The 57,671-nt window shown below is 45.4% G+C and carries 46 protein-coding genes (2 of these 46 cut by a window edge); 17 read left to right on the top strand and 29 right to left on the bottom strand.

Features of this window, described 5'->3' with window-relative positions; genetic code table 11:
- On the bottom strand, nucleotides 1-597 hold the 5' portion of the coding sequence (locus AC58QC_RS24900) for a class I SAM-dependent methyltransferase (RefSeq protein ID WP_497417735.1). Its footprint begins 105 nt before the window's first position; 597 of the gene's 702 nt are visible here — the first part of the coding sequence; its start codon is at nucleotides 595-597; the stop codon falls past the left edge of the window.
- 182 nt (nucleotides 598-779) lie between these two features.
- Here AC58QC_RS24900 and AC58QC_RS24895 point away from each other — a divergent pair, with 182 nt between their 5' ends.
- Complete coding sequence (locus AC58QC_RS24895) at nucleotides 780-1,886, top strand: tetratricopeptide repeat-containing glycosyltransferase family 2 protein (protein ID WP_497417734.1); 1,107 nt, start codon at nucleotides 780-782, stop codon at nucleotides 1,884-1,886.
- A 55-nt stretch (nucleotides 1,887-1,941) separates the two neighbouring features.
- On the opposite strand, the gene AC58QC_RS24890 is transcribed toward AC58QC_RS24895, so the two are convergent.
- From AC58QC_RS24890 to AC58QC_RS24875, 4 genes are all read right to left on the bottom strand, one after another.
- Nucleotides 1,942-2,901, bottom strand: coding sequence for a glycosyltransferase family 4 protein (locus AC58QC_RS24890; RefSeq protein ID WP_497417733.1), 960 nt, complete (start codon nucleotides 2,899-2,901; stop codon nucleotides 1,942-1,944).
- A 37-nt stretch (nucleotides 2,902-2,938) separates the two neighbouring features.
- Nucleotides 2,939-3,775 carry a glycosyltransferase family 2 protein gene (locus AC58QC_RS24885; protein WP_497417732.1) on the bottom strand — a complete coding sequence of 279 codons (837 nt, stop codon included), beginning with the start codon at nucleotides 3,773-3,775 and terminating at the stop codon, nucleotides 2,939-2,941.
- Nucleotides 3,776-3,990: 215 nt separating this feature from the next.
- A complete protein-coding gene (locus tag AC58QC_RS24880) occupies nucleotides 3,991-5,571 on the bottom strand; it encodes a collagen-like triple helix repeat-containing protein (RefSeq protein ID WP_497417731.1) in 1,581 nt (526 codons plus the stop codon).
- Between the two features lie 457 nt (nucleotides 5,572-6,028).
- Entirely contained in the window at nucleotides 6,029-6,868 is an 840-nt protein-coding gene (locus tag AC58QC_RS24875; protein ID WP_497417730.1) for a phytanoyl-CoA dioxygenase family protein, read from the bottom strand.
- Nucleotides 6,869-6,996: 128 nt separating this feature from the next.
- Between AC58QC_RS24875 and AC58QC_RS24870 the strand changes: the two genes are divergently transcribed.
- From AC58QC_RS24870 to AC58QC_RS24860, 3 genes are all read left to right on the top strand, one after another.
- Nucleotides 6,997-7,791, top strand: coding sequence for an AraC family transcriptional regulator (locus AC58QC_RS24870; RefSeq protein WP_497417729.1), 795 nt, complete (start codon nucleotides 6,997-6,999; stop codon nucleotides 7,789-7,791).
- A gap of 88 nt (nucleotides 7,792-7,879) precedes the next feature.
- On the top strand, nucleotides 7,880-9,031 hold the full coding sequence (locus AC58QC_RS24865; RefSeq protein WP_497417728.1) for an MFS transporter: 1,152 nt from the start codon (nucleotides 7,880-7,882) through the stop codon (nucleotides 9,029-9,031).
- A 49-nt stretch (nucleotides 9,032-9,080) separates the two neighbouring features.
- Nucleotides 9,081-9,872 (top strand): 3'-5' exonuclease, encoded by a 792-nt coding sequence (locus AC58QC_RS24860; RefSeq protein WP_497417727.1) that lies wholly within the window; start codon nucleotides 9,081-9,083, stop codon nucleotides 9,870-9,872.
- A gap of 98 nt (nucleotides 9,873-9,970) precedes the next feature.
- Here AC58QC_RS24860 and AC58QC_RS24855 read toward each other — a convergent pair whose 3' ends face one another.
- Complete coding sequence (locus AC58QC_RS24855) at nucleotides 9,971-10,345, bottom strand: IDEAL domain-containing protein (RefSeq protein ID WP_497417726.1); 375 nt, start codon at nucleotides 10,343-10,345, stop codon at nucleotides 9,971-9,973.
- 221 nt (nucleotides 10,346-10,566) lie between these two features.
- Here AC58QC_RS24855 and AC58QC_RS24850 point away from each other — a divergent pair, with 221 nt between their 5' ends.
- The 3 genes from AC58QC_RS24850 to AC58QC_RS24840 all read left to right on the top strand — a co-directional run bounded on the left by AC58QC_RS24850 (nucleotide 10,567) and on the right by AC58QC_RS24840 (nucleotide 17,199).
- Complete coding sequence (locus AC58QC_RS24850) at nucleotides 10,567-12,123, top strand: SWIM zinc finger family protein (protein WP_497417725.1); 1,557 nt, start codon at nucleotides 10,567-10,569, stop codon at nucleotides 12,121-12,123.
- Nucleotides 12,120-15,086, top strand: a complete 2,967-nt coding sequence (locus AC58QC_RS24845; protein WP_497417724.1) for a DEAD/DEAH box helicase — start codon at nucleotides 12,120-12,122, stop codon at nucleotides 15,084-15,086. Before AC58QC_RS24850 ends, AC58QC_RS24845 begins: the two co-directional genes overlap by 4 nt.
- 658 nt (nucleotides 15,087-15,744) lie before the next feature.
- Entirely contained in the window at nucleotides 15,745-17,199 is a 1,455-nt protein-coding gene (locus AC58QC_RS24840; protein WP_497417723.1) for a stalk domain-containing protein, read from the top strand.
- Nucleotides 17,200-17,411: 212 nt separating this feature from the next.
- Here the strand turns inward: AC58QC_RS24840 and AC58QC_RS24835 are convergent, their stop codons facing one another.
- The 5 genes from AC58QC_RS24835 to AC58QC_RS24815 form a co-directional block, all read right to left on the bottom strand.
- Nucleotides 17,412-18,326, bottom strand: coding sequence for a glycosyltransferase family 2 protein (locus tag AC58QC_RS24835; RefSeq protein ID WP_497417722.1), 915 nt, complete (start codon nucleotides 18,324-18,326; stop codon nucleotides 17,412-17,414).
- Nucleotides 18,327-18,338: 12 nt separating this feature from the next.
- Nucleotides 18,339-19,103, bottom strand: a complete 765-nt coding sequence (locus AC58QC_RS24830; RefSeq protein WP_497417721.1) for a hypothetical protein — start codon at nucleotides 19,101-19,103, stop codon at nucleotides 18,339-18,341.
- A 54-nt stretch (nucleotides 19,104-19,157) separates the two neighbouring features.
- Nucleotides 19,158-19,733 carry a glycosyltransferase gene (locus AC58QC_RS24825; protein WP_497417720.1) on the bottom strand — a complete coding sequence of 192 codons (576 nt, stop codon included), beginning with the start codon at nucleotides 19,731-19,733 and terminating at the stop codon, nucleotides 19,158-19,160.
- A 52-nt stretch (nucleotides 19,734-19,785) separates the two neighbouring features.
- Nucleotides 19,786-20,496: a hypothetical protein gene (locus tag AC58QC_RS24820; protein ID WP_497417719.1), complete on the bottom strand. Its 711-nt coding sequence runs from the start codon at nucleotides 20,494-20,496 to the stop codon at nucleotides 19,786-19,788.
- Between the two features lie 258 nt (nucleotides 20,497-20,754).
- Nucleotides 20,755-22,254, bottom strand: a complete 1,500-nt coding sequence (locus tag AC58QC_RS24815; RefSeq protein WP_497417718.1) for an MDR family MFS transporter — start codon at nucleotides 22,252-22,254, stop codon at nucleotides 20,755-20,757.
- A 145-nt stretch (nucleotides 22,255-22,399) separates the two neighbouring features.
- On the opposite strand from AC58QC_RS24815, the gene AC58QC_RS24810 reads away from it, so the two are divergent.
- Nucleotides 22,400-23,053 carry a TetR/AcrR family transcriptional regulator gene (locus tag AC58QC_RS24810; protein ID WP_497417717.1) on the top strand — a complete coding sequence of 218 codons (654 nt, stop codon included), beginning with the start codon at nucleotides 22,400-22,402 and terminating at the stop codon, nucleotides 23,051-23,053.
- A gap of 4 nt (nucleotides 23,054-23,057) precedes the next feature.
- A complete protein-coding gene (locus tag AC58QC_RS24805; protein WP_497417716.1) occupies nucleotides 23,058-23,897 on the top strand; it encodes an AraC family transcriptional regulator in 840 nt (279 codons plus the stop codon).
- 498 nt (nucleotides 23,898-24,395) lie between these two features.
- Here the strand turns inward: AC58QC_RS24805 and AC58QC_RS24800 are convergent, their stop codons facing one another.
- Nucleotides 24,396-25,826, bottom strand: a complete 1,431-nt coding sequence (locus tag AC58QC_RS24800; protein ID WP_497417715.1) for a HEAT repeat domain-containing protein — start codon at nucleotides 25,824-25,826, stop codon at nucleotides 24,396-24,398.
- Between the two features lie 81 nt (nucleotides 25,827-25,907).
- Here AC58QC_RS24800 and AC58QC_RS24795 point away from each other — a divergent pair, with 81 nt between their 5' ends.
- The gene (locus AC58QC_RS24795; RefSeq protein ID WP_497417750.1) at nucleotides 25,908-26,258 is read left to right on the top strand and encodes a hypothetical protein; all 351 of its coding nucleotides are present in this window, start codon (nucleotides 25,908-25,910) and stop codon (nucleotides 26,256-26,258) included.
- Here the strand turns inward: AC58QC_RS24795 and trhA are convergent.
- The 3 genes from trhA to AC58QC_RS24780 form a co-directional block, all read right to left on the bottom strand.
- Nucleotides 26,234-26,878: a PAQR family membrane homeostasis protein TrhA gene (gene trhA, locus AC58QC_RS24790; protein WP_497417714.1), complete on the bottom strand. Its 645-nt coding sequence runs from the start codon at nucleotides 26,876-26,878 to the stop codon at nucleotides 26,234-26,236. The two genes, AC58QC_RS24795 and trhA, sit on opposite strands and share 25 nt — an antisense overlap.
- Before the next feature lie 504 nt (nucleotides 26,879-27,382).
- Complete coding sequence (locus AC58QC_RS24785) at nucleotides 27,383-28,015, bottom strand: glycerol-3-phosphate acyltransferase (RefSeq protein WP_497417713.1); 633 nt, start codon at nucleotides 28,013-28,015, stop codon at nucleotides 27,383-27,385.
- Nucleotides 28,012-29,106 (bottom strand): glycosyltransferase, encoded by a 1,095-nt coding sequence (locus AC58QC_RS24780; RefSeq protein WP_497417712.1) that lies wholly within the window; start codon nucleotides 29,104-29,106, stop codon nucleotides 28,012-28,014. Before AC58QC_RS24780 ends, AC58QC_RS24785 begins: the two co-directional genes overlap by 4 nt.
- Before the next feature lie 168 nt (nucleotides 29,107-29,274).
- Here AC58QC_RS24780 and AC58QC_RS24775 point away from each other — a divergent pair, with 168 nt between their 5' ends.
- The 3 genes from AC58QC_RS24775 (at nucleotide 29,275) to AC58QC_RS24765 (ending at nucleotide 31,592) form a co-directional block, all read left to right on the top strand.
- Nucleotides 29,275-29,529 carry a hypothetical protein gene (locus AC58QC_RS24775; protein ID WP_497417711.1) on the top strand — a complete coding sequence of 85 codons (255 nt, stop codon included), beginning with the start codon at nucleotides 29,275-29,277 and terminating at the stop codon, nucleotides 29,527-29,529.
- A 53-nt stretch (nucleotides 29,530-29,582) separates the two neighbouring features.
- Nucleotides 29,583-30,335, top strand: coding sequence for a hypothetical protein (locus AC58QC_RS24770; protein ID WP_497417710.1), 753 nt, complete (start codon nucleotides 29,583-29,585; stop codon nucleotides 30,333-30,335).
- A 402-nt stretch (nucleotides 30,336-30,737) separates the two neighbouring features.
- Entirely contained in the window at nucleotides 30,738-31,592 is an 855-nt protein-coding gene (locus AC58QC_RS24765; RefSeq protein ID WP_497417709.1) for a helix-turn-helix transcriptional regulator, read from the top strand.
- On the opposite strand, the gene AC58QC_RS24760 is transcribed toward AC58QC_RS24765, so the two are convergent.
- The 13 genes from AC58QC_RS24760 to AC58QC_RS24700 all read right to left on the bottom strand — a co-directional run bounded on the left by AC58QC_RS24760 (nucleotide 31,589) and on the right by AC58QC_RS24700 (nucleotide 52,073).
- Nucleotides 31,589-32,497 (bottom strand): phytanoyl-CoA dioxygenase family protein, encoded by a 909-nt coding sequence (locus tag AC58QC_RS24760; RefSeq protein WP_497417708.1) that lies wholly within the window; start codon nucleotides 32,495-32,497, stop codon nucleotides 31,589-31,591. The two genes, AC58QC_RS24765 and AC58QC_RS24760, sit on opposite strands and share 4 nt — an antisense overlap.
- Before the next feature lie 62 nt (nucleotides 32,498-32,559).
- On the bottom strand, nucleotides 32,560-33,351 hold the full coding sequence (locus AC58QC_RS24755; protein ID WP_497417749.1) for a response regulator transcription factor: 792 nt from the start codon (nucleotides 33,349-33,351) through the stop codon (nucleotides 32,560-32,562).
- A gap of 7 nt (nucleotides 33,352-33,358) precedes the next feature.
- Complete coding sequence (locus AC58QC_RS24750) at nucleotides 33,359-35,140, bottom strand: sensor histidine kinase (protein ID WP_497417707.1); 1,782 nt, start codon at nucleotides 35,138-35,140, stop codon at nucleotides 33,359-33,361.
- Between the two features lie 132 nt (nucleotides 35,141-35,272).
- Entirely contained in the window at nucleotides 35,273-36,100 is an 828-nt protein-coding gene (locus tag AC58QC_RS24745; protein WP_497417706.1) for a carbohydrate ABC transporter permease, read from the bottom strand.
- A 4-nt stretch (nucleotides 36,101-36,104) separates the two neighbouring features.
- A complete protein-coding gene (locus AC58QC_RS24740) occupies nucleotides 36,105-36,974 on the bottom strand; it encodes a carbohydrate ABC transporter permease (protein WP_497417705.1) in 870 nt (289 codons plus the stop codon).
- 80 nt (nucleotides 36,975-37,054) lie between these two features.
- Nucleotides 37,055-38,380 (bottom strand): ABC transporter substrate-binding protein, encoded by a 1,326-nt coding sequence (locus tag AC58QC_RS24735; protein ID WP_497417704.1) that lies wholly within the window; start codon nucleotides 38,378-38,380, stop codon nucleotides 37,055-37,057.
- A gap of 374 nt (nucleotides 38,381-38,754) precedes the next feature.
- On the bottom strand, nucleotides 38,755-44,718 hold the full coding sequence (locus AC58QC_RS24730; RefSeq protein WP_497417703.1) for an S-layer homology domain-containing protein: 5,964 nt from the start codon (nucleotides 44,716-44,718) through the stop codon (nucleotides 38,755-38,757).
- Nucleotides 44,719-44,838: 120 nt separating this feature from the next.
- Nucleotides 44,839-46,350: a response regulator gene (locus AC58QC_RS24725; RefSeq protein WP_497417702.1), complete on the bottom strand. Its 1,512-nt coding sequence runs from the start codon at nucleotides 46,348-46,350 to the stop codon at nucleotides 44,839-44,841.
- A 128-nt stretch (nucleotides 46,351-46,478) separates the two neighbouring features.
- Nucleotides 46,479-49,226: a carbohydrate binding domain-containing protein gene (locus AC58QC_RS24720; RefSeq protein WP_497417701.1), complete on the bottom strand. Its 2,748-nt coding sequence runs from the start codon at nucleotides 49,224-49,226 to the stop codon at nucleotides 46,479-46,481.
- Nucleotides 49,227-49,642: 416 nt separating this feature from the next.
- Nucleotides 49,643-49,813 (bottom strand): hypothetical protein, encoded by a 171-nt coding sequence (locus tag AC58QC_RS24715; protein ID WP_497243885.1) that lies wholly within the window; start codon nucleotides 49,811-49,813, stop codon nucleotides 49,643-49,645.
- A 71-nt stretch (nucleotides 49,814-49,884) separates the two neighbouring features.
- Entirely contained in the window at nucleotides 49,885-50,718 is an 834-nt protein-coding gene (locus tag AC58QC_RS24710; protein WP_497417700.1) for an AraC family transcriptional regulator, read from the bottom strand.
- Nucleotides 50,719-50,783: 65 nt separating this feature from the next.
- Nucleotides 50,784-51,518 carry a phytanoyl-CoA dioxygenase family protein gene (locus AC58QC_RS24705; protein WP_497417699.1) on the bottom strand — a complete coding sequence of 245 codons (735 nt, stop codon included), beginning with the start codon at nucleotides 51,516-51,518 and terminating at the stop codon, nucleotides 50,784-50,786.
- 108 nt (nucleotides 51,519-51,626) lie between these two features.
- Nucleotides 51,627-52,073 carry a DUF1761 domain-containing protein gene (locus AC58QC_RS24700; RefSeq protein WP_497417698.1) on the bottom strand — a complete coding sequence of 149 codons (447 nt, stop codon included), beginning with the start codon at nucleotides 52,071-52,073 and terminating at the stop codon, nucleotides 51,627-51,629.
- 256 nt (nucleotides 52,074-52,329) lie between these two features.
- Here AC58QC_RS24700 and AC58QC_RS24695 point away from each other — a divergent pair, with 256 nt between their 5' ends.
- Nucleotides 52,330-54,411 (top strand): CotS family spore coat protein, encoded by a 2,082-nt coding sequence (locus AC58QC_RS24695; RefSeq protein ID WP_497417697.1) that lies wholly within the window; start codon nucleotides 52,330-52,332, stop codon nucleotides 54,409-54,411.
- A 19-nt stretch (nucleotides 54,412-54,430) separates the two neighbouring features.
- Nucleotides 54,431-55,573 (top strand): glycosyltransferase family 4 protein, encoded by a 1,143-nt coding sequence (locus tag AC58QC_RS24690; RefSeq protein ID WP_497417696.1) that lies wholly within the window; start codon nucleotides 54,431-54,433, stop codon nucleotides 55,571-55,573.
- A gap of 283 nt (nucleotides 55,574-55,856) precedes the next feature.
- Here the strand turns inward: AC58QC_RS24690 and AC58QC_RS24685 are convergent, their stop codons facing one another.
- Nucleotides 55,857-56,369, bottom strand: a complete 513-nt coding sequence (locus AC58QC_RS24685; RefSeq protein ID WP_497417695.1) for a hypothetical protein — start codon at nucleotides 56,367-56,369, stop codon at nucleotides 55,857-55,859.
- Between the two features lie 239 nt (nucleotides 56,370-56,608).
- On the opposite strand from AC58QC_RS24685, the gene AC58QC_RS24680 reads away from it, so the two are divergent.
- Both AC58QC_RS24680 and AC58QC_RS24675 read left to right on the top strand, forming a co-directional pair.
- The gene (locus tag AC58QC_RS24680) at nucleotides 56,609-57,592 is read left to right on the top strand and encodes a sugar phosphate nucleotidyltransferase (RefSeq protein ID WP_497417694.1); all 984 of its coding nucleotides are present in this window, start codon (nucleotides 56,609-56,611) and stop codon (nucleotides 57,590-57,592) included.
- Nucleotides 57,589-57,671: the beginning of a UDP-glucose dehydrogenase family protein gene (locus AC58QC_RS24675; RefSeq protein WP_497417693.1), read on the top strand. It continues 1,210 nt past the right edge of the window; 83 of the gene's 1,293 nt are visible here — the first part of the coding sequence; the start codon lies at nucleotides 57,589-57,591; its stop codon lies beyond the right edge, outside the window. Before AC58QC_RS24680 ends, AC58QC_RS24675 begins: the two co-directional genes overlap by 4 nt.

The following is a 57,671-nucleotide window of genomic DNA, read 5'->3' as shown; positions in this document are numbered from 1 at the left end:
AAGAGAAAAAGCCGTAACCTTTAGGAAATCTTCAATTGCCGTCAATACACCATTCTCTTCCCCATATTCTTTCATAGCATTGTATTGATCTTCATTAATACCTCCCGTTTCTACAAGCTCGCTGGAGCCAGCTAACATCCCTTTTTGCGCATTTGGTTTAAGGTATTGGCTTGGAATGTTTTCCGGAAAGTAGTAGGAATCACGTCTACCGTATGGCCATTCTGTGTCATGTAGAATAACGATCGGAAATTTACCAGTTTTAGACGCTATTTGCTCAATCGCCATTAGTTCATGATAAACGGTGTACCAGTTATGGTCTCCGTCGATGAGAAACACATCAGCAGCTTGGATCTCTGATAATACCTCCAGACTGTGCTTTTTATGAATGACTAATTCCTCTGAAAAAACAGCTTCATACGCATAAGTATTAAATCCCGGTGCAGGATCAATCACTGTTAGTTTACCATTCATCATTTTACAGAACTCAAGCAACTTTATGGTGGTACGCCCTGCTAGGAAGACTCCAATTTCTACAATGTGAGAAGCCTCGTATTTGATTAGAATGGGTTTAATTATTTTTTCAAAAAAGCGATTCATATCCCACCTCCTCTTTGATCACAATATTCCGTCATAGGAATTTTGGTTCGATATAACCATCCAGTTATTCTTAAGATTCGCATGGTAAGGAGCATACCATTGATCACATGCCGTGCCCTCATATTGAAACTATGAATAGATTAGAATGACCGCGTTGAATTTTAACCTTATAAAGAAAGTGAGTGAACACTTTGATCACCATAAGTCTTTGCATTATCGTTAAAAATGAGGAGAATACGATCCGCCCTTGCCTATCCTCCGTTGCAAAAGCAGTTGACGAGATCATAATTGTAGATACCGGATCTACCGACCAAACGAAATCGATTGTTAGCTCCTTTACGGATAAAATTTACGATTTTAAATGGATAGATGATTTCTCTGCAGCGCGTAATTTCGCTTTTCGCCAAGCCACGAAGGACTACATTCTTTGGCTGGATGCAGATGACATTTTGAAAGAAGAAGATTGCAACAAACTCATATCGTTAAAAGCAGATCTGGCTCCTTCGGTTGATTCGGTAACGATGTTTTATAATTACGCATTTGATGAGTTTGGCAACCCGATTTCCAGGTTTAAACGAAACCGTTTGGTGAAAAGGGAGAACCAGTTCAAATGGATTGGCGCGATCCACGAATATTTGGAAGTAAGCGGGCATATTTGGGACTCTGACATTACCGTTACACATTGCAGAATCCACAATAAGAGCGACAGGAATCTTAAAATATTCCAGAACAGGCTGCAGCGCGGAGAGCCATTCTCGCCTAGGGATTTATTCTACTACGCGAATGAATTAAAAGATCATAACAAGTTCTCCAAAGCAATTATTTATTATAATAAATTTCTGGCAACCGGAAAATGCTGGGTGGAGGATGAAATTTCATCCTGCAGCAAGCTAGCGGATTGTTACCAGCAGCTAGGCAACAGTGAAATGGAATTACAGTCCGTATTCCGATCATTTCAATATGATAGTCCGCGTGCTGAGTTCTGCTGTCGTCTTGGCTATTATTTCCTAACTCGTAAGCAATACGAACCAGCCGTCTTTTGGTACAAATTAGCAACAGAATTACAGGTTCCTGCACACAATTGGGGATTTTCGAATCCTAAATTTTCAACATGGCTGCCACATCTACAGCTCTGTGTTTGTTATGATCATCTTGGAGAACATGAAACTGCTAATAAGCATAATGAAATTGCCCGCAGCTACAGACCCAAAGACTCGAATATATTGCATAATAAAAAGTACCTAGCGTCTGTTCTTCATCTATCGGAAAGCTCCGAATCAGCAGAATGAGCAAACAGCGGCTGCGCCTTATGATACGAGGCGCAGCCGCTGCTTTTCGTTTGTATCAACTTTCTTCCTCAATGATTGTTCGATAAATTTCAAGATATTTGTCTGTCATCCCGCTTGTCGTAAAATGCTCCAGCACATATTCGCGGAGCTCATAAGGATCAGGCAGTGTCTCATGGATCAATTTATCAGCCATCTCCTGGACAGTGCGGCATATCAATTGAGGAAAACCGCTCATCACCTCAGGAACAGAGCCATTTGGCAATGCCAACACAGGTGTTCCGCATGCGAGAGCTTCAATCATGACTAGACCGAACGGCTCCTCAACCAACGTTGGGAACAACATACATCTTGCATGCTTCAATAAATCCTGACGAGCTTGCCCCCCTACTTCACCTACATATTGAATAGATGGATTCGATATAGTCTTGGAAAGAATATCCTTATGGAAATAATCATGATCATATACGGGTCCTGCAATAATTAATTTCTGATTGGCTCGCTCCGCCGCTTCTATCGCATGATGAACGCCTTTGTAAGGAATAATCGCTCCAATGTAAAGTAGATAGTCACCCTTTTGATCAGAGAATTGAAATTCATCTGGGTTTAATCCGTTATATACAACGTTATCTTGAGGGCTGCCGAACAAGTCCCTATGTCTTTTACTCAAATATACGGCATGTTTAACCGGATTGGTTAAAGGATTGTGGATCGTACAGACCGTTGGTACCGCGAGTTTCTTTTGGCCGACAACGGAAAGCTGAGTATGGTCATGAATGATATCAACGCCTGGAGGTAATGTAAGCTTTACAAAACCAGGAATTTTCCACATGTCATGCCCCTCGTGTAAATAAGGCATCAGTTTGCCTCGTATTTGGCTTCCAAACGGAGCATATAGAATGACTTCATGCCCTCGATCTACAAGCTCCTCTGCCAATGTATACACAACTCGCTCTATACCGCCGTATTTTACGGGTGGAACGGGAAGATAATCCGGACTTATCAGCGCAATCTTCATTCCATTTCCCTCCTACTAGTTTCTCTGTAAGAAACTACTACTTAATAATTGGAATATAATGCCGCTCTAACCGGAAAGGCTTTTCTCGTTCCACAAGCTCTGAGGGATTGTATCCAAAATGATCCAGCTCCAAACCGGACATGCCCAACGACCACTTTTTGGAAAACCTTTCTGCATTGCTATAGGCGCTGGCTGAATAATTGGTTTTATTCGCTTGGAATGTACTTCCACCATAATGATGAACATAGACATCATTAGCTACCCACAGAATTTGACCGCTGATACGGGCTCGCAAACAGAAATCATCATCTTCATAATTCCCTGGAAAAAACCTTTCGTCTAGCCCACCTATTTTGGTAATAAGATCTTTATGAAAAAGCATACAGTGCCCAATTAATTTATGCGGGAAGAAGCCTTTATCTTTATGCTCAAGTGACCAATGAAAGGCGAAAACCTCCATCTCTGGCGTGGTCTTATAAGGGACATTATAGACGAGCTGCGACCATGCGACATTATTGGAACGGGGCCCTACTATGGCGATGGTGGGGTCCTTCTGTAGACATCCTAGTAAACGCGTCAACCAACCGTGTGTAACAACCGTATCGTTGTTAAGCAAGCAAATATATTCACCGTCTGAGGCCAAGATCCCTTGGTTGTTTCCAGCCGCAAATCCCTTATTTTCTTGATTGCATATGAGCTTTGAAGAAGGGATTGTCTGTAAATACTCCACAGTACCATCCGACGAGCCATTGTCTACAAACACAAACTGAATCTTAATGTTATCATCTACATGACGTAAAATACTTTCTACGCATTCTTTCGTAAATTTCAATCCATTCCATGTAAGCATGACTATTGAAATAAGCGAAGACATCCTATTTCCCCCTTTCAACTCGCCCCTTTTATCATCTAAAATGACCATATTATTAGTATTCATTTGATTTTCATATGGTGTAGGCTCATTAGAACTTCTATTGGTGAGAAACCTCTATCGAGGCCATTCAAAGGTGAAGATTATGTTTCCCCCTCCAGCAGGCATCGCTCAGGACGTAAAAAAGGCATCCGCTAACAACGGATACCCTGCTCAATCTACCTTTGATCACTAATTGAAGCATTGCTATTATTGGAAGATAACACAGCCAAAGGATCATAAGGTGAACCAGCTATTGTACCAAATAACAATGCAATATCAACTGCATTTACTGGAATACCCCATGAGTTACCTGAAAAGACAAAGATCGCCTGATCAACAACAAATCCGCGCGTATTATAAACTACATTATTAATGATATGACCAGTTGAATTTGGATTTAAATAAGCTGGTTGCCTGAGTGAATAAAAAATATTATCTTGAACGATTAGATTCGTTACATTTGATTGCGTTACAAATCCACGATTTACTACCCAACCTGTTGATGGTCCTGCTTGAGGCGGTCCATAAATAGTATTATTAATAAGCATATGATTTGTTCCAGCTAGTTGAATAAACTCAGTCGCATATGCAAGATCACTGGTAATTGTCAATCCATCTATTGTTACACCATCTCCAGTAACAAGAAATGGAATTACAGCTGCTTGTAACGATATTACTGTATTAGGATATCCTCTTAATGTTACCCCTGCTTTATTAATTACTATTTGCGAAATAAGAGGATAAGTTCCACCTAAAATATGAACTATTCCTGTTGGGAATACAGCCGCCACACCTTGTTGTATTGTTCCAAATGGACTAGCCTGTGTACCATCTCCTCCGACTGCTCCTGCTAGAACATATACGTCAAATGGGTTGGGTTGAATCGAACCCATTGGTCCCGTTGCACCTGTTGCTCCTGTCGCACCTGTTGCCCCTGTTGCTCCTGTAGCTCCGGTCGTTCCTGTTGCACCCCCAGGTGGACCTGTTTCACCTATTGGCCCTGTTGCTCCTGTTGCACCAGTCGTACCTGCAGCACCTGTTTCACCCGTTGCTCCTGTTGCTCCGGTTGCTCCTGTTACTCCTGTTGCACCCCCAGCTGGACCTGGTTCACCAGCTGGCCCTGTTGCACCTGTAGCTCCCGTTGCACCTGTAGTTCCTGTAACACCTACAGCTCCTGTCGCACCTGTTGCACCCGTAGCTCCTGTAGCACCTGTAGCACCTACAGCTCCTGTCGCACCCGTTACTCCTGTTGCTCCTGTTTCACCTGTAGCACCTGTCGCACCTGTTGCTCCTGTCGCACCTGTCGCACCCGTAGCTCCTGCAGCACCCGTTGCTCCTGTAGCACCTGTTGCACCCGTAGCTCCTGTAGCTCCTGTTGCTCCTGTTGCTCCTGTTTCACCTGTCGCTCCTGTTGCACCCGTAGCTCCTGCAGCTCCTGTCGCACCTGTCGCACCTATTGCACCTGTTGCACCTGTTGCTCCTGTCGCGCCCGTAGCACCTGTCGGACCTACATCACCATCAGGAAATTCGATTTCTATTTCTTCTCCATTGTATAGCTCAATTTCAATTTCCTCGACCTGAATCCATACAATGTCTTCTAAAAAATCCTCAAGTTCGGATACTCTTTGAGTTGTGTCATCGCCTATATGGAATTTTAATTTGTATTCGATACCATTATAATACTCAATTTCAATTTTTTTGATATTAGTAATACCCACATTTGCAATTACATCCATTAACTGAGAAAGTTTACTCAAAGTCCTTTTACCTCCTTATGATTTTCATCCTACTTACTTACAATAACTCCAACCTATTTACATAAATTTGAAACTATTCTAGTTTCATCCTATATTATATGATTACAACATTTCAGTGCATGGACGAATGATAGAGGACAAAAGACGAAAAAACATTATTTGTAAATTTATGATTTATTTAGGTGAGAGAGTTCCAGAGAGAATCCTAGGCAAGAACAAAATTTTCTGGAGCCAATTCTGAAATTGAATAAAAAAGCAGCGGCTGCGTCTCAATTAATTACGGAGAGCTGCCGCTGCTTTTTTATTCCGCTAGGAATGTCTGGTAAGTTTAAAGATATCTATCAATCATCCTGCTTAACGTATATTAATTCCTATGTGGAAAAAAGTCCCCTTCCAACCATCGGAAAGAGGACTCTATTGATATTTTATGAATGAGACTTCTTCAAACGTCTTCTGGCTAGCACTCCGCCCCGCTCATTTCATTTGTAAAAAATCGTTTATACTCTTTCGGTGTTAGTTTAGTAGCAGATTCACCTACATAATGAAACTGCAAGGCGCGACGTTTCTTCGTTGAGAGATTATAAGGTGTCCCATGCTTAAGTAACCCATGGAAAAAAAGTACCCCTCCTGGCAGTAATGGCACTGCAACATCCTTATCCACTTGTACATGGGAATCACACAGCTGCCAATCACGTATCGCGTAATGAGGCGTTGCCCCATCCGCTTGAGAACCAGGGATAACATGCATACAACCATTATCCAGCGCAGCTTCATCTAATGCAATCCATACACCTACAACCGCTTTCTCATAAGCCAAATTACCATACGCCATATCTTGATGCCAAGGCTTCTCACCTCCACCATGAGGAGGTTTGAGCAACGCCATATTCTGAACAAGCCGCGGAGTCTCACCTAGAATATCTTGGACCATGGCGAGAATGGAAGGATGCTCCGAAATTCCTCTCAACCGATCGTCGACTTGAACGAAATCGTTGAGCTTACGGATCGCCATCTCAAGCTCTTCATCAGTTTTCAACTCACTCCTCGGTTTCGTGAACTGAATTTGTGCACCCTTATCATCAATAAAAATAAGATCATACAGGGCCTCTTTCGAGAGCTCAATTTCTTCTTCATTTAATATATGCTCGACCGCGATGAAGCCATCTCTTCGATAACTGGCAAGGTGATCTTCATTCCAATTCGCAAAGCCATCAATTTTGTCCGCAATACGCTCGTAGCGATAAAGCTTTGCTGAAATTTCTTCGGGCGTTTGAAATGTTGGTTCTGTTTTAGCCATAACGATAACCCCTCCGTTTAAATTATTCGACTATTAATATCTTTATTATAGAAACGGAAGGTAGTAAAATAAATACATTAAAGCTCATGATAATTTGCACTATTTGACATAAGGAGCTGTTAAATTTCATGTCATCATTCTCAACTCATGAGCTGCAGCTCAACCCCTACTTCGGTAAGGTACATTGTGAAGTGAATTGGAAATGGAACCGCGAAAACGAGCCCTTCCAAGACTATGATCTCTGGTATGTATGGGATGGCGAAGGTGAGGTCACCTTAAATAGTAAGATTTACCCTGTTCGATCCGGAGATTGTTTCCTTTTCAAACCTGGGGACCTATCCAGTGCTAAGCATAATCCAGATCGCCCGCTCACGGTTACTTTCATTCATTTCTTAGCCGTTGGGGATCCAACACACCCCCTGTTATTGCCGTCCTTCGTTCACTTCGATCCCGCAGAGTTCCATGAAAGCTACCTAGATCGTTTCGTACACGTGCGTCTGACGGAAGCTTTTGGACATGAAGAAGAAGCGAAGGCGCTGCTTAGGCTGATTCTCTTGCTTTTTGAACGTCAAGCACCTGCCCATCAATCTCTAAGTGACCATGCAAGACGCTCGATGAACCGAGTGATGATGGATATCGCGGCGCACATTCGGCAGGATCCAGGACGTCAACATCGTATTCAAGATTTAGCCAAGGAAGCCCATCTCTCACCACGCTATTTCTCCCTAAAATTCAAAGAAATTATGGGCCAAACAATTGAATCGTATCTCATTCAAAAAAGAATTGAGCGCGCTACCTATTTGTTAAAACTAGGGATGAATGTAAGTGAAGTCGCTGAAGCGCTAGGCTATCGTAGTATTTATTTTTTTAGCCGCCAATTCAAAAAAGTGACAGGTACGAATCCTTCTGAGATCCGATCGTGATAAATTATTTTTGCATCTTCCACACATCGTGATAAAATGTACCTTTACGACAGCATCGCGCTAGTTCATCAAGGAAGGTTAGGTCATCATGAATTCATCCAACTTATTACGATCATTTAACTTTATGTATTTTGCTTTACTTGCCCTATTCGTTTCATTTCTCCCCGTCTATCTAGACGCACAGGGACTATCCACTTCGCGAATTGGTCTCATCATCGGGACCGGAGGCTTTATCGCTATCTTTTCACAGCCATTATGGGGGATGATTAGCGATCGGACGAAAACCATCAAAAAAGTCATGCTACTTCTTCTGTTCTGTTCGACGATCGTCGGATTTTTGCTATATGACTCCAAAAGCTTTATAGTCCTTCTCCTATTCACCATGTTGCTCTACTTTTTCTTAATGCCGCTAGATCCATTAACCGAAAGTCTCAATTTCCAGACAGCGGAAGCTGTGGGTACTAGTTACGGATCTATCCGTACTTTCGGTGCAGTTGGGTATGCCGTGATGTCCTTGATCGTTGGCTATTCAGCGCAATACTTTGGCATTCATAGCTTAGCGTACCTTTTCGGGGGATTCGGCATTATCAGTTTGATTATTTGTCTCGCGTTACCTGATGCGCCAGTGACTGGGAAGCCTATCTCGCTTCGAAGTCTACGAAAATTCCTAGGTAATCGCGAGACGATTTGGTTTATGGTGCTTATCTTCATTTGCGCGGTTCCGCAACGGATCAACGACACATTTCTGGGTGTTTATATCCGTGAATTGGGCGGAAGCAATCATTTAGTTGGAATTGCCTGGTTTTTGGCTGCGGGGAGTGAGATTCTGGTCTTTGCACTCAGCTTCTGGTGGCTTCGCAAAGGGAAGGAATTAGCGCTTATTTCGTTAGCTGCATTGTTTTATTTCTTACGTTTCCTTATTAGCGCTTGGGTGACTGACCCTCATGTTCTCGTCGCGCTCCAGCTCCTTCAAACCTTTACATTCCCGATCTTCTACTCAGCTGCTATTCAGTATTTATATCAAATTGTCCCTGAAGAATGGCGCGCGACGGGACAAACCGTCCTTGCTATCATCTTCTTCGGTATCTCAGGAATTGTCGCTTCTTATCTGGGAGGATGGTTCTACCAGGCATTTGGCGGACAGCAGCTATATATGTGGATATCGGTGATGTCGCTCTCTGGATTTATATTTAGCCTAGTGCTGCGTGCCGGTTATCGGAAACAGAAGCTGGCAACCTAAGCATTTTCTGCTAAAATGATAGGATAGAGATGAAACGGGGGCCCACAACATGGATTACATTATATTAGACATCGAATTTAACGGCCGAAAGTTTGCCAGTGATTTACCGATGGAAGTTATCGAGATTGGCGCTGTTCGTTTAGACGCATCTCTTGGGCAAATAGATGAATTTTCTGCTTTGATTAAGCCGGTCTATTTTTCCAAACTGAATGCTTTTATTAAGAAAAAAACAGGAATTCCCCAGGAAGATATCGATGAAGCCGCGGGATTCCGCAAGGTGATTGCTGATTTCTTGACATGGCTAAGTGCAAGTGAGGAACTCCTGCTGGTCACATGGGGCGGCGAAGATTTGAAGCGTATCGTGTTTGATACACGCATGCACAAGCTAGATGATGCTTATTGGATGGCAGCCAACTATTTCGACTTACTGAAGGGGTTCACTCGCTTCAAAAAAGTTACGAACGACGTCAGCGTGGAAGCCGCGCTTGTAGATCTCAATATCGTGGCTGAGGGCTCTGCACATAGAGCCTTGGATGATGCTCGAATGACTGCAGAGGTATTCCGTGCGATCTTTAACGATTTAGATTTTGATCGCAAGCAGCAATACGTGGATATGTACACGAATGCCAAAGAGCGCAGATTGATCAAAACGGCCGTGAAAACCATTACGACGCAAAAGGTTGTTCCAACCTGGGAGTTGTTTGTGGAAAAGTACTTCGCTGATAAGATAGAGACAGCTGACGCCAAAAAGATCGCCGAAATGCAAACCCTATTCGCCGCGGAAGTAGCTAAGGGTGTGCCTTCGCCAAAACCCAAAGGGAATACTGCCGCTTCGCAGTAGGTGCTAATTTCCAACTCAATAAAACACAAATAAGCCAATCTACCGACTACGCTCGCTGAGCAAGGTAACGTGTACATTGGCTTCTTTTATTTCAACCATTACAATTGATCCACGCCTAGACGGTTTTGATAGTAACCAGGGATCACTTTGTCTTTGGTAGTCTTGGATTCGTTTGACTGCAAAGCGAGTAAAGTCGTCGAAAGCTCCAAGAACCACTGTTCGTCTCTGACCGATAATGCGAGATCGATCAAGCTGCGAACACCAGCTTCTGTATCCAGTCCGCTGATTGGTAATGGTTTCACCGTGGAGAGTTTCACTTCGATTTGATGTCCAATGATTTCATCTTGATCAGAAGCGATGACATGTACGAAGGCGATACCATGCTGCCAAGCGATCGCTTCCACATACCCATGAACCAATTCATCTTCACTTGTTGTTGCGACAACCCAATCACTAATTGCAACGTTCAACATACGCCTCGCCACCTTCACTAGAAATGTTTTTCATACTGTAATTATAATTATTACAGTATAAATTGTCAAGTGACGTTAATAAAGCGTTCCAAGTACATAGTGAGCTGGTCGGCATTTTGATCGGCAACGTAAAAATTGTCCCTATAAAATTTACAAGTTGATCTCGACATTTTATAATAGAGACATATGTTCCTATCGTAAGTATCCAAAGGAGTTTACTCATGTCTTCTACACCCGTTCTGAATGATGACCAATGGTCGAAATTACTCGAATATGTGGCTGAAACGTATAACGAAGTTACGCTAAGTCGAGGCTTTCATTTCTATAAACAGCAGATGGTAACGTCTCTAATTATTGCTTCTGAGATTAAGAAGGTTAACGCCGTTGTGGAAGAGTTTGGCGAGAAGTGTATGGTAGGGATTGACCTTAATCAGTTGAAAGCAAGTTCCTGCAGTTGCCCTGTTAAGACTGCCTGCAAACATGTGGCTGCAGCCTTGATGGAGCTTGCAGATCGACAAGGCTATCCAGCTTCCCAAATCATGAATGCCAAAATGGCGTTGAAACGGGTAGCTGCTCAAGCCTCTTCTGTGTCATCCTTGGAGCAATTGCCAGGGATGACCGTAGATGGCTGGCACAAATTTATGGAGCATTACACCTTTCACCTCAAACCTTCTTACGATCAATGGAACTATGTTGAGTTGCTGCGAGGGCAATTGGCCAATCTCAAGCGAACAGCAATTCCGTTTTCCGAGAAGGATCAGTTTTATTTCGATTTTCATCAGAGGCTGTTCATCCTACGTAAAATTGTAGAGCAGAACGCACAAGCGGGTGTTACGTTCTATACAGCCGCAACCGTTTATCATCTGAGTGATGAGCTGGATGATTGGCTGAAGGAATCAGTGGGGGCATTGGATGGCACGCGGATTGGAGAAAGATTAACGCAGACATTCGCTTATCTTCGAGCACAAATGGCCATCGAGTCGCCGAAGAAACTTCACCACTTTCGGGTGTTTTCGACGTTCTGGGCTTTCGGAGTGGCGAGAGATGAAAGCCTGACGGCTTCTGAGTTAGCTGCTTTCGAAGCGATGGATGCCGCGGAACTCTCTCTTTCACTGTGCGCAGGACGAGCCTTCCTGTATCTTCACCAATCGAAGTCTGATGAGGCCTGGGATGTCATTGCGTCACACGCTTCCTACAAGGATGCGCCATCTATTCTGATCATCCCCTTCCTTGCCTATCTGGAACATGTTCAGAAATGGCATGAGATTGTGCATTGGCTGCGTAGATTAAGTTCGTTCTATAGTGGTAAAAGACATCACGACATCGAATCCTACGCCGCATATTGGAAAGTCGCGGTTGCTCACGTTCCTGATGCGAATGACCTGATGTGGGCATCGTTAGTGGAACTACTCCCTGCCTCCTATCGCATTATCGAGGCGTTCTATTATGAACAACGTAAATGGAAGTCATGGATCGAAATGCAAATCGCGCAGGGCTACGACCCGTTCACACATCGAGTGAATGTACTTCAGCCTATTGAGAAGGAGTCACCTGAACTACTCCTCCCCTATTATCACCAAGCTATAGAGCACTATATTCGGCTCAAAAACCGTCATGATTATAAATCAGCCGTACGGCTCTTGAAACGGTTAGAGAAAGTATATAAAAAAATGAAGCAACCCGAACGATGGGAAGCATTCTTCACCCAATTCGTCAGTCGGTTTAGCAGGCTGCGCGCCTTGCAGGAAGAATTGAAGAAAGGGAAGCTGCTGGAATGACCACCAAATTGCATGAAATGTCATTATGTATGTCCCTAACGGAAAGCGGAGATGCCTTGTTATGGGGCTTCAAGGATGGCAGAGAAGTCTCAGGCGACCACTTCCGTAAGCTATTATTCACCTGGCATGCCCCATCCCTCTATGGTACATTGCTGGAGACACAACAAGCTGGTGATCTGGCAGTAACCATTCTACCTGTAGAGCAGGTACTCCCTTTCTTTGCAGATCCGAACTTCATGGACATAGTGAGCTGGGAGATGGGAACCGAATCCGCGCAACAAATGCTGCGTGTTGCCCCGCTTCTCAATGAAGCTGCTCAGAGAGGACTGTATATACCGAGCTATGAGGATTTCCGCAATGGTCAGTTAATTTGGACGTGGGATCGCAGCTCAGAAGAACTCGCCGAAGTAGATTGGTCCATGTTGGAGAGCATGGATGACCTTAGCGAGGGTTTGAAGGGATTGCGCGCTGCCTTCTCAGCTGCGGTCGTAGAAGCTCATTATGCGGATGATGCCGCATTGGCAGATTTGCGCCGGGATTATCCGGCTTTATTTACGGCTAGCAGGAAGTCGAACACGGCTGACGATTCTCCTGCAGCTTTTACAGAAAATGAATGGCTATCCGCCATGGGATGGCGTCCGGACTTAGCGCCCTTCCGCCCAGCGTTGCAGCTGCTTGAGCCGGATGAACTCGAAGACGAGTGGCGACTTCGACTCGTCCTGCAGGATAAACAAGATAGCACCCTGCTCACCCCGATTCGCTTGCATGTGGATGGAACGGCTTCAGGCGCTTGGGCATCTGAATGGACTCCATTTGTCGTTGAGCGTGCCCCTGGTTGGGTAACACGCTTACTAGAAGCCCTGCCTCGTATGGCGGATGACGGTGAACTGCTCGCTCATCCAATGAGCGATGATTCGGCTTGGACGTTCCTGACCAAGGATAGTCGCATCTTGCTGGAGGATGGCTGGAACGTCATGCTGCCAGCATGGTGGGAAGCGGCAGCCAAACGAAAGCCTCGACTGAGCGCTAAGGTCGCTGCGGAAGCTGGCGGAGGAGCTGGTGGCGGCGGTAAGAGCGAGTCCTTGTTCGGTATGAACTCACTCGTCAACTTCGATTGGCGGATTGCCATCGGTGATTCTGAATTAAGCGAAGCGGAGTTCAACAGTCTGCTTAGCCGCAATGAACGACTTATTCGTTTCCGTGGGCAATGGATCTATTTGGATCCCGCCTTCTTAGATCAAATCCGAAAATTGATGGATAGCATCGATCCGGCTGAGGGCTTGTCTCTGCAAGATATTTTCCAGCTTCATTTATTGAGTGAGTTGGAAAGGGATAAGGTAAAGTCTTCATGGGATGGCGAATCTCCCGAGGAGTTGGATTATGAAGAGGAGGCTCGCTTGCAGCTAGAGGTTGAGCTGAACGGGCATCTGATGGCTTTGGTACGCCAGCTTGGGCAGCCTTCCGAGTTAGAGCTCATTCCCGTGCCGCAAGGGTTGCGCGCCGAGCTTCGTGGCTACCAACATCAAGGGTTTACTTGGCTGAGTTACCTGCGTAAGTTCGGACTTGGCGCATGCTTAGCCGATGATATGGGACTCGGCAAAACCGTCCAATTCATTACCTATTTACTGCATCACAAACCGGTTTCTGAACAGCCTGCTCTATTGATTTGCCCAACTTCCGTGCTTGGCAACTGGCAGAAGGAGCTTGCTCGCTTCGCTCCCGATCTTAACGTCATGCTGCACTACGGGAAAGGTCGATTGAATGGTGCTGCGTTGGATGATGCTTTGCAGGGCGTAGATATTGTCCTTACTTCCTACACGACAGCACTCATGGATCAAGAAACACTTCAGCCTTACACATGGAGCTCCCTCTGTTTGGACGAGGCGCAGAATATCAAAAATGCCCAAAATAAACAATCCGCCGCAATTCGCTCGCTGAACGCTGTTCATCGAATAGCCCTTACGGGTACGCCGATTGAGAATCGATTATCAGAGCTGTGGTCGATCTATGACTTCCTGAATCCGGGTTACCTCGGGAACCAGCGCGGCTTCCAAATTCGCTTCGCGAATCCAATTGAGAAGCATCAGGATGCGGAACGGACCGCGCAGCTTCAGCAGTTGGTTAAACCTTTCATGCTGCGCCGCAAAAAGAAAGATCCCGCCATCCAGCTCGATTTGCCGGACAAGCTGGAAATGAAGGTCTACATCAACTTGACGGCTGAGCAAGGCGCGATGTACGAGCAGACCGTCAAGGATCTGATGGAGCGGATGCAAAAGCTCGAGGGCATGGAGCGCAAAGGCGCGATCCTTGGCGCTTTGACACAGCTGAAGCAGCTGTGTGATCATCCGATGCTGCTCACGAAGGAAGCGGAGCTGGCTGAGGAGATGATGCAAAGCGAGGATGGGCGCGAAGCGCTCGTTCAACGCTCCGCGAAGCTGGAGCGGCTTGTTGCGATGGTCGATGAGCTCCGCGATGAGGGCGATTCGTGTTTGATCTTCACGCAGTATGTGGGCATGGGCCGCATGCTGGCGGATGTGCTCTCGAAGCAGCGCGGAGAGCCAGTGTTCTACCTCAACGGGAGCACGCCGAAGCAGGAGCGCGACCGCATGATTGAACGGTTCCAAGCCGCCGATGGCGATGGACCGAATATTTTTGTGCTGTCGCTGAAAGCCGGCGGCGTCGGGTTGAACTTGACCGCGGCGAACCACGTGTTCCACTTCGACCGCTGGTGGAACCCGGCGGTCGAGAACCAGGCGACCGACCGCGCCTATCGGATGGGCCAAACGCGGAATGTGCAGGTCCATAAGTTCATCTCGCTCGGCACATTGGAAGAGCGGATTGACGAGATGCTCGAAAGCAAAATGAGCCTCAGCGACAACGTCATCTCCTCCTCCGAAGGCTGGATTACGGAGCTTTCGAATGATGAGCTGCAGGATTTGTTTACACTGCGGAAGTCTTGGTAGTTTGGCTTGACCTGTGTAACCATAGGGGCTGTCTCCGCGTAGATTCTTCTACGCGGAGACAGCCCCTTTATGTATTGTAGGGGCAAGACCAAACTCAGGTGGGGAGCCTCGGGCGCTTTAAGCTCCAAAAAGGGCATTACAGCCTTGGGTTCGTGGCCTTTCGGGGACTTTGGGCGCTTTAGGACCCAAAAAGGGCCTTAAAGCTCACGCTTCGGCCAGCGAACTGACTTTAACACCCGAAAAGGGCCTTACAGCCTTGGGTCCGTGGCCTTTCGGGGACTTCGGGCGCTTTAAGGCCCGAAAAGGGCCTTAAAGTCTCACTCTTCGGCCAGCAAACTGACTTTAACGCCCGAAAAGGGCATTAAAGTCTTGGGTTCGCTGGCCTTTCGGGAGCCCGCGGGCGCTGTAAGACCCGAAAAGGGCCTTACAGCTCTCGCTTCGGCCAGCGAACGGACTTTAACGCCCAAAAAAGGCGTTAAAGCCTAGGACTCTCTGGACTTTCGAGAACTTCAGGCGCCTCTATCGCATTCTCACGATACTGGTAGCCATGCATTTCCGAAGACATGCGTCTTAAACACCTTTCTTTCTCCGAATGTTATATTTGACGTATAAATTTCATCAATTTTCGACATTTAACTCACCAAAGGAGACCCTACTTATGTTTCATAGAAAACTATTAATTCCAGCTACTTCCCTTCTGCTTAGCGCAGCTCTTTTCGCAGGTAGTGCACCAGCATCTGCCGCGTACTCCCCATCCGTGAACGCGTCTTCTAAACTCGTTTACGCTTCAGGTAAAAACTTCACAGTTAACGTTGTTACGGTAGATCTCACCGACCCAACGCTGGAGCTCGTTCCTGCCTTAGCTGATGGCGGGATCGGACATGATGATGCCATGCAATCGATCATCGAGCGAGAGAATGGTGTCGCTGCGATTAACGGAACTTTCTTCAATGCTTACGAGTCTGATCCGTATATTCGCTACCCTAACGGGACGCTGCTGAAATCTGGCGAGCCCATGCATTCTGGGGAAAATCAGACGCTATTCCTGAACAAAGATAAGGTACCAGACATTCAATTCGTCAATCTCGACATTGCTATTCGCACCAGCGAAGGCGGCGGCACTTATACCATCAATCCTTGGGGTATTAACAAATATTACGGAGCCACGAGCACCGACCAGATTGTTTGGTATACGCCGGATTTTGGCCGCTGGATCGGCTTTCCTAATGGCACCAAAGTGGTGATCAGCGATGGGCTTGTCACTCGCATTACGCAAGATTCCGTATCAGTCCCGGCAGGCGGTTATGTACTATTTGTCGGCAATAGTGCCAACAACAAGCAGAACGTGTTAACCAAACTAGATGTAGGTGACAGAATTACGAAGGATATTATTGCGAAGGGTGAAGGCGGAAGCAATTTGGATGCCAAAACCTGGCTGTCTGCAATCGGCGTAGGACCGAAGCTAGTTACGAACGGCTCCTCGGATATCAATGTGAAACGAGATGGCTTCACCGACCCTAAAGTTACGTCTTCTTCCGCCGCTAGAAGCTTCGTTGGGATCGACGGATCTAACCGTCTCGTGATGGGCACCGTTCCAAGCGCAACTTTGTCAGAGCTTGCTGCGATTTCGATCGCGCTAGGGTTGAAAGAAGCGATGAATATGGATGGCGGCTCTAGCTCAGGCCTTTATGCGAATGGCACTATGATGACCTACCCGGGTAGGAAGCTCAGCAATGCGCTCGTCGTTCGCAAGCTGGACAAGCCTAAAGTTCAAATTGATATTAACGGTCAATACATTTCGGATTTTACCGGTTTCATTGATAAAGAAACAACGGTCGTGCCGATTCGTCCATTTATTACCGCGATGAACGCCAATTTTGCGTGGGATGCTGCAACTAGAACTGCTACCATTACTAATGCTGGCGTTACCTTGAAGCTGAAGGATGGCAGCTCGGTCGCTACGGTGAACGGAAAGTCCGTTTCTGTGCCTGTCCCCTTGCAAATCATGGGCGACAGCCGTATGTATGTCCCGCTTCGCCTAGTTGCTGAATCGCTCAAAAGCACCGTAGAATGGAACAGCAAGCTCTACCGCGCATCGGTGCGTTTGCCTTAATTGCATGATATGATTGACCCCAAAGGTTATAAAATAACCACATGAAGTTAAAAAGCTGGTAGGAAACAAACATGAGAAAATGTTCGAACTACCAGCTTTATTTTTAAGTTCTATATTTCATTTTTATAATCAATTCCATTTTGCAAGATTTTCTTTTGTTCATCAGTTCTTCTTAAATATGTGACATGATCTGGCTCGTCTTGTACACTTCCTTAATCGGCATTAGAACTTCCTCTTAGATAGGAAATGATGGCTTCGATTTTTTTCTGCTGTTCGTTAATTTTCGGAACATATTCCGAAAAAGAAGGTGACGATATCATTTCAGCTAGCCTATTCACTTGTAATGTAAGCGCAGTCTTGTACGTGCCTGAGTCCTGTAAAAAGCCTGCCATTCTTGCATTTAGCGTCAATTCGCTCCAATCTGCAAATGAAGATATACCCACTGAGTTTTGAAGTTGTCCGAAATGTATACGGAAATAACTGAGGGTCTCAGGTAAATAAACGGCATTGCCCTGAGCAAGAAGCGAGAGCCATGCCGCCACATCATTGATGCTCGTAAAGTGTCTGCCGCAAAGAATGCCGAATGGTTCTTTTAAATCCTTTTTTCGAAAAAGTACGGTAGTCGGTTCTCCGATCACATTATATCCGTGACACAATATGTCATTGCCAAAATCAATTCCGTTCAACACTTTCGTTTCATTGAACAATCTTCGTGTTGCATATACAGATGGTCTTTCGTTCCCGGATACGTCGATACATTGGCGGTAAGAAGTAACTAGCGTGACATCCGGCATCTCCAGGTAGCAAGCCATCATTCGTTCAATTTTCTCGGGGTGAAACAAATCATCATCCATTAAATAGTTCACATATTCGCCGGATGATAATTCAAAACACTTATTATAATTTTTCGCAAATAACACGGTGTCGTTTTTGAAATACTTGATATACGGGTATCGTACCAGATAGGGCTGCAACATAACACATACATCCATGTTCGGGCTATCATCACAAATGATGATTTCAATATTCGGATAGGTTTGATTAATGGCGCTTTCTAGAGCTAACCTCAAATAATGAGGCCTGTTATAAGCAGGAATCAGAATACTGACAAGCGGTTTGCTATCCATGTAATTCCTCCATCACTGATTTGAGTTATTTTTATGATCCATTTGTTTCGAAAACATGCTCATAAATGTAAACGTTTCTCCCTTAACCGGATGAATCCAATAATAATGAGGCTCTAATTTTGCCGCCTTCATTTCATCGAAAGAAATAGGTTTTACAGTACGCACGTATTGAAGGCTTTCATCATAATCCCAAGGATACTCCCGGCACTTTCCTCCATATTTCATAGCGAGTGTTGCATAGAGCATTTCTTCCATTGCAAAGGTATCCGTTGCCGCCAACAATTGCTCGAGCTGATTAGAATCGGTTTCATCCAATATTTTCCTAACTATGGAACGGCGATAAACTTGTGCGGGATTAAAATAGCGGACAAAGTAATTTGTCTGGAAGAATGGTTGCCAGCGATGCCATTCGTTCCACAGCGTAACTCCCGGATAAAATTGCGGATTATCGTGCGCTGAACGTTGTATTTGCATATGCGCTCCCATGCAATCATAGCCTTCCATTACCTCTTCGATGTACGACTCAAAACCATACTTAATAAAAAGTACGTCAGAATCCAGGTTAATAAGGTAATCGTAATTAATGTTAGTTTCTTCCAGCCAATTCATAACATCATATAGAAATCTGCCTAATTTCCCGTATTGTAAGGGCCTGCTATACGGACAAATGGGAATGCCCTGGCTTCTGCCGAAGTCCTTATTTGTTCCTCCGTTGTATAAAACAATCCTGGAGTTAGGGATGTAGTGTCGAATGTTTTTTATTTGCTCTGTTAGCACGCTTTCGTCCTCATGAGCCAATATCGTAAAGCAGATCAAATAAGATCACCTCTTTCAACTTAGAGAGAACCAGCTTGATGGTTTGGTAAGATCACAATCGTAATGATATAAAACAGTGGGAATTCGTATTTGATTCGTTATATCCTCAGCGACTCTCCCTGCCCATTCATCATCTTCACCACCGCTAATGTCCATAAATTTATGCTTAGATGCAATCCTTTTGGCATAGCACATTCGGGGATTAGGTTTTCTATAGTAGAACGAGTGATCTTCACTATAGGAGTACTCTTTTCCATATTTGCAAATTTTATAGAAATTCCCATTTAAATACACAGCTACATCATAAACAATACAATCAGCGTCAGGCGTTGCTTCGATCTGTGAACACAAAGTACTCACGTAATGGGGTTCTATTCGATCATCATCATCGACATAAACGATGTAATCACCTTTTGCTTGTTCAAGCAGTACACTCCGTTTAGCGCCTATGGTGCTTTTTTTATTATCCAGCAATACGAGAATTTCTACAGGCATACCTTGAGTTTGTTGGGATAAGTCTTTAATCATTCGGGACAAAAAATCCATACGTTCAGGTACGGAGGGTATAAGAATGGATAAGGAAATATTCATGCTTTCACACACCTTTTTTCAGACTTTTAGGATAGCCCTCAATTTATAGGAATCAAGTAAAATTGCGATGAATGTAGCTGCCATGTTTATAGGTTATTCGCAAATATTGATGGTTCCGCATCCAGGAATCCACCCGTTTCTCGAACAATTCCCCTCCGTATGCCGGGTACCTTAGAGATGCCGGATGTTTCTCATTATAGATGCGCGCTCTGAAGTCCTCGGTTCGAATTAGATAGCATTGATCCGAGAATCCATACCCCACATAAAACCGCTCATCCTCCTCTATAGATTCCTGCTTCGCATATTCGTAGCTAAAATTCCAGGTCGGATTTGCAACCTTGATCCTGGGGTCATCATCCATATTCTCAAGCGCTTGCTCCACCCATTCGAGCGGCCCCGCCAGGATCGAGTCACTGGAGAAATGGAGCAAATAATCCGTTGTACACAAGTAAATAGCAACGAGCTCGGAAATGGAATAATAATATCCTCCGTTAAAACTGTCTTTATCGATTCCAAAGAAGTCCAGCGCCTCTTGTGCATACCGATCAACGACTTTATAGGAAGTGAGAACGCCACTCTGAACCAACTTGTCGGCATAAAAGCTAACCTCTTCCGGATCGTTGACGTTATTGATGTATAAAACTGCTTCCTTGAACGGAAACCGATTGTTGCGAAGACTAGCTTCCAGTCTCGGTGTTTGAAGAAGGTAACGCCAATCCTTTTCATAGCACTTCGTCTCAAAGGTCACGTTCCACCGGTTCATATAACACCTCCCTTCTCAGACACTCCTTCTCTTTGAAGGACTTCACGTTCTCGGAGCCTGGATCGTAACGAAAACCTTGCTCATAAGATATGCCCCGGCAGGACCGCCTGCAACGGCTAGAACCATAGTTCATCCATTAATTCCCAAGAAGGGGCTTGCCTGTAATTACCGTATTGAAAAAAGGCAGCTTGTAAGTAGAAGATCTACTTAGAAGCTGCCTTTTTATCTTACATACATTACCTATCTCATCAATCTAGCTTAGTGTAATCCTTCCAACGCTACGTCTGCGCGCGTTTCTTGATGTGCTTCCGTCTTGCCGCGGCGCAGGAAGAGACCGAGGACAATTCCGCACATAGCGATAATCATCATACATGTAAAGGTATACCCGAATGCATCAGGAGCTACGGATAGCATCGACTTTTGCATGTCTGCTGGGGATCCAACTGGAAGCTTCTGCTCCGTAATCAACGTTGTCACACGCGAAGTCAGAATCGTCACCACGATCGCAACACCGAACGAACTAATAACTTGCTGCATGGCACTTGTCAAAGAAGTTACCCGACTGACAAGGTCCTGCGGTGCTTTTTGGATCAAATGGGAGTTAATTGGCATCATCATGAGGCCCATACCCGCACCTGCCATCGCAAGCGGCAAAATGAGATCCGTTCTTTGTGTAGTCAAATCCATGTGGGAATATTGGAAAATGGCACCTGACACCAGCGAAAGTCCGATGACAACGAGCCAACGCACGCCGATTTTATCAAATAAATAACCACCGATCGGCATCATAAGTCCGGAAGCAATGGCTTGCGGGAATGTGGTTAACCCTGATTCGAAAGCGCCAAAACCACGCGCCTGCTGCAAGAACTGTGGAAGCAGGAAGATCGCGCTGAACATACAGAATTGGATCACCCATTGAATGAATATACTAAAAGAAAAATCGAATGATTTGAATACGCGAAGCTCCAGCAATGGAATTTTCGCTTTAAGCTCCACGATGATAAATGCAATAAGTGCAACAGCACCGATGATCATTCCACCAAGAGCTTTATCGGAAGTCCATCCAGAAGCACCTTGCGAGATGCCGTAGGATAACGATGCGAAAGCAATCGGTCCAAGGATCATACCTGGCAGGTCAAAGCCAGCAACTTTTTTACGTGCAACAACAGGTAATTTCCATAAGCCGAAAATAAAGCTGAAAATGCCGACAGGCAGATTAATGAGGAAAATCCAGTGCCAAGAATGGTATTCAACTAACCAGCCTGATAAGATCGGTCCAATAGCTGGAGCTAATAAAATAGGTACGCCTAGCATTCCCATAACTTGCCCGATTTTGCTAGGGGGACTCAGTCTGTATACATAAGCCATCGCGACAGGCATTACAAAACCTCCGCCTAAACCTTGCAGAATGCGGAAAAATATCAACATTTCAGCGGTATTTGGCGTTGCGCATAGCAGTGAAGCAATTGTAAATAGGAGTACTGATGTCAAAAAGACATTCTTCGCTCCAAATCGGTCAGATAACCAACCCGCTAACGGAATTACCGCAGCGGATGCCAGCATATAGCCCGTTACCGCCCATTGGATCGTAGGTAAATCTGTTTTGAAATCAACCACCAACTTTGATAACGCAACATTCATTGCTGTCGTGTCGAGGATAACCATGAATATGCCCGTAATAATGGCGATTAGCGGCACAAGGATGCTCGTAAACTTAAACTCTGGCTCCGCTCCACCGGATACAGCTGTTTGACTCATTGCAAACTCCTCCTTAGACAATCTCTCTCTCATCGTGTTACAATAGTTACAGGACAATTGTCCGCTACCCCCATGTTACGGACAATTGTCCGCAAAGTCAAATGATTTTTTCATGAACGATCTCTCTACCAGGAGGAACGAATAAATGAACAACCCAGATGATCATAACCACGTATTTTGTGTACCCGATAAAGAGGCTATTCCCCCAAGCAGTCGCCGTGGAGAACGTGATACGGAATATCGCCGTCGCATCCTTTCTGCTGCTCGTACTCTATTGGAAACGAATGAAATAGAATCCGTCACCATGCATCAAATTGCGAAGGAATCTGGTGTGGGCCAAGGAACCTTGTATCGTCGCTATACACATATCGGAGATGTGTGCAGCGATTTGATCAAGTCCACAACCACTCGCTTTATTGAGACGCTAGAGGATAAATACGCTATAAATACACCCCTCGGAACAGGGCTGGAACAGCTTTCAGCCTGCATCCATGATATCATCGATTTCGTCGATGAGAATGTCGCACTCTTGTCCGTCATTTCTTCCATGCATGCGGACAAACGCAGCGTCAGTATTCACAAAAAGCCTTTCTTTATCAGGCTTCACAATATTCTGGCTCCACTGATTCAAAAGTCCATTCAGAATGGCGAGATCGCTGAAATTGATGTCACTTTAACGGTCAATACGATTCTCATTTCACTTTTTCCAGAGCAGTATTTGTACCATAAAGAAGTACTTGGCTACACGAAGCAGCAATTTACAGAAGGCATTTGTCGACTATTTGTAAAGGGAATATAACACAATGAAATCAGATATGAATGCGAGCCAGCGTACCTTTTGGAAGAAATATATTGCTAGAGCGAGAATTGATGTCGATTATGCGGCTTACACGAAAGTAACGAGAACTTGGAATGATGAGAACCCCGCATGTCCTGTAAATCGGCTGTATTTTATCATGGAAGGCGAAGGTTTTGTAAAAATAGGTGATCAAACCTACTATCCACAGCCTGGCGAGCTATACCTGCTTCCTGCTGGCAGCGACCAAGCCTATGGGACGATCAGTGATCATACCTTTGGTAAGTATTGGTCCCATTTCACAGCGAAAATCGGGGATTTGGATCTCTTTCAGATTTTGCACACCTCCCCTTCGATTGTCGTCAAGGATCCGGCAGCGCTTCAACAAACGTTTGAAAAGTTGATCGCTTATCGCAGAAGTGATGCTTTATCGGCCGAATTCCGAGTCACTGGCCTCCTCCATGAGCTTATCGCGGAATTTATTGATGGCAACGCATCCGTGAAGCTGAATCTAGCAACGACGCCGACCCACGAGAAAATGAATAGTGTTCTGCGTTACATGGAGCAGCATATGGCGGATCAGGTTTCAATCGAAACGTTGGCCCAGCTCGCTCATTATCATCCGAACTATTTCATCAACGCGTTCAAACAGTTTACGGGGTACTCCCCGATTCAATATATGAACCATCTGCGCTCGGAAAAAGCCAAAGATCTGCTCCTGACCACGGAGCTGAATGTCTCCCAAATTGCCGATTCGTTCGGCATGGAATTGTCCTACTTCTCCCGTATGTTCAAAGAACAAACGGGGTTCAAGCCGACGGCGTTCCGCGATTTACGGCCGCGGTGAGTTTTGGATGCGGTTGAAGGCGATGCGGGGAGGCCGCTTCAGGTGAATAAACTCGGGCACCTTGGGAGCTGCGCAAATTTAAATGTAAAATATGTAGCTAATTTCTTATAAAACTAGCTGAAAATCAATATAGATGGATAACCTCCATCTATTTTTATGGGATTTGCTTCATTCGCAGGAATATGCCGAAATTAGCTGTATGTTTTCCATTTATTTCAATTTATTTAGAAATTTCAAGTGAAAAAGCTGTACATTTTCCATCTATTGTTGTGCGAGTGCAGATTAGTGGCGGTTGAGGTACTGATGTGCGTTGATTAGATAGCGAGGAGATCGGCAAAGGATTGAGGTGAGTACTACGAACAGTGGGCTGGCGAAAGCCTAGTAGTTCGCCGGCAGCAGAAGCCTGTTAGCTGCTAAAGCCTTAAACAAACAACCCCCATCGAAGCCATAAGTAGCTTCGATGGGGGTTGTTTGTACTGCCTAGTAAAAACTAGACGCTTACGGATAAAACGCATTCTTCGCAGTCGTCGTAGGACACCAACGCGAGTTAAGGAGGAACTTGATGAGGGTATCCTTCGCACGCTCCGTTCCGATGTAGTGCAGGGATTCCGCCGCATGCGCACGAACATAGCGGTTCTCATCATCCAAGGCGCTTTCCAATTGGGGAATCGCTGCCTCGGCACTTGCCCCTAATCGGGACAAGGATAGGCTTGACATAAACCGGACCTGTGCACTCTCATCCTGCAGCGCCCCGGCTAAGCAGGCGACCACTTGGTCGTGCCCAGCTTCCATAAGACCAAGGGCATCAACAACAGCACAGCGAATCGTCTCCGACGGATGCTTCATCAAGCCCACTAGTTCAGGTAATGCCTCGCTTGCAAGCCCTCTTAGCTCACCTAGTGCGAACACTGCGTGTGCAATGACCTCCTCGGAATTCACTTCCGTTCCTTCAGCCGCACCCGCCACCGCTGCAACCAATCCCTTAACAGCATCACTTCCCGCTACTGATAAGCCATATGCAGCAATCCTTGACACATTTTTATCATCACTGTGAAGCGCGTGAAGCAATGTATCTACGCCACTCTGACCGCTTGCCGCAAGCTCATAAGCCGCATTTATTGCATCCGGCTCAAAGCTGCTCAACCCCGTTGCCAATTCCTTGATCCGATCCGGATCTGAAGCAACGGTATTGGCGATGCTGCCAACTTGTCCAGACAGCCAATTCCACGTCTCTTCCCACATCAAATCATGCTCCGCGATCGGCACATGCAACTCCTCAGGCCTCCGCCATCCGCGTTCTTGATTGTTCCAGCTTGGCGATTGCGGCAACTCGGTGCGCATGAATTCGAATTTCAACATATAACGAGGCTGTCCCAGTACATTCGGAGTGGAACGGTGCCAAATATCATAATGAATCAGCGCAAAAGTACCCGCTTCTCCACTCGCTAGAACCTCACCCTCTTGCTCATTTCCTTCAAAGGTACGAGATTCATAGTTTTGCGTTCCTGGCAGGACGCCAGTAGGTCCTAATTCCACAGGAGTATCCTGCGGGAAATACATGATCATTGCCCACTGCGGGTGATGATTGCGCATCCTTTTATATCCCCAATAGCTATCTTTATGCCACCCACCGGCAATGCTAGAGGCATTGAAATGCCCATGACGATGCGCATGCATCATATAATTAGGTCCCAGAACACTCGTCAATGCCCCCGTCACAACAGGATGATCGAAAACTTTACGCAGCTCGCGAATTCGAGGCAAAAGATTATTACCCGGGTTACCCTCTTCGGTATACACCGTGTTCAACTGTTCTACTATACTTTCGTGGAATTCACGTGGAAAATCTGTTTTGAGAATCAGACAGCCATTCGTAATAAACGTTCTCATTTGCTCATCGGTCAATAATAAAGGTGACTTGCTTTGCATTGTCTCTGCCTCCTTGGCATGTTAGGAATGAGTGAGCCATGACTTTATTATATGAACGATGCTTTGGACATTAAATAAACAATCTTAATCCGTACTAGCACAAAATTAAGGTATTATTATCCACCTGGATTTATTGAAGTTCACTCCTATTTTGATATAAAGTCGAAAATATACTACTATTATTGCTCACCAACAGGCGCGGCTGTGGTTCCCGTTATCAGAATAACGGCGAACAAGCATGCAGCTTCCCATATGTCCGATAACATGGATGTGGATGTGAGCTCGATGCTGGATGGGATACTTCTTTTGGATCAAGCAGGCGAGCTCATTTGGCAGGAAATATGTGAAGTGGCCGAAAGCAAGCTGACAAAGGCTGAAATACTTGGACATCAAGAATCGGGCCTAGCTTATAAAAGCGCGGGCATCACGTAGCTATACACAGCGATAAAGTGGCAGGCACTCCCAGCCAGAACAAACAGATGCCAGATGGTATGATGGTAGCGTAATTTTCGCCAGAGGAAAAAAGGGACCCCCACTAGATAGCTCATTAGCCCGAGCCCGAGCCAAGCAAACGCCATGTGGGGAAGTCGCACATATAAGGGAACGATGAAGAGCGTCATGAAGGCGCCCATACCCAAATAAAACAGCAGCCCCCATGGCATAAATCGCTGAATGATGAGATGCACATATCGCACACCGCCGAAGGCTAGCGCCCAGATAACGATAAGAAGCTCAATAGCTAATCGACTTTGAATGGTTATGAGCAGGAACGGCGTGTAAGAACCTGCCATAGCGATGAATATCGCTGAATGATCCAACCGTTCGAACCGTCTCCCCCATTTGGGTGAGCGTACACCATGCAGGAGCGTTGAGGACACATAAACTAAGCAAAGCGAAGCGCCGAAAACAACATTGCTCGCCGTGTATAACCAATCTTCAAAAATCGCAGATCGCTGCAAAAGCAGAATGAGCCCATAAACGCTTAAACACACGCCTATCCCATGGCTCACTGTGTTTAAGCGTTCTTCTTTTCGTGTAAGATGATCCTCCATGAGCCAAGGCACTCCTTTCGCTATATGCCCTAGTTTTTCCCAAGGAGAGGTCACGTATGTATAAGCGGATTGTCATTGGCTTGATTGAGTAACTCGATTTTTTCGACTTACACTACTCCTTTTGCCATGGTTGCCACGTGTAACTCGATTTTTTCGACTTACACTTCTCCTATTGCCATGATTGCCACGTGTAACTCGATTTTTTCGACATACGCTACTCCTATTGCCATTCTCGACACGCGTAACTCGATTTTTTCGACTTACACTACTCCTATTGCCATGGTTGCCACGTGTAACTCGATTTTTTCGACTTACACTACTCCTTTTGCCATGATCGCCAAGCGTAAACCGCCTCCTAAAAAATAAAAAGCCGCCAACTCCAACATTAAGGAGCCAGCGGCGCGTGCTTCACGCTTTAAATCATGTATATATTCACAGTACCAAACGCCTTGATACTTGGCAAAATAAACTTACTTCTCCATCTATTAATGAAACGTCTAAGCATCATGAGTGCTGGGATTCTTCTTTTTGCTTATTCTTTTTATGCAGGAAGGCAGACAACTCTTTGCGATGCTTCAGCATGATCAGAAGCGTGTTCCCCAACCACACCCAGAGCAGCACGGCGGCCGCATCCCTCACATATAGATAAACGCCCAAAAGCAGCATGCCGATCACGACCTGCTGACCATCCGCCTCCGACGATATCGGCTTCCATTTGTTTATAACCTTCATCGAGATTAGCATAATGGCCAAAATGACGGCTAACGCAAGAGACACCTCAAACTGTGTCAATCCGCTCCAGACGCCGAAGGTGACGGCGATGGCTTTGCCCCCTTTTCCACGCAAGAATGGGGAGAACGCATGCCCGAAGATCGGTGCCAACGCAATAGGAATCAGCGCATAGCCTGACATCCCACCTGCTTCAACTGCCAATCGAATGATGAGATACCCTTTGATAAAATCGAGCAACACCCCGACAATCCCAAGCCGATAACCCGCCGCTTTCCATAAATTGAGGGCACCTGGATTGCCGTCTCCGACTGTTTTCAGGTTTTTCCGAGCCAACCGACCTAGCCAATAGCTAAACATGAGCGCACCCGATACAAAAGCACAAATCGTCCATCCGATGATGATCATTGCTCTCGCCTGCTTCCTACTTTAACTTGCCGCCCTTTCCAGGCTACATGCCCTAGAAATACGACCTGATACATCGAGTACAGCATCACCAGGATGAAAAATAACGTTGACACCATGTGCAATACAGGCGTGACAATGCCAAAAATACCAACGTATTTCACAAAATAAAAAAGCTGTGCCGTGTAAATGAGATAGCCGATGAGTAGAGGAACGCCCCACGTGGTATCTAGGAAAAATGGGAAAGCTGCTGAGAGGATCAGCCCAATGGCCCAAATCGCTGTAAGCGTAAGTGTACCTGCTTTGAGCTTAGACGTACCTATGACTGCGCCTTTGCCGAAGCCTTGGATCTGGCTTTTGAGCCCCTGAGGATACATCCGAAAAGAGACCAGCCCATAGCCGATAAAGTTGTTCACTGGGATGCCTGCCCTTGCATAAGTAGCACCGAGATTCAGGTCGTCCATCATTTCAGATTTGATGCCTTCGTGGCCTTTGATCGATTCGTAATCTGCTCTAGTCGTTAAAATACAGGACCCATAAAGGCCCTTCTGTGCATTATTTTTTTCAAAAGGAGAAGTAAACGCGAATACACCGAGCACGTTGAAGATTAGCGCCAATCTCTCTCTCAAATTCTCCGTGTAATGGTAGGGTACAATGGATAGCACCCCTCCTAATTTATTCCGCACCTTCACTAAACATTCTAATGCCCGAGGTGCAAATCGAATATCCGCATCCAAGAAAGCAATGAGGTTCCCAGTCGCATGGGAATAGCCATTCCATACCGCCCAGTTTTTGCCCGTCCATCCGTCAGGCAGCTTGGGATTCGAGATCACCTTAACCCCGAAGCTTTCAGCGATTTCCCTTGTATGGTCGTCCGAAAAATCATCAATGACAATAATTTCGTAAGGCTCCAAGGTTTGGATTTTAAGCGTATGCAGCAGGTTGGGGAGATTGTCCGCTTCGTTCCTAGCCGGAATAATAATAGACAGCTTAACATCATTCAGAGCTTGATCTGTGCTGCGTGGTATTTCATGTCTCCTAAAAATCATGAAACCAGACAGACACCCGAGTACACATATGACTAGCAACGCCATCCTTAGAACTCCTCCTTCACTTCCCGCTGTCAACGGATCCTGAACGAGCCCTTTTTTCGATCCGGTAATACAGGCTATATAGATGTATATGAAAGTTCAATCGCTCTTCATGCGAACAATTCACTCGGTATGTTATAATAATGCTTATCACTTACTAGGAGGCATACCATGCCTATGAAAATTTACGTCATCCTCTCGTTTGATGGGGAAACTCTAGAAAATGTTTATGTTGGTCCGGACGAGGAAAAAGCGCTTGCGTTCAAGCCGGCTGATTTTGAAAATTGCGATGCGCTCTTCGTGGAAATTTGGGAAGACGGGGAAAAGACCGACGATTTCCGCTTAGAGGAGAAGGACGATTGTGAAGAAGATGAGGATCAAGATGAAGATCTTGATGCGGACGAGGATGAAAATAAGGATAAATGAGGAAGAAGTGAAATAAACCTTCCCACTACATAGAATAGAAAGGTTGATCACATATGGACTACGCGTTCGCCATTCAACCAGCTGCGTTTACTCGTTTTGATGAAGAGTTCGAGCTGATCGAGCAATGTAAAGAATGGGGTTTAGTATCTGAAAAAGCGGTAAAAGCGAAAGCCTTTTTCTATAAAGGTAATAGCCTTAATGTTGCTTGCAATATTGTTGGCCTAGTGGATCCCATGACCGCTGTCATTGAACTGGATACGAAGCAGCTGCACTGCATTCATCCCTCCTATTTAAAGGAAATGCAAGCGGCTAACTATAGCCAGCGTGGATCTGCATTAGCTGAAGATGCTGCATTAGTGGACGAGCTTGAGACTGCCGAGCCGGAAGAGAAGCCTGCTAAAGCACCAAAAGCCGCTAAAGCTGAAGTTATTTCTGAAGATGGACAGGCTGCTCCTGCTGAGAAAGCGCCCGCTAAGGAAAAAATAAAAAAAGAAAAAGCCCCTAAACTGGAGCTTCCTGAAGAGAAAGTAAAAATGAAGGCGACGGTTACCGAGTTTACGACCGTGCCGAACAACTTCTCAGACACGGATGATGAAGTCATCATCTATGAAGCCGTTTCGATTCTGGAGCCAGCCATCGAAGTCGGCACCGCGTGGTCGAGCCACAGCGCAACGCTCAAAAAACTTGATCTCGCGATCGGCGACACCGTCACGTTCGAGTGCAAAATCGTAGCCAAGAAGCTAAGCAAGCATCCGGTGCCTTATAAGATCAACAATCCGGGTAAGATGCAGAAGGTAACGGAATAAGGAATTAATGAGCTTCAGCCCTAATTGGGGGCTGAAGCTTTTTAGTTGCGCTGGCGGTGATTGGGCCTCTTAGAGGCATCTACTAGCCGCGACGCTCCCTCTATGTTGTACAAAGTACAACATGTGTAAACGAAATCAGCTGATGTATGAGCCTATGTTGTACAACGTACAACATTATTGGCCAAATTCGGCTGATTTGGCTCTATTTGAGCAATAATGTTGCACAAAGTGCAACATTGTGTGCGAAAAGCCTGCAAAGCAGGCTTTATGTTGTACGAAATACAACATAGGGGTATGTATGAAATAAAACTATCCGATTGTAAACACTATCTGTTGCCAAACGCACTCTGCAAAATCGCCTACTCATGCTACAATGAAGCATATAGAAAGGTGCTGATCATTATGGCTTCCAACCTCAGTACGCTGCAGCCTGTAGAAACGATTGGAATGCTTCAGGATTATCATTTCCCTCCCTATATTACGTTAGCCCATATGTTTCACGCTCCACAGGGCTGGGCGATCCGCAATCGAGAAATGACGCAGTTTATCCTGCAGTATGTGGTGGATGGCTTTGCTCACTACCCGGTTGGCGATCATCCCTACGAAACGCACCGCGGCGATCTCTTATTTCATCGTCCCAATGAGCGTCACTCCATTATTAAGGCGGACCACAGTCCTTATGTGTGTATTTCACTGGTGTTCCACTTTGGCACATCAGCGTTTCCGTATGAGGAACTATTTAAACATAAGCATATCCTTGGCAATTTCGCGGATCACCCTGTTGAAACGATGCTTTCGCAGCTTGTTTCGCATTACCGCCAGCCCGGTCTTGTGCATCAGATGCATTGCCAGAGCTTGCTCATGCGCATTCTTGCTGAAGCCGCACAAGCCATCGAATCCGGTGCAGCCCGCACCAAAACAGACGCGCTCACCATGCCGAAGCTCGTCCTCATTAAAAACTATCTCACCGAGCACTACAGTCGGGAGATTCAAATCAAAGAGCTGGAGGACGTATCCGGCCTCAGCAAAAACTACATTTTGACCCTATTCCGCCAGCACGTCGGGATGTCGCCTATGCAGTATTTGACTTGGATCCGCATCAATAAAGCGAAAGAGTTGGCCATTCACAGCAGCCTCTCTTTCAGTGAAATTGCGGATCGCGTTGGCTACTCCGATGTCCATACATTCGGTCGAATGTTCAAGAAAAAAACTGGGCAAAGCTTAACCCAGTTTTGTGCGAATTTGATCTATTCCTAACCGCGCCAATAATCAGAATGCGCATACCGATACGTCTTCGGCGTCATCTTCGCGCCTATCGCGAAAGCCCCATTCGGCTGATACACATACGGCGATTCACCCGACGTATAAGCAGCTTCCCTGCGCTTTTCGATACAATCCACAAGCATATGCTGCTTCAATGCAAGATACTCCAGCGTATGCGGTCCAAATTCCGCTTCAATCTCACCTGGACGGAACTCATAATACACGGTACGGCGAAGCGCATTGCCATCTCCTTCAGGAGAGCCGTGCAGCAGCTGAATGTTGTGGAAAATCACATCGCCGGGATTCATCGGCACAGGTACAGCATCGCTGACTTCAAAGTCTGGACGAGCGCAGCGCTCCTCGGCATCCTCCGACGCCCAATGGTTACTTCCTGGAATAACCCACAAGCATGACTTCAGATCCGCCTCATCCAAATAAAAATCAACATTGAAGATCGGCCGCGGATCTGTACAGCCCTCAGGCACTAACGCATCGCGATGCCAAGGCACGCTGGCCGCCTGATTAGGAATTTTCACAACTAAGGAATCCCAGGTAGGTATGAAGTTAACCCCTTGAATCTTCGCTACAGAACGTAAGATAAACGGATGAGCAAGCAGTGCTTTATTCGCCTCTTGCTTATCAATGATGTACTCCGTACGCCAATATTTACGCTCGCCATTTTTCCTCACACGATACTTATAATCCTCATCCTCGCTTCCAGCCATCCCGATTTCTACAGCTTTCATCGTCTGCTCCTGCAGGAGCCGCAACTCCTCCCCGACCACCACATTGCGTATGACGAGAAAACCATTATCCAAGAAAAATTGCGCTTGCTCATTCGTAATCTCATCTTGCAGTAAAGCATCGGCTTCAGGTATATGCAGCTCTTGTTGGCTCATAAGAATAACCCCCTCAGATATCTTTCATACCCTTACTGTACTGCAACAAATAGAGAAAATCTTTAGTCTAAACAGGCATTTTGGTTGCCAAAAGCACCTAGTCCGCTTTGATATTCCTTCGGCGTCATGCCGACTGATTTTTTGAATAGCTTCGTAAAGTACACGGGGTCCGTATAGCCTACTAAAGAACCTACCTCATACATTTTCACATCTGGATAATCCTCCAAGATATGCTTCGCTTTCACAATACGCAGATCCGTGACATAGTCCGTGATCGTCTTATTCGTTTCCTTTTTAAACAATTTGCATAAATAACTTGGGTTCAATCCCACTTTAGCAGAGAGCTCATTCAGATCGAACGGCTGGTTTAGATCCGATTCCAGCATGCGAATGACATCGGCAATGATTTGCTTCTTATGCACCTTAGGCTCAGCAGGCAAGCGATCAGCGGCTTCCTTTTCAGATGCATGGAACACCGTCAAGCGTTCCCCCACACGCTTCAATACTTGAAACAACTCCTTCTTATTCACTGGCTTGGACAAATACTCTTCCACACCGAAACGTATCGCTTGACGGGCATACTCGAATTCGTTAAATCCACTTAATAGAATGATATGAGCATCTGGATACTCCGCTCTTGTTCGCTCAATTAGCTTTATCCCGTCCATCATGGGCATTTTGATATCCGTGAGGAGAACCTTGCAATCCTCAGCTTCCCAGCTGCTCATCTTATCCAACGCTTGGATCCCATTCGCGCACAAGCCCATAATCTCCATAGGTAAATCCATGGCTTCAACCATGGCCTGAAGACCCAGCCTTATTCGCTGCTCATCATCGACTATCACCATTTTCATCGTCAACTTAGGCACTCTCCTTCCATGCTTCCAGTACGGGTAGAACAATCGTCACGGTTGTGCCGACATCGACTTCACTGCTGACTTGTAACCCAAATGGGGCACCGTATTGCAAAATAATGCGCTCATTCACATTGACAATACCGATGTTGGATCGATTCTCTTGCTGCACACCGAGCATCGCATTCCGTATAATTCTCAGCTGCGCTTCTTCCATTCCGCAACCATTATCCCTGACGGTGAAATAGATCGCCTGCTTATCCTCATAAGAACTGATGATGATCCTGCAATTTTCTTCCTTCATCTCAAAGCCATGCAAAATCGCATTTTCCACAATGGGTTGGAACAATAGCTTGATGACGGGATAGGTCAAATGGACCTCACTGATGTTTAACTCAAGCTGAATATCTTTGGAGAATCGAAAGTTTTGCAGCGCCACATATTTCTCCAAATGATCCAACTCCTTGTGGATGGTCACCTGATCCGTCCCGCGTAGAATGCCATACCGCAGCAGCTCGCCTAGATTATAGGTCATTTCCGAGATCTCATAATCTCGCTTTACTTCAGCCGTCATGCGAATGACTTCCAGCGTGTTATAAATAAAATGGGGGTTAATTTGATGCTGCAGCGACCTCAGTTCGGCCTCCCGTTTGCGATTTTGCGTCTGATAGACTTCTTCCACCAGCTCATTGATTCTTCTAATCATATTATTAAAATGCTTCGCTAGTATGCCAAACTCGTCTGAGTACTTCACCGGAATTTGGACGTCTAAGTTCTCCTTATTAACTTGCTTCATCGTCCTCATCAGTGTCCTAAGCGGCCGTGTCAACGCAATCGCAATAATGGCGGATGTGACTAAAGCAACCGTAATAGAAAGCAGTACAAGAATCATAGTGAAATCCCGCGTTACCCTTGTTTCCTCCGTTAAATGATCCACGGGGATCAGCACGATCTGCTTCCAGCCTGTCACTTCCGAGGTCGTATATGAGGTTAAATACGTCTTTCCTTCCATCGTTAACTTAAAACTTCCCTGTTTCCCGACGGTTTTCTGAACCAGTTCATTACTCGCGACATTCGTTGAAATCCACTTTTGCTCGCTATCATAAATGACCGTATTCTGATCGTCGATGACCATCGTTCGGCCTTTGGTTACCCCATCAAGCTCTTTTACGGCATCAGCGATGACCTGAATGCGGGAATCGAAAATAATCATGCCGATCCCTTCCAGAGAGTTCGTATTCTTCAACTCTCGGGCGATAGAGAAGTAATATTTGTCTGTTTGACCAACCCTTATTTTCTGCGTGGAGATCACGATGGATGAGCCCTGCGCATTACGCACTTGTTGGCGCAATTCCACGGCCTGCTGCCGGATGTTCGCCCGGATCGTATCATTTTTCGTGCTGTCGTACATATTGCCATAGTTATCGAAAATATACACAGACTCCGTATCATTCTTCAGGCTGTTCAGACCCTTCACGAAGTTCTGTAGACGGTTCGTTTCTTCCAACGTTTTCGTCGGATTGGCCAGGGATTCCTGAATATCCTGCATATAAATTTGACTGCCGGTCACTCGCTTAATATCGGATACGTACTGGTCCACTCGCTCCAGAATTTTCCGAGAAATCTGATTCACGTAGAGAGCTGTGTTCTTCTCTATGGATTTGGAATAACTCGAATAGGAGATCATCGAAATTGTAACAATGGGTACCGTGATTAAAATAACAAAAACCGTAATCAACTTTTGCGTCAGTGATAACCTCACAATCCAATGCCATATCTCGCTTAGCACAAGAAGTTCCCCCCAGCTCTTTCACACAAATGTAAGCCCTTTCTTTTCAAAAAATCAAGAAAACCCATGGCTCCTTGTAATGGGCCTTGGGTTACTATTTCGACTCGCGAACGGTGGTGTCCTGCTACCTAACTATTTCACAGAACCATTCGTAATTCCGGAGAAAATGTACCGTTGCAGGAACAAATACAGGACGACCGTCGGAAGCAGAATGATAAGAATTGCCGCACATATCAATTGCCACTCGGCACTATTCGTGCCTGTGAATTTCATTAAGGTGGTCGAAACAACACCAAGCTTCTGCGAAGGCATATACAAATATGGCGTGTACATATCGTTATAAATCGAAATCGTTTTAAGAATAATAACCGTCGAGATGGCTGGTGTAAGCAGCGGTATGATGATGCGATAGAAGATGCCAAATAAAGATAAGCCCTCGATCATGGCGTTCTCATCAAGTTCATAAGGAATGTTCCGAATAAACTGAAGCAAAATGTAGATTTGGACCACATCCGCACCGATGTATAAGAGTACTGGTGCGAAATGCGTGTTGAATAATCCCAACCATTTGATAATGGAGAATATCGCCACCTGCGTCGTGATCGCTGGAATAATCGCTGCCCCGGTGTATAGACCAAGAATGAGGAAGCTGCCTGGAAATTTGAAACGTCCAAGCACATAGGCAACCATCGTCCCCATGACGATATTGCCAATCAAGGATAAGCCAATTACAATCGTCGTGTTCAGGAAGGCCTGCCCGAGATTCCCGCGTTCAAATACAATCAGGAAATTATCAAAATTAAGAAAGGAGTTCGGCAGTGAAAAGACGCTGGACATGCCATATTCCTTACTTCCCTTAAATGCATTTATACACAAGATATATAAAGGGAAAAAGATAATTAGGCTTGCGATGGACAAAAGCGCATATTTCACTGTCGATGTGATCGGTCTTGGTTTCATGGGGTCACTCCTCCTTTCCTCCAACAATTCTACGTTGTGCGGATACTACGACAATGACGACAATCATCAATAGCACACTCATTGCCGAAGCGAGTCCAAAGTTATTATATTGAAACGCGGTCTCCACTGTTTGCTGAACATACGTTTTACTTGCAGCCAAAGGGCCGCCTTTGGTAAGGACGAAGGGGAGGTCAAACACTTCCAGGGCCCCAATCACAGTCAGAAACAGATTAAGCTCGATAATTTTCCTCATACCAGGTAATGTGATGTAGCGAAGCACTTGGAATCTTCGTGCACCGTCTATTTTGGCTGCTTCATAGAGATCTTCCGGCAGCGATTGTAGGGCCCCTAAGTACACAACCATATTGAATCCCATAAACTTCCATGCGCTGATTGAAGCAAGTGATATGTTGACGAGACCAGGCTTACCTAACCAAGAAATAGGATCGAAGCCAAGTAGACTTAGAAAATAGTTTAATGAGCCAGTGTTGGTATCAAATACATAACCGAACATGAACGCTACGGCGACGCCATTCATAATGTAGGGCAAGAATAGCACGGTACGAAACACATTACGACCTTTAAGCTTACTGTTCAAAAGAACCGCGAAGAAAAAGGCTACAACATTTTGCAGAATGCCGCCTACGAAATAAGCAACATTATGGAGGAAGACATAGAAAACCTCTAGATTGCCCATGATTTCTTCATAATTTCGAAACCCAACCCATGTTTTGACCGGTGTCAGACCATCCCATGACGTAAAGCTTAAATAAATGAGCCTCATGGCCGGATAGTAGGTAAATGTCAGCAGCAGCACGAGTGGTACGAGTAGGAAGGATACGATCAATGTGATTTTTTGTTGTTGGTAGCTCATCTCCATACCTCATTGCTCTTTAATTTGAAAAGAGAGGCCGAATGCTTCCCAAGTCTCATTCAGCCCTCTTACGTCTTGTATTATTTGCCGAGCGCTTTCTTCGCTTCCACCCATTTCTTGTTGTATTTATCAAATACCTTGGCGACATCCGTTACCGCAACCTCTTGCGCGATATCGTTGAGATCGATTTGAGCCTTGTTCTGGATCGCCATAGCGTCACTGTTATCTGCAGCGATTTCAACGAAGTTCAGATCTTTCGTAGCTAGGAAGTCAGACAGTTGCATAACTGAGGACTTCTTATCTTTCAATGACGGAATGAAGCCAGCGAAATCATCATAACCGGAATCCTCGATTAACCATTTCACGAACGTTTTTGCTGTTTTGAGGTTTTTGCTGTTTTTGCTGACTGCATAGAAATAATCAGGTGTCATTAGCGTAGTCAGCTTCCCTGAGTTATCGAAAGGCATTGGGAAGAAACCAACGTTCGCGCTTTCTGTGCCATTTTCAATGACTTGTGGGATGACCCAGTTTGGCAATAGATACATCGCCATCTTCCCGGATGCTACATCTTTCTTCGACTGTTCCCAGTTAGAGGAGTTGATATCTTTCTCCACGTAGCCCTTGCTGATCATCGTTTTGAGAATGCCTAAGGACTTAGCGAAAGCCCCATTCGGATCAAAAGCGTTCTCTTGCTTGATGCGATCATTCCAGAAGTTCGGATTGCCGGACATCGCTACTGCAATGTGTTGCCACGTGTAAAGAGGCCATTTATCCTTGTAGTTGGTCGCAAGAGGAACAATTCCCTTCGCTTTCAGCTTCTCGGATGCGGCATAGAATTCATCCAATGTCTTCGGAAGTGCTGTAATACCTGCATCTGCGAAGGCTTTCTTGTTATATACGATCCCTGTTGTGGAACCGCCTGTTACGAGTCCATACGTACCGCCGTTCGCTGTTTTGTAGTCCTTGAAGCGGATCTTATCATTCAGACCGAGATCGTCCAGTGGGGCAAAATAATCAGGAAGCTGTGTATTCGGAATGTTCGGAATCAAAACAACGTCCGGCACTTCCGCCGTTGCCAAGCGTAATTTGATAGCGGCTTCATAATCTTTCAGCGCTTCGAATTCTACGTCCGCATTCGGGAATTTTTTCTTGAACGCTTCACGATATTCTTTCAGCTTCGTATCAATTAAGTCCGTACGGTTCGTTGCGAACACGATTTTACCTTTAATCTCATCATTCGGATTCGCTGCTTTTGGAGCTTCCGTCGCTGCCGCAGCAGTAGCCGCTGCTGTTGCCTTGGCTTCTGGTGTCGGGCTAGCTGTCGTTGTCGTTGCATCCGATCCGCACGCTGCGAGTAAGGTTGCTAATAAACAAATTGATGTCGAGGCTACTAATGTCTTCTTCATCCTATTTCCCCCAATGAACTAGTTTGTGTAGCGCTTACATTTTTATTATAAGTCGCTCATGCCCCGAGTAAAATGGCACGCATTTGTTTTTCCTTGTACTGTATTTCCACTTTTCGGTGGAATTTGGTGAGAATAACCTCAAAATCCAGCATGGAAAAGAGTTGTAATCAGATACGGAACGTCAGGACGTTATTTCTGCCTAAACAGCGATTTTTCAAAAGATGCGGAACGTGAATGCACTATTTGATTCATTTGCATGTAATTTCGCTGAATTTTGGTGAAATAGCGTATCTACGTTCCGTTTCCAGGTTGGAGTCGGACATGCAGCCGACAAATTAGGTAAAATCTAGGGGGGCCGAGGCCCCCCCAGTCACCTACTTTACAATGCCAAGCTTATGCAGCAGGTTATAGAAGACGACAGCTGCTTCAGCGCGTGTTGCAACAGCTTGCGGTCGATAGGATCCGTCAGGATTGCCGCTTAACAAACCTGCGGCTGTTGCTAGACGAATCGATGCCTCTGCCCAGGAAGATATACTAGCAGCGTCTGTGAACGTGAGTGAAGCTGCTGGCTTCACGGTTTGAGATAATTTCGTTAACCCCAGAGCTCTACTGAGCATTACGGCCATTTGCTCTCGTGTGATGGTCGCATTCGGTTGGAAGCTGCGGTCTTCGAAGCCATCTACCAAGCCCAGCTCGCTCGCAGCATAAATCACAGATGCATACCAATCTTGTGCGCCTACATCGGAGAATTTGGCTTGAGAACCTTTCGACGGTAAGATCCCCATCGCTTTCACCAGCATATTGGTAAACTCTGCTCGTGTGACCGCACGATCCGGTGCGAACGTGGTGTCCGTCATGCCATTCAGCAGCAGCTTGGAAGCTAAAGCTTCAATCGCAGACTGGGCCCAATGTGTGAGCGGAACATCAGTGAATTTGGCTTGATGGGTTACAATCGCATACACACTATTTCCATTTCTGCTGATGACAGCTTCTAGCTGCTGGTCATGCTGTTGGAAGGATGCTGGAACGAACATCATTGCGCCTGTTTCTTCGTCAATGACTACGACTGTGGCTTTAGACAGATCGGTAACACCGTTTGCGATGATGCTCCGAGTTATGAACAGAGAGCCAAAATTGTCAATCTCGGTTTGTTGACCACCACTAGTCACGAGTAGGCGGAACGATATCGGAGTACCGATGAGTGTTACCCCTTGCTTTTCGGCTGCTTTGCGAACTTGCTCGGTTTGTTCATTGGATATAGGATTGATCGCAATATGCAAAGCAGCGTCCCCAGTGCCTGTGCCTATCGCTTTAAGAAGCGTAGGATTGGTAAGGATACTGAGTGGAAGCGAATAGGAACCCACCTCGCTTTTCATCGTGAATACGGATTTGGCTAGCGCCTCAGGATTTGCTACGAGTACCCCCGACAACGCTGAACTCGGTATCACGACCTCATCAATATTCGAGGAGCTGTATGTCATTACAAGCGGTGTTCCCTGCTCTTTCTTCATCACAAGCTCTAATGCCTTCTTCAGATCACCTGCTTGGATGATGGCTTGATGTACCTCTCTCCCTTCTTTATCTGTAATGGTTTGGAGCCTGAATGCTTCCTTCGTGAGCTCAATTTGATCGTCCTTCTCAACTACAGTTGGTGCAGGCATGGAAGCATCCGGTGCAGGCCCATTCGAATCATTGACTGGATCTACTGGGTCTACCGGGTCTACTGGGTCTACTGGATCTACCGGGTCTACCGGGTCTACTGGGTCTACTGGATCTACCGGATCTACCGGGTCTACTGGGTCTACTGGATCTACTGGATCTACCGGATCTACCGGGTCTACTGGGTCTACTGGATCTACCGGATCTACCGGATCTACCGGATCTGGCTCCTCCCCTGCCTTATAAACCTTAATCGTATCAAAGTATACAGTTCCTTGGCTTAGCGCGCCGGTTAGTCCTTCATTCACATAAATCGAAAACTCTTTAACCGCGTCAAGATCGATAATATCATCACCATTACTCCAAGATGCTTTCGCAAACTTATCAAATGGCAACGTCAACACACCTGATTTGTCATCATCTAACATAATATTGAATTCCCATGCTGTACCGTTTGACTCTAAGAATTGAATAACCAATCTATTATTGGAGGCATCCTTTTTCAACCATAAACGTATGCCTTCATACTCGCGCCAATCCAAACTACCAAGTTGTTTGTTAACTCCGGCAAAATTAGTTGATTTGAAATCATAGGAATACTTGCCTCCAGCTGGACCAGCTTCCTTATGACCACTAACTGGAGTCAACGTGACCTCTCCACCCCAGACGTTCGTCGTATACACGCCGCCTGAAACGAGTTCACCGCCTCCATAGTAGTCAAAATCATCAATCGTTGGCACTGAATCGATTGCAATGGAGTCGATATAAAGAGTATTCGAACCTGCTTGCCCCGCGCCCTTGTTCACAAAAATCGCATAGGACGCAATCTCAGCACGATTGAGCCTTCCATCCCCCTTCGACCACGTTTGATTTCTGGCGAATCCACCGAAAGGAATTTGAATGACGCCAGCCTCTGTTGAGGTCAAAAGTGTCTGCGCTTCCCAAATATCCCCGTCACTTTCTGTCAATTGGAACGTAAGTCCATGCCCAACTGTATCCGACTTCAGCCAGAAAGATAGCGCATTACCGCCACCCGAAATATTGAGCTTGCCAAGTGTACGTTTTACCCCTGCATAGCCTTTCGCATCAGTCAGTGTATAGCTGAGCTTAAGCCCATGACTCCCTGCTTGCTTCGTATCATTTTCCAGGGATGCTGCTGTCTCATCGCCGCCTGCTTCTTTCACATAATCGGCTCGCACCCCGGCATCTGTTGAATAGAAGTCGAAATTGTCGATCTCACGAAGCGAAGCCGCTTGTATATCGTCTAGATACAGTGTTCCTGCACCATTTCCTATTGAACCTCTATCCACATAAATGGAAAACTCTGAAATGGACGTAAGGTCGAGTTTCCCATCCACGGTCACCGATTGCCATCCCGCCAAATGGAAGGAGCCAAAAGGGATCTTCATCAGGGTACCCTCTATATGGTTGATAAACACTTTGGCTTCCCAATACTCGCCGGTTGCGTCCTTTAATTGATACGTAACACCGCGTCCCGCTTCCCCTGCCTTCATCCATAGCTGCACACCATTGTTGGCTGACCAATCCGCACCACCAATGGACTTGGTTACACCAGCGTATCCTTTGGCAGCAGTCAACTCAAAGTCGAGCTTGAGACCATATGCGCCGTTTTGTTTATTCTCGGCATCGAGTGTTACGGTTATCGGATCCCCATCGGTATTGCGTTTATACTGAGCTCGAAGCTTCGTATTATCAGCACCATAGTCTTCAAAGGTATCTACAACAGGTGATTTATACAATCGGAAATCATCGAAGTATACGGAACGTGTTACATTTGGCGCGCCATCAATATAGATACTAAATGTCGTAATGGACGAAAGGTCTACACGATTATTCCCAACGCCTTTATGCGAGTTTTTCCACCAGTCAGGTACATAAAATTGATTAAAAGGTAATTGAATCAACTGTGGTTCGCTGCCGGATACCCCAACATCTTTTTTCCAGACCTCACCGTTCGTTGCACTTCCTTCGTTAATTTGAATGGAAATGCCTGTGTAGGCTTCGGCAGGCTGAACCCAGAAGGAAATACCGCTGCTGCCAGACCAATCCGTATTCGTCATTTGCTTTTCCATCCCACCCCAGCCTGCACTCAGCGATGAGGTTAATTGCAGGCTGTAATTGCCTTCGGATTTATGGACAGTATCCAAGTTCAACTCAATTGGCGAGCCCGATGTATTGACAGAATAAGCACTTCTCAACATACTATCTGAGCCCGTATAGCCTTCAAAATTTTCGATCACATCACTTTTCACATTCGAAGGAGGTTCAAGCTTCTCTGAGCCTACACCAATTTGGATACGCCCCACTTGCGGATTCCAATATTCAGATGCAAAGTTCACAGGAACAACCGGGAAAACAATCTTCATAAATTTCGTTCCAGCCGGTAAGGTGTACGCTGTGTAAACCATTCGGCTCCAGTACCCCTCGCCCGGCACCTCATCCACACGAACTTGACTTACATTCGTGTAATGTTCACCATCTGGCGATGTCAGGAAGGTGAAATTCGGCAGCCGATACTTACTGGCTTCTTGTCTTGCGAAGCTTGTCATCACAAAATAATTCATATCCCCGGCTGTTTGATACACGAACGATTCCGCATTGTTAGACGTTCTTACTAGTCGTTTCAAATCGCCGCCAAAAAATGCGCCACCATTTTCGAATCCTAGATTAGCCGTGTGGTCCGCCATTTTCAACAGATTATTCATCTCGTCTGTTAGTACCCCGTTGGTAATAGCAACGCTAGAAATAGCTTCTTTGTAGATAAGTTCTTCGCCACTTGTATGGTTGTATACGATTTCAATATCACCCAATTGCGACTCTTCATCACCTTCAGGGAAGGTTACTTTAAAGTACTTTGCTGCCCCGGGTATGCTATCCGTGTGATACACGACTTTGCGCCAATCCCCGCCGCCAGCATCCGCTTGGGATACCTGAAGCTCCGCGTAATTCATTCCATCTGCAGAAATCCAGATCTTAAACTCACTGCTCGGATGACCCGTAGTACGGAACGCAGAAACCTGTAAGGATAACGCTCGCAGCTCCGCTGATTGCGTAGGTGTAGAAGGCAGTGCATACGCAACGAATTGATTCGTTGCATTTGGCTGTAATTTGAGGCGATAATGATCTCCGCCAAACAGCGCTGGATTCAGATCATCCGTCGTGAATTTGAGATCTGTTGAGAATTGATACATTTTGCTATAATCGATCAACTCATCCTGGATGGCATGCTTCGCAATAATTGGACCTATGACAGGAGAGTAAGTCGATTCACCCACGGTATTTCGTGCCTTCGTTCGGTAAAAATACGTTGCCCCCGTAACCGAGGTCATATCGTCAAATAGATCTGATTTGGACGCATCATAGACTTGAGCACCGACAATGTCCCATGGCCCATTCCCGTAGACGGAGCGCTCTACTGTATAGGCTGTTGCACCAGTTGACCCCTTCCATCCGATACGGGAGACTGTATCAATCGGCAGCATGACAGGTGCGTCAGGAAGGGGTAAAGTTGGCTTCGGAATGCCGCGAATCGCATACGCTTTATCCCGTAACAGCCCCAAGACGGATGACTCCTCAAAGACTTGCTCGCCTGCTGGGAATCCTGGCCATTTGTACGCCTCGTAGAACGTACCGCCATAAGTACCTTCCGTATGTCGGAAAAAGCCGCCATCCTCACTGTGATACCGCAAGCTCCAGATCAAAGCACCGCTGGTACCGTTTTCAACAACGTTGTTAAGAAAAGGAGTTAACTCTGTTTTTGGAATAAAGCCGAATTCGCCTACATAGAAGGGCTTTTTCCCTCTCGCTGTATTCCTATCGATGCTAACTTGAGAAGCAAAGCTTGCATAATGATTAGGATAATAATGATTGCTTACGATATCGATAGGTGAGCTTTCTTCTAAAGAACTGGCATCAATGCCGTATTTGCCGTCAATGAGCAAGTGTTTATTATCGATGCTTTTGATGTAAGTTCCAATTTCGGTCGTCCATGCGGAGGTTGGAGGTGTTAATTCATTCCCGGTTTCCCAAGCAAGAATTGCGGGGTCGTCCTTGTATTTCACGTTTGTAAAAGTATTCGTGCGATTCAACACATACGCGATCGTGTCTTTAAAATCCTTCTTAATTTCCGGATCTGTCCAGAAAGCATCCTTACTCTTCCCGCGAAACTTGGCGTACTCGCCAATTCCACCCCACCACTCATATTGATCTACGAAGGGGATGATAAGACGAATGCCGTACTCATTGGCAAGCGCAAGCGCACGATCAAGAGCGACGAAGGCTTCCTCATTGAATTGATTAGGACCTCCCACATGCCTAATCATGCCTGGGTAATCGGTCGCCTTTTTGACAGAAAGGACGTAGGTTCTCGTTGCTGTCGCTCCCATTTGCTGCAAAGCTTTAAATGCATCTCGTTGCTCCCACTCTGTTGGCACCTGCCAATAGCCATCCTCGACCATGGTTAGCGTAGGCACATTCGCCCCAATAAATCGAAATTCGTTTGAACCATCCATCAATTTATCACCAGATCGGGTAATAAAATGGGTCACCACGGAATTTGTTTCCGCTTTCATTATTGGCGTGCCTACAAACCCGCTTAAGAGCATAGACACCACTAGCATGGCTACTACAAGCTTTGCACACATGCTTTTCAAACGCATACGTTCGCCCCCTCGTATCCTACAATTTGTATCATTTTTAATTATAGGAGGGATGATTGGCGGATGAAATGTACTGGCTTGGCATTTTATTGGGCTACATTGTCCTTCTGAAGAATCAGGTTAGTTCGGTAATTGAGCTATCTGCGTTTGTTCCCTGTACATGCGAGGCGTTATGCCGACAACCTTTTTAAATAGGCGATTGAAGTAAGCAGCGTCGGGATAGCCTACGGCTTGCCCTACCTCATAGGTTTTCAATTCCAATTGGTTGAGGAGCAGCTCCTTGGCTTTCGAGACGCGAAGATCGATAATGTATTCCGTAATGGTCATCCCCGTTTCCTTGCGGAATAGAAAGCTAACATAGTTGGCTGTCAAATACACTTGATTCGCCAGCTCTGACAATTCAATCTCGCGATTGTAGGCTTGATCGATGATCTTTTTGACCGTACCTACAACCTTCCGTTCGTAGGCGCCAGGCTCCATCTCCAGATCAGCTAGCATGCTATCCATCCTGTCAAAAATATCATCTAAAACATCTTGCAATGTTGCATGCTCGCATAGCTGTAGTTCAAAATCATTCGAATCCGTATGAGAATCAAACGTCCGATTAGTCGCGTCGGAAATGCGCATGTGCAGTTGATATAATAAATAGCCAAGTACACGGCACAAATCAGCCCAGTGAATCTGGATTCGCTTCGCTCGCCGGTATAAATGTCCTTTTAATTTCGTTAGTTCATCCCGGTCCATCCACTTGGAGGAATTCTGCAACAGGGAATCGATCAGAGAGACCATGACCGTGATTTCTGATCGAGAGTAACTGGGCTCCGCATAAGTGATCAAGCCAATCTTGCCTTCGCGGTGCCAATGCATGCAAATCGCAGAAATCGCTTCAGCGTAGCCTCTCGGCCAATCCTCGATTCGAGAAACTACAGATGAAGCACCTCGTATATTAGCTTCGCCCAACCCCATTACTTGCTCAATTTCATCCATACCGCTAACGCCAAATATAATCATCAGCTCGAGACTAGGTGTAAGCTTGCATGCCCTGCTATCGGGAAACGAAGTGCCATTGGATCGTCCGTGGCTGCTTGTTGAGGCAGCGATATGACTTGCTTTGCTCACCATAAATACACAGGGGATAGTACGCCCTCTATACATGGAGAAGGATTCCCAGAGTAATTCTAGCTGATCTACCTTCATATCGCCTGACAAATAGCTTTTCAACAAAAGATCTGTCGTTTGCTCTCTCCGCAGTCTCTCTTGCAGCGTGTGATCCATTAGTTTCTTTATTACTTGATGAAGCTCTTTCTTATTCACAGGCTTGACTAAATAATCACTAACACCAGACCGCAGTGCATTACGCACGTAATCAAATTGATTGTATCCGCTCAAAATAACGATATTGGTTTCTGGATAATGCAGACGGACATGCTCCGTGAGCTCGAATCCATCCATTCTTGGCATGGAAATATCCGTAATGATGACATCTACAGCTTGTTTGGTCAGAAACTGCACCGCCTCCAATCCATTTTTGAACGAACCTAGTATGCTGATATTAAGTTCCATACTTTCTATCATACTTACCATGCCCATTCGAATGGCCTTCTCATCTTCAACAACAATGATGCGGATCATGTTCATCCCACCCTTGAGGGCATTCCAGAATTTAACTCTGGTCCCATTCATTCTATCATATAGGCAAAAGCCATCATACGGATTTTCCGCATGACGGCTTCAGTTGTGGTCACAAACACTGATGACGCTTAATAAGCCTGGATATCATCGACATAGATCGTGCTGCTGCCTGTTCCGCCTGAACCTTGATTCACGTAAAGGTTAAATTCGGAGATTGAACCCAGATCCTTCGTGCCATTGCCCCCGGAATACCAAGGAGGATGCTGGAAGGCTGTAAACGGCAATTGAATCGTTCCGCTTGTTGTACTAGAGAGCGTATAGGTCGTTTCCCATGGCTCTCCGTTCGGCTCTTTGAACTGTATAGTTAACGTACGGTTCGATCCATCTGGCTTGAGCCACAATTGGATGCCGCTTTTACCTGACCAGTTCTGACTGATCGCATGCACAACCCCTGCAAAGTTAGGCGTTCCCATGGTGTAAGCAAGCTTCAATCCATATGAGCCTTGCGATTTATTCGTGCCGTCTAATGTTGGTGTGATTGCATTGCCATCCGTGTTGCGTACATAAGCTGCAAGCACGCTCGGATTGGATCCGCCATAGCCTTCATAATTATCGATGATGACCGTCGTAGGCGGTGGAGGTGTTGTGCCGTTGCCTAGACTGATGGAATCCACGTAGATCGTGCTGCTGCCATCTGCGCCTGAACCTTTGTTAATATACAAATTGCTTTCTGCAATGGAGCCCAAATCAATGACACCGTTCCCTCCACTATACCAACCTGGGTGCTGGAAGCTTGTGAACGGAATGGACAGCGTCGTAGCTGTTGTACCAGCAAGTGTATAGTACGTTTCCCATAGTTCGCCATTGGTTTCCTTGAACTGGAGCGTTAATGTACGATTCGATCCGTCTGGCTTTACCCACAGATTGAAACTCGTGTTCCCGGTCCAATTCGCATTACCTAACGTGTGCACGGCTCCTGCATAACTGGTCGTTGAATTGACCGTATAGACGATTTTGGCACCATATGCGCCAGCATCCTTCGTCGTAGCCTCTCGAGTTATGGTAAATGTATTTCCGCTTGCATTTTTCACATATGCGGATTGCAGTGCTGCATCTGATGCATAGCTATCGAAATTATCAACGGTCGAAGTTGGTGCTGGGAGTGCTGCCGTAGTAAATGAGATGCCAGCATTGGAGGCATTCGTCGAACCCGTACTGTTAACGGCTGTTACCTTCCAATAGTATGTTTTATTGTTTGTTAGTACATTCGATGGCGTGTAGCTAGTGCTCGTAAGCCCGCTCTCATTGATGACGGGACTTGAATACGACGCATTATCTGCGACGACAATCGTGTAGGTAGCTGCGTTGGTGGCAGTGCCCCAAGTGAATGACGGCGTCACGTTCACGCTGGTTGCGCCACTTGCTGGAGCCGATTGCGTGAAGCTACCAGGTGCTTGCAGCTGCGTACCGGAAATCGCATACACCGTTGAATAAGCGCCTGCTGTACCTGATAGATTATGACCTTTGACCCGGTACCAGGTTGCAGCACCTGCTGTGGAACCTGTATCTGTCCAAGGTGTTTGATTATCGGTAACGCATTGATTACACGCGACAGTCCAAGGTCCACTACTGCCTGCTGTGGAGCGTTCAACGGTGTATTTATCCGAAGGCACGGAACCGCGCCAGCTCAACACATATTTGCCGCCAGAAGTTGTGTTACCGGTAATGAATGGCGCACCAGGAATGCCATGCGCTGGCGCGGTTGTGATGCCTCTCATTTTATAGGCATGATTCCTCATTTGCTGCGCTTGTGTCCGCATAAATGTCGTGTCACCTGGATAGTGGACTGTATAGCCATCCGGATGCTGGACATAGCCATAGTTATCGTTATGGCCAAATAAAGCCCAGTACATGTCACCTGCGATGACACTATCATTCTCGATCGCCGTATGGAAGGCGGCCAATGTGCCGAACTGCTCACTCTTCCAATCATACTCGCCGACGAACATGACTTTACCAGCATTTCTTACTTTATTTGCTTGTGTTTGAAGAACCGGGACGGATAAGCCTTTATCCCCCCACGTATAGAAATGATCAGAATACATATCGATGCTCGAAATGGTCAAATGGGCATCTGCAATGCCGTAGTTCCCATCGGCTACTAAGTGATGTGTATCCTGCTGTTTCAGGTAATCCGCAATCTGCTGTGTCCAGTTTTTTAATTGCGTCGGATTGTCGTACCAGCCCAGCTCATTCCCAGTTTCCCATGCGAGAATCGTCGGATCGTTCTTGTAAGCCACTCCCGTGTACGTGTTCACCCGATTTAACATGACACTCAAATGCTGCTTAAACGCCGTAATAATATTCGCATCACTAAAAAACTCATACCCTGTATAAATGATGCCATCATCCGGGTATCCGTACCATTTGGTCCATGTTTTCTTGCCGCCGTGGTAGTAATTATACATATCAATAACCGGCAGGATGAGTCGAATCCCTTGATCTCCTGCGGCTTTAATGGCATAATCCACCTTCTGCCAGGCTGCTTCATTGTAATTCCCTAATGTCGGCATAATACATTTAGCACAACCAAAAGAGTTCACCAAATGGGACCGAACAACGGTAGCCCCCATTTCTTTGGCGGTGGCGAGCGCATCATCCACTCGGAAGTTCGTTGGGAAATCAATCGTCCCATTCGTTGGCACATTCTCATCCAAGCCTAGCCAGTAAATATTGGCCGAACTGAAACGAAATGGCTGACCGTCAAGCTGCAGCTGATTTCCTGATCGCGTCACATAGCCCGTCACAGCAGCTTCTGCCGCAGGCGGCGTATAGATCATTCCCCACAGCAACAAGAGCGATAAAACCCAAGCCAATATGATCGACCTACTCCTGAAGCTTAATAAACCTGTGTACATCACTATCACCCCAGTCATCTTATTTTGGAAGCACTGTAAGCGCCTACAAAACAAGTATACGCTCTTCAATCTGAGATTGAATTGGACTGAGCATCAAAAACTTGACCTTAAACAGGAATCTACCTGTTAAATGGAAATTATGTAGTTAATCCCCTTATATATGACCATCTCGGCAAAAAAGACTGGAATTAACTGTATGGAATCCATCTATTTGCTGAATAGACGGGATTTATTGAAAATTAACTGTAGAAAATCCAGTTATTCGCGGCGAGATTGGCAAGTACAGCAAGTGAGGCAGAGCAAAAAAAACACCAGACCATGTCGGGTGTCTCACACTGGGTAAACCCAGCCTCGTCTATGACATTCATACTCGTCTAATGCTTCAATCTTCTTCTCGCTTCGAGCTCCTGCTTCAGCGCTTGTTCCACCAACTCGGCCATCATGTCGAATTTCTCAGCAACCGTGTAGGTTAACATGGCCCCGCAGTGCGTACAACGCTGCATTTGGAGCTCTGTTCGTTTGGAACATGATTTGCAAGTAATCATGTGAAGTCTTCCCCTTTTGTTTAGATCAGATAACTCTATTATACACATTTGGGAAGCAACCCACACCTTATCTAGGAACGGAACGTTCTCGGGGAGCCTCCGAATTTCTGTTTGAATGCCCGTTCGAAATGCGTTAACGTATTGAAGCCAGAAGCGAAACATATTTCGGTAATCGGGATATCCGACGCTTGCAGAAGTGATTTGGCAAATTGCAGTCGCAAACCTTGCAAATAGATTTGGAACGAAATACCCGTCATTTTATGAAAGACGAGACTAAAATAATTAGGTGCCAATCCAGCCTGCTTTGCAGCGTCCTCCAAACGAAGTGCTTCACGAAAATGATGATGAATATAAACGAGAGCTCGCTGAAGCGATGGGGGATGTGACGAAGCTTCCTGCGACTCTTTATGAAGTTTGCTTTCATTATATGTACGAAATAAATACAAAAGGATTCGCTCGAAAGCACCTTTGATCAGAATGTGATGTCCAGGCCTCTTCATTGGGACCTCATCACGAATCAATTGAAACTCTGACTCTATAACCTCATGATGAGCCTCGTTCAGGTCAACCATATATTCTGCTACTTGCCCAAACATGAACTCTCGCATCTCCTGATCAAGCAGTTTCTCATCAAAAACTAGATTATACAGCTCCATTGTTTCATCGGGATACGAATAGATTTCATGGAAATCTGCGGGTGTTAACAGAAACAAACTTCCCTTCCTCAGCTCATGCTCAGTTCCATTCACAATATTCATGCCTCTACCTTGAAGTACAAAGCAAAGCTCGTAGAATTCGTGCCAATGTAGTGCATGATGCTCATTGACTTGTTGAAAGTAAATTTGAAAGGAGGAGGCAGGATGAATAAATTGCTCATTCGTTAGTCTCACCGGTTGTTTCTTCATCCCCATCCTCCTCAGTATGAATTTCGTTTATCATAAGATTTCCATAAAAGAAGACATGATTCCTTCTACTCTACGTTCGCATATTTATTTCCAGCTAGATCTTTACCGCGAGCCAGCCATACTTTGAAGTTCGGATTTTTATCCTCATAGACTTTGGTATCTGTAGAAAAATAACGCATAGTGTAGCCACAGCGACGGAATTCGCTCTTGTTCGGATCTGCACCATGAATGATACGCGAATCATGCAGCGAGCATTGACCTCTTTGCAGCTCAAAATGAACGGCTGTGGAAGTGTCCATATTTTTGATTTGGGTACTGAAGAGATTCTTCGCCCCATCTACACTCTCGTATTCAGAAAATCCATTGTTGTGCGTGCCTGGAATGACTTGCATACAGCCATTTTCCTTCGTGCTATTATCGATAGCCAACCATACGGTAATGATGTTATCGAAGTTACTGACGCGGCCTTTCCAATAGGTAGAATCCTCATGCCACGGCGTTGCTCGACCTACGAACGGATCCTTACAAATAAAATGGGAGGACCAAAGACCAATGTTAGGCCCGATAATTGGCTCAACCAGATCCAACACTTCATCTGATAATAGAAATTGTAAAAGACGATCTTCACGGAAATGCGGCGTGTCTAACTCGTCGGAAAGCTTGCTGCCTTTTTGCTTCAGCTGATCTTCAAATATATCCGTTAGCTCGGCTAATTTCTCCGCGGAGAATAGCTGTTTCTCATACAGAAAATACCCATTTTTCTTATAAAACGCGACTTCTTCTTGTGTTAATTTACTCATCCTAACCCCTCCTGATTGTGTGTTCTTAGCTATACACTAACTATACCCCGCAGTAGGATTGGATGGCTTATCATAAGCTTAGAAGAAGTTAGCGTATCTTCAGATATTCTATGTCCAGAACCAGAAAACAAGCAACAGCATCGTGAAACGAACGATCTCATAGGAAGTGTCGACAGCTACGACAAGCCAGCTTTTGAATTGCCATACCTTTTTCCCAACCGTGAACGGAAGTGTGTAGCCCGCTGCTAGCAGCATGGTAAACCAGAAAGCATTCAACAATCGGCCTCCATCATACGCAAATGCTTGTCCGCCAGCTTTCCATAGCTGTAAACATATTGCGAATGCAATAGAGGTTACAAAGGATACAAGAATATAAATCACAAAAGATTGGATCTTATCTGCTTTACTTACGTTAAGAGCGACTTGGTCTCCCTTGCCGTACATGTGCTTTTGATAAGGTTTAGCCCAAATCACTGCCATCCATAGAAAGCCTAATACTAACGATAAAATCCCCGTAACGAACACGGCCCAATAATTAATTTCTTGAAATAACATTTCGAATCTCCTCATCTCGCCTATGTAATTTTACGAAACCTTTTGGTTTCGTTTCTCATTATATACAACCGTTTGGTTTCATGTCAATTCCTATTTTATGTAAAAAGGTATGCAAAAGTCTAACCGTTTTTCATGAAGTTCCACTCTTGTACATATCAACCATTCACCTAATGACATATGCATAGAATTAGATAAACCTAATCTGGTTTATGTGAGGTGAACTTTCATATTTGCAGCAATACCAAGTTGTACAGAAATGAATCTCGATAGCAATTTCGCAGCATCTGTAAGGGCATTTGAACGTACAATTCACTTTAAAATACGTGATGGAGTGATGGTGGTGGAAAATTATCAAGTAGTTCCCTGGATAAATGATGTTTTGGATCCAGGAGTCGTTGCTAACATGTATGTTCCTCCTGGTTTAGAAATGCTGGCACGAGAGGTATTGGGACATTATGACTTACAGGTCTATGATATGCTCTTGATTACCTCTAAGCCAGATAAAGGCGGCGCTATTTGGAAGATCGGCACAAGTAAGGGCAATCTCAGTATCAAATGTTTGCACAGACGGCCTCGAAGAAGTCTTTTCAGTGTCGGCGCTCAAGCCTACATGTCCGGTTTAGGTCACAGGGTTCCAGCTTTTATTCCTACGAAGGAAGGCCATTACTACGTTGAAGCAGGTGGTAAACTCTGGATCGTTACAGACTGGATTGAACCCCTGGTGCCCGTATCCAAAGTCGACCTGGAAGGAGCCTCTCAGCTGTGCTTTGGCTTAGGGGAATTCCACAAAAACTCAAAAGGTTATGTTCCTCCTAGTGGTTCTGAGAAATCATCGCGCATCTACGGCTGGGGCAAATATTATGAAAAAATAATTGCCAAAATTGGATGGTTTCAGGATATCGCCCACGCCTATTCTGAAACTGCAGCAAGCGCAAGTTTACTTGCCGTTATTGAGGAATTCAAGCGGCAGGCTAACGACATGTATCTTCGTTTCCAAAACTCCCCTTACAAAGCAATGTTAGCCAAAGGTGAACCCCACTGGGGACTTGCCCATCAAGACTTCGGATGGTCGAACGGCCAAATGGGGCCTGGCGGCATCTGGGTTATCGACTTAGACGGCGTTTCCTACGATTTACCCATACGTGATTTACGTAAACTGATCACAAGCACCATGGATGATATGGGTTCGTGGGACTTGACTTGGATTCGCGGCATGATTGACGCTTATCATCGCGCCAATCCCCTTGATCAAGAAACCTTCGAAATCTTGTGGATCGATATGGCTTTTCCAAATGAATTTTATAAGCATGTCAAAGAAATCGTGTTTAATCCGCAAGTGTTTCTTGAAACTGAGCTAGACATGGTCCTTCAAAGAGTCATGACAACAGAAACAAGTAAGTGGCAGGCATTAACCGAGCTTGAAAAAGATAAGGCCAACTACCCTCTTGGAGACTACTCAGCGGATTACGTCAAACCAACCATCCAACTTCCGGCAGTTGTCCTTCCTGGAGATTTGTTGACACCAATTTATTCCGATATGCCAGTTACACCAGTCGTACCTGTATCACCTGTTACGCCGGTAACGCCTATAACACCTGTATCACCTGTAACACCTGTAACACCTGTTACGCCAGTAACTCCTGTTACGCCAGTAACTCCTGTTACGCCTGCTGTTGAAGAGATCATGCCAATTCCACTTGAGCAAGAGCCAGTTTATGCTGAGTTACCTGAAGTAGCAGAACCTGTTTATGACAAGAAACCAGTCGATAAGGAAGTCATCCCTGTACCTTATACACAAGAGCCTGTTGCGGTCACCGTTCCTTCTACACGTAAACCAAAAAGTGGCTACGCCAAAGCTCCAGTTGTATCAGAGCCTGTTTCGGTTCCAGTTACACCAGAAACTGTATCTGCAGGAGATCCTGCTGCTATTACTGTGCCTTCAATACCAATTCCTGTCCCAACCCTCATTCAATTGCCTGCTCGCGGACAAAAGCGATTTAAACTCCGAGTTCCAAGGAAGCGGCGCGCATTGAAAAGAACCAGAATCATCAAGAAAACCCGATATATCAAACGAAGAAAACAAAAGAGACTCACAAAATGGAAACGCATCACAGGTATAAAGATTATCTGGGGTTACAAAACATGGCGTGCTAAGAAAAAAGTGAAGTCCTTACGCCGACCTATAAAGAAACAAATGAAACGTAAACTGGGACTTAAGAAGCCTGTTAAACGTGTAGTGAAGCCATCTATGAAAAAAATGCAACAACCACAACTGAATAAGAATGTACCGCCGCCGTGGAAAAAAAGGCAGATTCAACCCAGAAAAAGGACTGCCTGAGAAAGGAAGCTGTTAACCTGTGAACATTCTGATGATCTGTACAGAAAAGCTGCCTGTCCCCAACATTCGAGGGGGAGCTATCCAAACCTATATTGACGGTGTGGCCACGCTACTAAGTAAACATCACAGAATTACCATTTTAGGAAGAACTGACCCTGATTTGCCGAACGATGAAGTTGTAAATGGCATCCGATATGTGCGTGTTGAATCACATGGTTTACTAGAAGCATACGCTGACGGAGTTATCCAATTCCTACAAAATACGTCCGAACATTATAATATTATTCAAATATTCAACCGTCCCTTACTGGTTCTTCCAGTCCGGAAGGTAGCCCCTTCATCACGGATTATTCTAAGTATGCATAACGATATGTTCAATCCCTTTAAGATTGATCTTAGTGTAGGAAATGCCGTTATCGAACAAACAGAACGTATTATTACCATAAGTAATTATATTGGAACCGCCATTTGCGATTACTATCCTCAAGCGGCTGATAAAATTAAATCCATTTACTCCGGTGTTGATATGAATCGCTTTGCTCCTTGGATGGAGTCAGAAAGTGCACGAAGTGCGCGGGAGAGCCTTAGGGCAGAACACAACCTCTCCAATAAGAAAGTCATTTTGTTTGTGGGGAGGCTAACTCGCAATAAAGGACCTCATGTGTTGGTGCGTGCAATGTCTCAAATCAAACATCCTGATGCTGTACTCGTTGTTGTTGGCGGTACTTGGTTCAGTGATAACTCGGTAAGCGACTATGTCGCTTACGTCAGAGCGCTTGCCGTACGCTCACCACTTCCTGTCATTACGACTGGCTATGTTCCAGCGCAAGATGTCCACCGCTGGTTCTGTGCAGGAGATGTCTTTGTCTGCACGTCTATTTGGCAGGAACCTTTGGCACGTGTACACTATGAAGCGATGGCTGCTGGATTGCCATTTCTTACAACAGCTAGAGGGGGTAACCCTGAGATCGTTAAGAATAATAACGGCATTCTCATAAATAACCCTGAAGACCCGAGTGAATATGCTCAGAGGCTAAATACGATGCTATCTGATCTGAACAATGCACGACGTATGGGACTTAATGGACGAAGATTGGCTGAACAGAATTTTTCATGGGAACGAGTTGCTCAAGAAATTCTTGCCGTCTGGGAACAAAGATAAGTATAAACATGGAGATTTCTAGTTAACTTAACTGGCTGTCCCAAAAGTAGATACTTCTACTTAGGGACAGCCCATTTTATTTGCCATGAGTCTCAGTACAAGTCTGGTTAACTGATGACGCCTGATTTGCAGGAAAAACCCCTTTCTACGAGCATGGATCCTCTGCGAAACTAGCAGAAGCCATAACAAGAGTAAGAGGTTTTTCATGCATGGAGTGTCAAGCTAATAGCAAGCAGTCTACTTACTTGACCAATTCTCTTTGAGGAAACTTTAATTTATCTACTTATGCTTCTTCTTCTTCGTCATCGTTATCGTTATCATCGTCGTCGTCATCGTCGTCATCGTCATCATCGTCGTCGTCTTCTTCATCTTCTTCGCCAACAGTAGCAGCGACAGTCACTTCTTCTTCATTTTCATCTTCTTCGTCTTCATCTTCTTCGTCGTCATCTTCTTCGTCGTCATCATCGTCATCGTCATCGTCTTCTTCTTCATCTTCTTCGCTTACAGCTGACACCGTTACTTCTTCTTCATCTTCTTCATCATCATCTTCGTCATCTTCGTCTGATTCTTCATCCTCTTCGTCGTCATCGTCATCAGCTGCACCAAACGCTAACTTAGTACCGTCAGCTAATTCCACTTCAGCCTCATCGACTTCTGACCAGTTAATGCCAGTCATTAAATCACTGATTTCGGATAAATCAACCTTGTCTTTGTCACCGTTCTCATACTCCAATGAGAGCTCTGTCACTTCAGGATGCGCTTTTAAATAACTGAGTAATTGTTCCAAACTTTCCAAAAAAATCATTCCTCTCGCTCTAAATTAGAAACTTTTATTGTCTCCATGTATACTATGATTTTTCCTACTTCATGCTTAGGCTTTTGATAGAGTAGATTGGCGGATTATGATTGTCCCGCTAGAAGATTCCCCATAAAACATATACATATCAGCTTATTTTCCCTGTGAATAGCCCTTACATTTCATAATTTTCATCATAAATTAATAATGTCTTCATATAGACAAGGAGGTAAAAGCTTATGAAAGGATTAATTCTCTGTGCAGGCAAAGGTACTAGACTCCAACCTTTTACCAATATAAAACCTAAAGGTCTGCTTCCAGTGGCGAATAAACCCTTAATTCATTATGGAATCGAAAAGCTAGTGGAATTAGGCATCGACGAGATCGGAATTGTAATTCGGCCCAACCTCTATACCATGTTTATGGAAGAAGTAGGTGCTGGCGAAAGGTGGAATGTAAACATCACATATATTTTTCAAATTAATCCTTTGGGTATCTCAGACGCTGTGAAACATTCCGAGTCTTTCATGGACAACGAACCTTTCGTGCTGCTTCTTGGGGATAATTTGATTACCCAAGATCTTCATGGCTTATGTCACGCAATTACACATGAGAACCATGATGCAGCTATTCTTCTAAGAAAAGTGGCGAATCCAAATGCATTTGGAATTGCCGAAATTGATAAAGATCGAATTATTGGTCTGGAAGAAAAGCCTTCAGAGCCCAAGTCAGATCTTGCGGTTCTGGGGAGTTATGCATTTAAACCAAGTATCTTTCAAGCTGTGCATGCGATCAGTCCCTCTGCCAGAGGCGAATACGAAATTACAGACGCCATTCAGTGGCTGATTCATCAACAATATTCGGTGGCTTATCAAATAACAGATAAGAATTTCTCCGATGTTGGAACTATGGAAGGCTGGCTCGACGCGAATAGGTGGATGCTGAAGCTCATGGAAGAAGAAGGTTTGTTAACTTCTCGTCAGGATCACCCAGGAACTATTCTAATCCCACCTGTATGCATCGATCCTAGTGCAGAATTAATCAATTGTGTGATCGGACCTTATGTGACGATCGGACCCAATGTCAGACTCGAAAGTTGTACAATAGAGAACAGCATTTTGCTAGAGTACGCCATTCTTAACCCTAACCACTATCCAATGACGAACTCGATTATCAGTCCACAGTCGGTGTTTGTGCAAAAAGACGGAGGGTCAGGAAAATGAACATTTTAATCATGGGTATGGGGTATGTAGGCGTTACAACTGGATTGGTATTTGCAGAACTCGGATGGCAGGTAACGGG

It is taken from the genome of Paenibacillus sp. J22P51, assembly GCF_059692215.1.
The sequence above is the reverse complement of the archived record's forward strand: the minus strand, read 5'-3'. Positions and strand labels throughout refer to the sequence as shown.

Coding starts and splice junctions, on each gene's coding strand:
- AC58QC_RS24890 (WP_497417733.1), bottom strand. CDS start 2,901: ATGAAGATTGCGCTGATAAGTCCGGATTATCTTCCCGTTCCACCCGTA.
- AC58QC_RS24885 (WP_497417732.1), bottom strand. CDS start 3,775: ATGTCTTCGCTTATTTCAATAGTCATGCTTACATGGAATGGATTGAAA.
- AC58QC_RS24745 (WP_497417706.1), bottom strand. CDS start 36,100: ATGAAACCAAGACCGATCACATCGACAGTGAAATATGCGCTTTTGTCC.
- AC58QC_RS24700 (WP_497417698.1), bottom strand. CDS start 52,073: ATGTTATTTCAAGAAATTAATTATTGGGCCGTGTTCGTTACGGGGATT.
- AC58QC_RS24825 (WP_497417720.1), bottom strand. CDS start 19,733: ATGAATATTTCCTTATCCATTCTTATACCCTCCGTACCTGAACGTATG.
- AC58QC_RS24870 (WP_497417729.1), top strand. CDS start 6,997: ATGTCATCATTCTCAACTCATGAGCTGCAGCTCAACCCCTACTTCGGT.
- AC58QC_RS24725 (WP_497417702.1), bottom strand. CDS start 46,350: ATGATCCGCATCATTGTTGTTGAAGATGAGAAGGCCATTCGAATGGGC.
- AC58QC_RS24760 (WP_497417708.1), bottom strand. CDS start 32,497: ATGAGCCAACAAGAGCTGCATATACCTGAAGCCGATGCTTTACTGCAA.
- AC58QC_RS24850 (WP_497417725.1), top strand. CDS start 10,567: ATGTCTTCTACACCCGTTCTGAATGATGACCAATGGTCGAAATTACTC.
- AC58QC_RS24705 (WP_497417699.1), bottom strand. CDS start 51,518: ATGAGTAAATTAACACAAGAAGAAGTCGCGTTTTATAAGAAAAATGGG.
- AC58QC_RS24775 (WP_497417711.1), top strand. CDS start 29,275: ATGCCTATGAAAATTTACGTCATCCTCTCGTTTGATGGGGAAACTCTA.
- trhA (WP_497417714.1), bottom strand. CDS start 26,878: ATGGAGGATCATCTTACACGAAAAGAAGAACGCTTAAACACAGTGAGC.
- AC58QC_RS24840 (WP_497417723.1), top strand. CDS start 15,745: ATGTTTCATAGAAAACTATTAATTCCAGCTACTTCCCTTCTGCTTAGC.
- AC58QC_RS24810 (WP_497417717.1), top strand. CDS start 22,400: ATGAACAACCCAGATGATCATAACCACGTATTTTGTGTACCCGATAAA.
- AC58QC_RS24765 (WP_497417709.1), top strand. CDS start 30,738: ATGGCTTCCAACCTCAGTACGCTGCAGCCTGTAGAAACGATTGGAATG.
- AC58QC_RS24860 (WP_497417727.1), top strand. CDS start 9,081: ATGGATTACATTATATTAGACATCGAATTTAACGGCCGAAAGTTTGCC.
- AC58QC_RS24875 (WP_497417730.1), bottom strand. CDS start 6,868: ATGGCTAAAACAGAACCAACATTTCAAACGCCCGAAGAAATTTCAGCA.
- AC58QC_RS24695 (WP_497417697.1), top strand. CDS start 52,330: ATGAATCTCGATAGCAATTTCGCAGCATCTGTAAGGGCATTTGAACGT.
- AC58QC_RS24815 (WP_497417718.1), bottom strand. CDS start 22,254: ATGAGTCAAACAGCTGTATCCGGTGGAGCGGAGCCAGAGTTTAAGTTT.
- AC58QC_RS24735 (WP_497417704.1), bottom strand. CDS start 38,380: ATGAAGAAGACATTAGTAGCCTCGACATCAATTTGTTTATTAGCAACC.
- AC58QC_RS24730 (WP_497417703.1), bottom strand. CDS start 44,718: ATGCGTTTGAAAAGCATGTGTGCAAAGCTTGTAGTAGCCATGCTAGTG.
- AC58QC_RS24785 (WP_497417713.1), bottom strand. CDS start 28,015: ATGATCATCATCGGATGGACGATTTGTGCTTTTGTATCGGGTGCGCTC.
- AC58QC_RS24780 (WP_497417712.1), bottom strand. CDS start 29,106: ATGGCGTTGCTAGTCATATGTGTACTCGGGTGTCTGTCTGGTTTCATG.
- AC58QC_RS24855 (WP_497417726.1), bottom strand. CDS start 10,345: ATGTTGAACGTTGCAATTAGTGATTGGGTTGTCGCAACAACAAGTGAA.
- AC58QC_RS24800 (WP_497417715.1), bottom strand. CDS start 25,826: ATGCAAAGCAAGTCACCTTTATTATTGACCGATGAGCAAATGAGAACG.
- AC58QC_RS24740 (WP_497417705.1), bottom strand. CDS start 36,974: ATGAGCTACCAACAACAAAAAATCACATTGATCGTATCCTTCCTACTC.
- AC58QC_RS24755 (WP_497417749.1), bottom strand. CDS start 33,351: ATGAAAATGGTGATAGTCGATGATGAGCAGCGAATAAGGCTGGGTCTT.
- AC58QC_RS24770 (WP_497417710.1), top strand. CDS start 29,583: ATGGACTACGCGTTCGCCATTCAACCAGCTGCGTTTACTCGTTTTGAT.
- AC58QC_RS24835 (WP_497417722.1), bottom strand. CDS start 18,326: ATGGATAGCAAACCGCTTGTCAGTATTCTGATTCCTGCTTATAACAGG.
- AC58QC_RS24845 (WP_497417724.1), top strand. CDS start 12,120: ATGACCACCAAATTGCATGAAATGTCATTATGTATGTCCCTAACGGAA.
- AC58QC_RS24865 (WP_497417728.1), top strand. CDS start 7,880: ATGAATTCATCCAACTTATTACGATCATTTAACTTTATGTATTTTGCT.
- AC58QC_RS24820 (WP_497417719.1), bottom strand. CDS start 20,496: ATGAACCGGTGGAACGTGACCTTTGAGACGAAGTGCTATGAAAAGGAT.
- AC58QC_RS24710 (WP_497417700.1), bottom strand. CDS start 50,718: ATGAAGAAACAACCGGTGAGACTAACGAATGAGCAATTTATTCATCCT.
- AC58QC_RS24805 (WP_497417716.1), top strand. CDS start 23,058: ATGAAATCAGATATGAATGCGAGCCAGCGTACCTTTTGGAAGAAATAT.
- AC58QC_RS24680 (WP_497417694.1), top strand. CDS start 56,609: ATGAAAGGATTAATTCTCTGTGCAGGCAAAGGTACTAGACTCCAACCT.
- AC58QC_RS24715 (WP_497243885.1), bottom strand. CDS start 49,813: ATGATTACTTGCAAATCATGTTCCAAACGAACAGAGCTCCAAATGCAG.